Source organism: Actinoplanes missouriensis 431 (assembly GCF_000284295.1).
Taxonomy (GTDB): Bacteria; Actinomycetota; Actinomycetes; order Mycobacteriales; family Micromonosporaceae; genus Actinoplanes; species Actinoplanes missouriensis.
In genome coordinates, this window is record NC_017093.1 from 7,968,186 (window position 1) to 8,023,530 (window position 55,345).

The 55,345-nt window shown below is 71.4% G+C and carries 58 protein-coding genes (2 of these 58 only partly in view); 33 read left to right on the forward strand and 25 right to left on the reverse strand.

Translation table 11 applies throughout. The annotated features are described in order from the left end of the window. The 4 genes from AMIS_RS36260 to AMIS_RS36275 form a co-directional block, all read right to left on the reverse strand. Positions 1–3,413, reverse strand: partial view of an ATP-dependent helicase gene (locus AMIS_RS36260; RefSeq protein ID WP_014447453.1) — the 5' portion only. It extends 424 nt beyond the left edge of the window; only the first 3,413 of its 3,837 coding nucleotides appear in the window; it begins with the start codon at positions 3,411–3,413; the stop codon falls past the left edge of the window. A gap of 5 nt (positions 3,414–3,418) precedes the next feature. Then, positions 3,419–6,001, reverse strand: a complete 2,583-nt coding sequence (locus tag AMIS_RS36265; protein WP_014447454.1) for a hypothetical protein — start codon at positions 5,999–6,001, stop codon at positions 3,419–3,421. Between the two features lie 84 nt (positions 6,002–6,085). Beyond that, the gene (locus AMIS_RS36270) at positions 6,086–6,634 is read right to left on the reverse strand and encodes an LOG family protein (protein ID WP_014447455.1); all 549 of its coding nucleotides are present in this window, start codon (positions 6,632–6,634) and stop codon (positions 6,086–6,088) included. A 1-nt stretch (position 6,635) separates the two neighbouring features. Beyond that, entirely contained in the window at positions 6,636–7,409 is a 774-nt protein-coding gene (locus AMIS_RS36275) for an LOG family protein (RefSeq protein ID WP_014447456.1), read from the reverse strand. Between the two features lie 157 nt (positions 7,410–7,566). On the opposite strand from AMIS_RS36275, the gene AMIS_RS36280 reads away from it, so the two are divergent. After that, positions 7,567–7,746: a hypothetical protein gene (locus AMIS_RS36280; protein ID WP_157435188.1), complete on the forward strand. Its 180-nt coding sequence runs from the start codon at positions 7,567–7,569 to the stop codon at positions 7,744–7,746. On the opposite strand, the gene dapE is transcribed toward AMIS_RS36280, so the two are convergent. After that, positions 7,743–8,813: a succinyl-diaminopimelate desuccinylase gene (gene dapE / locus AMIS_RS36285; RefSeq protein WP_014447458.1), complete on the reverse strand. Its 1,071-nt coding sequence runs from the start codon at positions 8,811–8,813 to the stop codon at positions 7,743–7,745. The two genes, AMIS_RS36280 and dapE, sit on opposite strands and share 4 nt — an antisense overlap. A gap of 67 nt (positions 8,814–8,880) precedes the next feature. Here dapE and dapD point away from each other — a divergent pair, with 67 nt between their 5' ends. After that, positions 8,881–9,828 (forward strand): 2,3,4,5-tetrahydropyridine-2,6-dicarboxylate N-succinyltransferase, encoded by a 948-nt coding sequence (gene dapD, locus AMIS_RS36290; protein WP_014447459.1) that lies wholly within the window; start codon positions 8,881–8,883, stop codon positions 9,826–9,828. Here dapD and AMIS_RS36295 read toward each other — a convergent pair whose 3' ends face one another. Beyond that, positions 9,829–10,650 carry a LysR family transcriptional regulator ArgP gene (locus AMIS_RS36295; RefSeq protein ID WP_014447460.1) on the reverse strand — a complete coding sequence of 274 codons (822 nt, stop codon included), beginning with the start codon at positions 10,648–10,650 and terminating at the stop codon, positions 9,829–9,831. Positions 10,651–10,721: 71 nt separating this feature from the next. Here AMIS_RS36295 and AMIS_RS36300 point away from each other — a divergent pair, with 71 nt between their 5' ends. The 5 genes from AMIS_RS36300 to AMIS_RS36320 all read left to right on the forward strand — a co-directional run bounded on the left by AMIS_RS36300 (position 10,722) and on the right by AMIS_RS36320 (position 15,389). Beyond that, positions 10,722–11,321: a LysE/ArgO family amino acid transporter gene (locus AMIS_RS36300; RefSeq protein ID WP_014447461.1), complete on the forward strand. Its 600-nt coding sequence runs from the start codon at positions 10,722–10,724 to the stop codon at positions 11,319–11,321. A gap of 35 nt (positions 11,322–11,356) precedes the next feature. Further along, a complete protein-coding gene (locus AMIS_RS36305; RefSeq protein WP_041831624.1) occupies positions 11,357–12,409 on the forward strand; it encodes a DNA polymerase III subunit beta family protein in 1,053 nt (350 codons plus the stop codon). Between the two features lie 131 nt (positions 12,410–12,540). Then, complete coding sequence (locus AMIS_RS36310) at positions 12,541–13,290, forward strand: class I SAM-dependent methyltransferase (protein ID WP_041831625.1); 750 nt, start codon at positions 12,541–12,543, stop codon at positions 13,288–13,290. Between the two features lie 337 nt (positions 13,291–13,627). Next, on the forward strand, positions 13,628–14,308 hold the full coding sequence (locus AMIS_RS36315) for a hypothetical protein (protein WP_014447464.1): 681 nt from the start codon (positions 13,628–13,630) through the stop codon (positions 14,306–14,308). Between the two features lie 82 nt (positions 14,309–14,390). Further along, complete coding sequence (locus tag AMIS_RS36320; RefSeq protein ID WP_014447465.1) at positions 14,391–15,389, forward strand: SDR family oxidoreductase; 999 nt, start codon at positions 14,391–14,393, stop codon at positions 15,387–15,389. A gap of 55 nt (positions 15,390–15,444) precedes the next feature. Here the strand turns inward: AMIS_RS36320 and AMIS_RS36325 are convergent, their stop codons facing one another. From AMIS_RS36325 to fdxA, 4 genes are read right to left on the reverse strand one after another with little or no spacing between them, the layout of a single operon-like run. Continuing rightward, positions 15,445–16,692, reverse strand: coding sequence for a DUF4407 domain-containing protein (locus tag AMIS_RS36325; protein ID WP_014447466.1), 1,248 nt, complete (start codon positions 16,690–16,692; stop codon positions 15,445–15,447). Between the two features lie 50 nt (positions 16,693–16,742). Beyond that, a complete protein-coding gene (locus AMIS_RS36330) occupies positions 16,743–17,417 on the reverse strand; it encodes an SIMPL domain-containing protein (RefSeq protein WP_014447467.1) in 675 nt (224 codons plus the stop codon). Between the two features lie 8 nt (positions 17,418–17,425). Continuing rightward, positions 17,426–18,526 carry a succinyldiaminopimelate transaminase gene (dapC, locus tag AMIS_RS36335; RefSeq protein WP_014447468.1) on the reverse strand — a complete coding sequence of 367 codons (1,101 nt, stop codon included), beginning with the start codon at positions 18,524–18,526 and terminating at the stop codon, positions 17,426–17,428. Further along, entirely contained in the window at positions 18,523–18,849 is a 327-nt protein-coding gene (gene fdxA / locus AMIS_RS44450; protein WP_014447469.1) for a ferredoxin, read from the reverse strand. The genes dapC and fdxA overlap by 4 nt, the downstream gene beginning before the upstream one ends. A gap of 82 nt (positions 18,850–18,931) precedes the next feature. Here fdxA and AMIS_RS36345 point away from each other — a divergent pair, with 82 nt between their 5' ends. Continuing rightward, a complete protein-coding gene (locus AMIS_RS36345; RefSeq protein WP_014447470.1) occupies positions 18,932–19,885 on the forward strand; it encodes a GNAT family N-acetyltransferase in 954 nt (317 codons plus the stop codon). A 16-nt stretch (positions 19,886–19,901) separates the two neighbouring features. Here AMIS_RS36345 and AMIS_RS36350 read toward each other — a convergent pair whose 3' ends face one another. The 3 genes from AMIS_RS36350 to mshB form a co-directional block, all read right to left on the reverse strand. After that, the gene (locus AMIS_RS36350) at positions 19,902–20,369 is read right to left on the reverse strand and encodes a hypothetical protein (protein WP_014447471.1); all 468 of its coding nucleotides are present in this window, start codon (positions 20,367–20,369) and stop codon (positions 19,902–19,904) included. Between the two features lie 65 nt (positions 20,370–20,434). Beyond that, positions 20,435–20,950 (reverse strand): hypothetical protein, encoded by a 516-nt coding sequence (locus AMIS_RS36355; RefSeq protein ID WP_014447472.1) that lies wholly within the window; start codon positions 20,948–20,950, stop codon positions 20,435–20,437. Continuing rightward, the gene (gene mshB / locus AMIS_RS36360; protein ID WP_014447473.1) at positions 20,947–21,840 is read right to left on the reverse strand and encodes an N-acetyl-1-D-myo-inositol-2-amino-2-deoxy-alpha-D-glucopyranoside deacetylase; all 894 of its coding nucleotides are present in this window, start codon (positions 21,838–21,840) and stop codon (positions 20,947–20,949) included. Before mshB ends, AMIS_RS36355 begins: the two co-directional genes overlap by 4 nt. Positions 21,841–21,993: 153 nt before the next feature. Here mshB and AMIS_RS36365 point away from each other — a divergent pair, with 153 nt between their 5' ends. The 18 genes from AMIS_RS36365 (at position 21,994) to AMIS_RS36450 (ending at position 41,616) form a co-directional block, all read left to right on the forward strand. Further along, on the forward strand, positions 21,994–23,796 hold the full coding sequence (locus tag AMIS_RS36365) for a prolyl oligopeptidase family serine peptidase (protein ID WP_386933091.1): 1,803 nt from the start codon (positions 21,994–21,996) through the stop codon (positions 23,794–23,796). Positions 23,797–23,864: 68 nt separating this feature from the next. Continuing rightward, complete coding sequence (locus AMIS_RS36370; protein ID WP_041830281.1) at positions 23,865–24,419, forward strand: Uma2 family endonuclease; 555 nt, start codon at positions 23,865–23,867, stop codon at positions 24,417–24,419. A gap of 31 nt (positions 24,420–24,450) precedes the next feature. Next, entirely contained in the window at positions 24,451–25,887 is a 1,437-nt protein-coding gene (locus tag AMIS_RS36375; RefSeq protein ID WP_014447476.1) for a TldD/PmbA family protein, read from the forward strand. After that, a complete protein-coding gene (locus AMIS_RS36380; RefSeq protein WP_014447477.1) occupies positions 25,884–27,329 on the forward strand; it encodes a TldD/PmbA family protein in 1,446 nt (481 codons plus the stop codon). Before AMIS_RS36375 ends, AMIS_RS36380 begins: the two co-directional genes overlap by 4 nt. A gap of 200 nt (positions 27,330–27,529) precedes the next feature. Beyond that, a complete protein-coding gene (locus AMIS_RS36385; protein ID WP_014447478.1) occupies positions 27,530–28,318 on the forward strand; it encodes a hypothetical protein in 789 nt (262 codons plus the stop codon). Between the two features lie 84 nt (positions 28,319–28,402). Continuing rightward, positions 28,403–30,298, forward strand: a complete 1,896-nt coding sequence (locus tag AMIS_RS36390; RefSeq protein WP_014447479.1) for a fumarate reductase/succinate dehydrogenase flavoprotein subunit — start codon at positions 28,403–28,405, stop codon at positions 30,296–30,298. Then, on the forward strand, positions 30,295–31,284 hold the full coding sequence (locus tag AMIS_RS36395; RefSeq protein WP_014447480.1) for a succinate dehydrogenase/fumarate reductase iron-sulfur subunit: 990 nt from the start codon (positions 30,295–30,297) through the stop codon (positions 31,282–31,284). The genes AMIS_RS36390 and AMIS_RS36395 overlap by 4 nt, the downstream gene beginning before the upstream one ends. Before the next feature lie 30 nt (positions 31,285–31,314). Beyond that, positions 31,315–31,974, forward strand: a complete 660-nt coding sequence (locus AMIS_RS36400) for an alpha-ketoglutarate-dependent dioxygenase AlkB (RefSeq protein ID WP_014447481.1) — start codon at positions 31,315–31,317, stop codon at positions 31,972–31,974. A gap of 506 nt (positions 31,975–32,480) precedes the next feature. Beyond that, positions 32,481–33,182 carry an ABC transporter ATP-binding protein gene (locus tag AMIS_RS36405; protein ID WP_014447482.1) on the forward strand — a complete coding sequence of 234 codons (702 nt, stop codon included), beginning with the start codon at positions 32,481–32,483 and terminating at the stop codon, positions 33,180–33,182. Between the two features lie 180 nt (positions 33,183–33,362). Beyond that, positions 33,363–34,082, forward strand: a complete 720-nt coding sequence (locus AMIS_RS36410; RefSeq protein WP_014447483.1) for an ABC transporter ATP-binding protein — start codon at positions 33,363–33,365, stop codon at positions 34,080–34,082. Next, the gene (locus tag AMIS_RS36415; RefSeq protein WP_014447484.1) at positions 34,082–34,960 is read left to right on the forward strand and encodes a branched-chain amino acid ABC transporter permease; all 879 of its coding nucleotides are present in this window, start codon (positions 34,082–34,084) and stop codon (positions 34,958–34,960) included. Before AMIS_RS36410 ends, AMIS_RS36415 begins: the two co-directional genes overlap by 1 nt. Beyond that, positions 34,957–36,006, forward strand: a complete 1,050-nt coding sequence (locus AMIS_RS36420) for a branched-chain amino acid ABC transporter permease (RefSeq protein ID WP_014447485.1) — start codon at positions 34,957–34,959, stop codon at positions 36,004–36,006. Before AMIS_RS36415 ends, AMIS_RS36420 begins: the two co-directional genes overlap by 4 nt. Then, positions 36,003–37,268, forward strand: coding sequence for an ABC transporter substrate-binding protein (locus AMIS_RS36425; protein ID WP_014447486.1), 1,266 nt, complete (start codon positions 36,003–36,005; stop codon positions 37,266–37,268). Before AMIS_RS36420 ends, AMIS_RS36425 begins: the two co-directional genes overlap by 4 nt. Before the next feature lie 46 nt (positions 37,269–37,314). Beyond that, complete coding sequence (locus tag AMIS_RS36430) at positions 37,315–38,064, forward strand: SDR family oxidoreductase (RefSeq protein WP_014447487.1); 750 nt, start codon at positions 37,315–37,317, stop codon at positions 38,062–38,064. Then, the gene (locus AMIS_RS36435) at positions 38,061–38,834 is read left to right on the forward strand and encodes an SDR family oxidoreductase (RefSeq protein WP_014447488.1); all 774 of its coding nucleotides are present in this window, start codon (positions 38,061–38,063) and stop codon (positions 38,832–38,834) included. The genes AMIS_RS36430 and AMIS_RS36435 overlap by 4 nt, the downstream gene beginning before the upstream one ends. Next, entirely contained in the window at positions 38,831–39,811 is a 981-nt protein-coding gene (locus AMIS_RS36440) for a phosphotransferase family protein (protein ID WP_014447489.1), read from the forward strand. The genes AMIS_RS36435 and AMIS_RS36440 overlap by 4 nt, the downstream gene beginning before the upstream one ends. A 6-nt stretch (positions 39,812–39,817) precedes the next feature. Beyond that, entirely contained in the window at positions 39,818–41,023 is a 1,206-nt protein-coding gene (locus AMIS_RS36445; protein WP_014447490.1) for an acyl-CoA dehydrogenase family protein, read from the forward strand. Next, a complete protein-coding gene (locus tag AMIS_RS36450) occupies positions 41,020–41,616 on the forward strand; it encodes a TetR/AcrR family transcriptional regulator (protein ID WP_014447491.1) in 597 nt (198 codons plus the stop codon). The genes AMIS_RS36445 and AMIS_RS36450 overlap by 4 nt, the downstream gene beginning before the upstream one ends. On the opposite strand, the gene AMIS_RS36455 is transcribed toward AMIS_RS36450, so the two are convergent. Genes AMIS_RS36455 through AMIS_RS36465 form a run of 3 tightly spaced genes read right to left on the reverse strand, consistent with a single transcriptional unit; the run spans position 41,588 to position 42,789 of the window. Further along, the gene (locus AMIS_RS36455) at positions 41,588–41,998 is read right to left on the reverse strand and encodes a PIN domain nuclease (RefSeq protein ID WP_014447492.1); all 411 of its coding nucleotides are present in this window, start codon (positions 41,996–41,998) and stop codon (positions 41,588–41,590) included. The two genes, AMIS_RS36450 and AMIS_RS36455, sit on opposite strands and share 29 nt — an antisense overlap. Next, complete coding sequence (gene vapB, locus AMIS_RS36460) at positions 41,989–42,213, reverse strand: type II toxin-antitoxin system VapB family antitoxin (protein ID WP_014447493.1); 225 nt, start codon at positions 42,211–42,213, stop codon at positions 41,989–41,991. Before vapB ends, AMIS_RS36455 begins: the two co-directional genes overlap by 10 nt. Positions 42,214–42,249: 36 nt before the next feature. Continuing rightward, complete coding sequence (locus AMIS_RS36465; RefSeq protein ID WP_014447494.1) at positions 42,250–42,789, reverse strand: DUF6886 family protein; 540 nt, start codon at positions 42,787–42,789, stop codon at positions 42,250–42,252. Positions 42,790–42,866: 77 nt separating this feature from the next. Between AMIS_RS36465 and AMIS_RS36470 the strand changes: the two genes are divergently transcribed. After that, positions 42,867–43,616, forward strand: coding sequence for a GntR family transcriptional regulator (locus tag AMIS_RS36470; RefSeq protein ID WP_014447495.1), 750 nt, complete (start codon positions 42,867–42,869; stop codon positions 43,614–43,616). Positions 43,617–43,726: 110 nt separating this feature from the next. Here AMIS_RS36470 and AMIS_RS36475 read toward each other — a convergent pair whose 3' ends face one another. From AMIS_RS36475 to AMIS_RS36485, 3 genes are read right to left on the reverse strand one after another with little or no spacing between them, the layout of a single operon-like run. After that, entirely contained in the window at positions 43,727–44,815 is a 1,089-nt protein-coding gene (locus AMIS_RS36475; protein WP_014447496.1) for an alcohol dehydrogenase catalytic domain-containing protein, read from the reverse strand. Next, positions 44,812–46,224, reverse strand: coding sequence for an aldehyde dehydrogenase family protein (locus tag AMIS_RS36480; RefSeq protein ID WP_014447497.1), 1,413 nt, complete (start codon positions 46,222–46,224; stop codon positions 44,812–44,814). Before AMIS_RS36480 ends, AMIS_RS36475 begins: the two co-directional genes overlap by 4 nt. Next, the gene (locus tag AMIS_RS36485) at positions 46,221–46,853 is read right to left on the reverse strand and encodes a TetR/AcrR family transcriptional regulator (RefSeq protein WP_014447498.1); all 633 of its coding nucleotides are present in this window, start codon (positions 46,851–46,853) and stop codon (positions 46,221–46,223) included. The genes AMIS_RS36480 and AMIS_RS36485 overlap by 4 nt, the downstream gene beginning before the upstream one ends. A 113-nt stretch (positions 46,854–46,966) precedes the next feature. On the opposite strand from AMIS_RS36485, the gene AMIS_RS36490 reads away from it, so the two are divergent. Next, positions 46,967–48,502, forward strand: a complete 1,536-nt coding sequence (locus AMIS_RS36490) for a long-chain-fatty-acid--CoA ligase (RefSeq protein WP_014447499.1) — start codon at positions 46,967–46,969, stop codon at positions 48,500–48,502. Here the strand turns inward: AMIS_RS36490 and AMIS_RS36495 are convergent. Next, on the reverse strand, positions 48,497–48,916 hold the full coding sequence (locus tag AMIS_RS36495) for a (deoxy)nucleoside triphosphate pyrophosphohydrolase (protein WP_014447500.1): 420 nt from the start codon (positions 48,914–48,916) through the stop codon (positions 48,497–48,499). The genes AMIS_RS36490 and AMIS_RS36495 overlap by 6 nt on opposite strands. A 185-nt stretch (positions 48,917–49,101) precedes the next feature. On the opposite strand from AMIS_RS36495, the gene AMIS_RS36500 reads away from it, so the two are divergent. Further along, positions 49,102–49,413, forward strand: a complete 312-nt coding sequence (locus tag AMIS_RS36500; RefSeq protein ID WP_014447501.1) for a 4a-hydroxytetrahydrobiopterin dehydratase — start codon at positions 49,102–49,104, stop codon at positions 49,411–49,413. Positions 49,414–49,437: 24 nt separating this feature from the next. Next, positions 49,438–49,800: a PH domain-containing protein gene (locus AMIS_RS36505; protein WP_014447502.1), complete on the forward strand. Its 363-nt coding sequence runs from the start codon at positions 49,438–49,440 to the stop codon at positions 49,798–49,800. Between the two features lie 12 nt (positions 49,801–49,812). Here AMIS_RS36505 and AMIS_RS36510 read toward each other — a convergent pair whose 3' ends face one another. Further along, complete coding sequence (locus AMIS_RS36510; RefSeq protein ID WP_014447503.1) at positions 49,813–50,700, reverse strand: hypothetical protein; 888 nt, start codon at positions 50,698–50,700, stop codon at positions 49,813–49,815. Between the two features lie 204 nt (positions 50,701–50,904). Between AMIS_RS36510 and AMIS_RS36515 the strand changes: the two genes are divergently transcribed. Continuing rightward, positions 50,905–51,102 carry a hypothetical protein gene (locus tag AMIS_RS36515; RefSeq protein ID WP_041830284.1) on the forward strand — a complete coding sequence of 66 codons (198 nt, stop codon included), beginning with the start codon at positions 50,905–50,907 and terminating at the stop codon, positions 51,100–51,102. A gap of 121 nt (positions 51,103–51,223) precedes the next feature. Here the strand turns inward: AMIS_RS36515 and AMIS_RS36520 are convergent, their stop codons facing one another. The 3 genes from AMIS_RS36520 to AMIS_RS36530 are packed head-to-tail and all read right to left on the reverse strand — an operon-like array spanning position 51,224 to position 53,706. Continuing rightward, a complete protein-coding gene (locus AMIS_RS36520) occupies positions 51,224–51,964 on the reverse strand; it encodes a Type 1 glutamine amidotransferase-like domain-containing protein (protein WP_041830285.1) in 741 nt (246 codons plus the stop codon). Continuing rightward, on the reverse strand, positions 51,961–52,794 hold the full coding sequence (locus AMIS_RS36525; RefSeq protein WP_041831629.1) for a nucleotidyltransferase domain-containing protein: 834 nt from the start codon (positions 52,792–52,794) through the stop codon (positions 51,961–51,963). The genes AMIS_RS36520 and AMIS_RS36525 overlap by 4 nt, the downstream gene beginning before the upstream one ends. 45 nt (positions 52,795–52,839) lie before the next feature. Further along, positions 52,840–53,706, reverse strand: a complete 867-nt coding sequence (locus AMIS_RS36530; RefSeq protein WP_014447507.1) for a G5 domain-containing protein — start codon at positions 53,704–53,706, stop codon at positions 52,840–52,842. A 244-nt stretch (positions 53,707–53,950) separates the two neighbouring features. Here AMIS_RS36530 and AMIS_RS36535 point away from each other — a divergent pair, with 244 nt between their 5' ends. After that, complete coding sequence (locus tag AMIS_RS36535; RefSeq protein WP_014447508.1) at positions 53,951–54,427, forward strand: MarR family winged helix-turn-helix transcriptional regulator; 477 nt, start codon at positions 53,951–53,953, stop codon at positions 54,425–54,427. 44 nt (positions 54,428–54,471) lie between these two features. Further along, positions 54,472–55,119: a hypothetical protein gene (locus AMIS_RS36540; RefSeq protein ID WP_014447509.1), complete on the forward strand. Its 648-nt coding sequence runs from the start codon at positions 54,472–54,474 to the stop codon at positions 55,117–55,119. Here the strand turns inward: AMIS_RS36540 and AMIS_RS36545 are convergent. Further along, positions 55,085–55,345 carry the 3' portion of a GNAT family N-acetyltransferase gene (locus tag AMIS_RS36545; protein WP_014447510.1) on the reverse strand. 222 nt of this gene lie beyond the right edge of the window, so only the last 261 of its 483 coding nucleotides appear in the window; its start codon lies off the right edge, out of view; the stop codon is at positions 55,085–55,087. The two genes, AMIS_RS36540 and AMIS_RS36545, sit on opposite strands and share 35 nt — an antisense overlap.

Genomic DNA, 55,345 nt, shown 5'->3' on the forward strand with positions numbered 1-55,345 from the left:
CGCTCGTCCTCCAGCCGCACGGTGAACTCGTGCTCGATCGCGAGCAGCCGCCGCGGGTTCACCGCGAGCCAGCGCAGCAGCTTGTCCACCATCCCCTGCGCACGCTCCTGCTCCGGGCCGGCCAGCCAGCGCGCCGCGAGCTCGATCGAGTCGAACCGGGCGCTCACGTACTCCACCAGCTTCTCCCGGTCCGCGTTCGCGTCCTCGGCCAGCATCGCGGCGGCGTGCACCAGGTTGCCGATCCCCTGCGCGGGACCGGCCGGGGCCGCGCCACCGTGCCGTTCCAGCAGCCAGCGCAGGCTGCAGCGGAGCGCGCTCTCCATCGAGGAGGGCGTGACCTTCACCGCGTCACCCTCGTCGATCAGCGGCCGGTCGTCGGAGAGCGGGCGCAGGCCCCACCACTCGTCCGGATGGGCTCCCGGCACACCGGCGGCGGCCAGCGTCGCGAGCTCGGCCGCCGCGGCGCGCCGCCGGCTCGGCGTTTCTCGTTCCGACACCACGACGGTACGGAGTTCGGCCACCAGCGACGCGAGAGTCAGCGCCCGGGGCGCCCGCCCGACCGGAAGCTCAGCATCCTCAGCGTCGCCGGGTTCCACGTCCTCAGGACCCGCGTCCTCGGGCTCCACGTCCTCACGACCGCTGGGCTCCGCTGCGGCCCGCTCCGCTTCCTCCATGCCCCCGTCTTGGGTGCTCGCGTCCATCGGGTCCGCGACCTGCGCGCCGACGTCGGGCATGCCCGCGTCCTCGGGGTCGGCGTCCGGGGTGTTCGGGTCGGTGGGCGGGCCGGTGTCCCAGGGGTCCGGCTCCGGCGGGTCGTCCGGCGGTGGGGTGTCCGGGCCGCCCCCGGGCCCCGCAGGTCCCGCAGGTCCCGCGCCGGGGCCGGTCGCCGGGCCGGCCGTCGCCAGCTCGGTCAGGAACCGGCTCGGCTGCTCCTCGCCGCCCATGCCGCCGCCGGTGCTCGCCGAGGCCACCGCGGTCACCACCAGCCGGCGCCGGGCCCGGGTGATCGCCACGTAGAACAGCCGGCGCTCCTCGTCGAGCAGCGCCGACGTCTCCCCGGCGACCGCCGCCGGGCCGGACGCGGGACGACCGGCCAGCACGTCGACCAGGCGCTCCGAACCGAGCAGGCTGCCGCGCAGGCGCAGGTCCGGCCAGATGCCCTCCTGCACACCGGCGAGGACCACGACGTCCCACTCCAGGCCTTTCGCCGCGTGCGCGGTGAGCAGCCGGACCGCGTCACCCCGGTCGGCGCTCGGCGCGATCGAGTCGGCCGGCAGGTCCTGCGCGAGCACGTGCTCCAGGAACGTCTCGGTGCGGGCACCGGGCAGCCGGTCCACGAACCGGGCCGCCGCGTCGAAGAGCACCACCATCGCGTCCAGGTCACGGTCGGCTGCCTCGGCACGCCAGCGCCGGGCCCGGCCCGCCTCCCGGTGATCGGGCATCGGGGCGGAGCCGGTGCTCATCGCGTACCACCTGTCGGCCAGTCCGCTGGCCCGCCACACCGCCCAGAGCACGTCCTCCGCGCTGGCGCCCGGCTCGGCAGCGGCCTTGCGGGTGACGTCGATCAGGTGGGCCAGCGCTTTCGCCGGACGGGCCCAGCGTCGCTCGACCATGTCCAGCCCTGCCGGGTCACGCACCGCGTCGACCAGCAGCTCGCCGGACGGCCGCCGGTCACCCGCGGCGAGGGCGAGCGCGCGGAGCCCCTGGCGCAGACGTCGCTCGGCCAGCGGGTCGGCGCCGCCGAGCGGTGAGTGCAGCAGCGCCACCGCCGCTTCCTCGTCGAGCACCCGGGGATCGAGCGCACATCGCAGGAGCAGCAGGAACGGCGCCACCGCCGGCTGCAGGTGGAGCGGCAGGTCCTCGGCGAGCGTGACGGTCGGCACCCCGGCGGCGGCGAGCGCCCGCTGCACCGACGGCTGCTGCAACGAGGTGGACCGCATGACCACGGCCATCCGCGACCACGGGATCCCGTGCAGCAGGTGAGCTTCGCGCAGCGCGTGGGCGATGTAGGCGGTCTCGGCGGCCGGCGACCGGAACGTCCGCACGACCGCCTCCGGAACCAGCACCTCCCCGCCGTCCCCGTCCCCGTCCCCGTCGCCACCGACACCGGCACCGGACGCACCGGACGCACCGGACGCACCGGACGCACCGGACGCACCGGCGACATGGTGAACGTCGTCGACCCGGTCGGGCGGGAGCTCGGCGGGCGGGGGGAACATCGCCCGGTGGCTGATCGGGCCTCGCATGCGGCGGGCCACGCGACCGGTGGCGGCCAGCAGCGGGGCGGCGACGCGGTAGTTCGTGTGCAGGGTGACGGTGGGCGCCGGCGCGCCCGCCGGGGTGCGGAAGCGTGCCGGGAACTCGCCGACCAGCGACGGGTCGGCGCCGCGGAAGCCGTAGACCGACGAGTCCGGGTCGGCGAACGCGACCAGGGGCTTGCCACCGCCGGCGACAAGCGAGAGCAGCTCCAGCTGGGCCGGGTCGGCCTCGGCCAGCTCGTCGACGTAGACGTAGTCGAGGCGGCGGCGCTCGGCGGCCAGCAGGTCGGGCTCGTCGGCGAGCAGGCCGGAGGCGGCGCGGACCAGCTCCGCCGGGTCGTAGGCGGTCGAGCCGCGCGTGGTGACGTCGCGCAGGGCGAGAACCGCCACATACTCCCGGAGGAAGCGGGCGGCCGCCGGCCAGTCGTCGCGACCGAGCTGCTCGCCGAGCTGGGCCAGCCGGACCGGGCCGACGCCGCGCTCGGCGGCGCGCTGCATCAGGTCACGCAGCTGCTGGGCGAAGGCACGGGTGCCCAGCGCAGGCCGCAGCTCCTCGGGCCAGCCGATCGGATCATCCCCGGACGGCCCGGACCCCGACAAAACAGAATCCGCCGAACCGGAACCTGACGAACCCGAACCCGCCGAACCGGAACCGGACGGCCCGGACCCGGATGAATCGGGAGCTGGGGACGCCTCGCCCGCGACGGCCAGGAGCTCCCGGATGATCAGGTCCTGCTCGGGACCGGTGAGCAGACGCGGCGACGGCTCACCGCGCTCGGCCGCGGCCCGGCGGAGCAGGCCGAACGCGTACGCGTGGAAGGTCCGCACCAGCGGCTCGTGCACGATCCGGCCGGCCACCCCGGCGATCCGCGCCTCGATCCGGTCACGCAACGCCGCCGCGCCACGGCGCCCGAACGTGAGGACCAGGATGCGCTCCGGGTCGACCCCCTCGGCGATCCGCGCCGCGACCGACTCGATCAGAACCGTGGTCTTGCCCGTGCCGGGGCCGCCCATGACCAGCAGCGGGCCGCGGGTGTGCGCGGCCACCCCGCCCTGCACCGGGTCGGGCAGCAGCTCGGGCACGGCCGGGCGGGGACGCCGGACCAGGCGATAGGCCGGCCGGCGCACCGGGGCTGGGGGGACCGGCGTGCTCACGGCATCTATGAGAGCACGCCGGTACGACGTTCTTCGTCAGCGAGGTACGCCTGGATCCGCTGGAGCTGGGCCACGGCGACCGCAGGATCGACCGCGAGCAGGCTGTGCGCCCGGGCGAGTTCGGTGATCAGTTCGGGCTCGCCGGACTCCGCGTCCTGGCCGTCCCAGACGTCCACCAGGTCGGCTCGCTCGGTGAAGAGGTCGAGCACGGTGGCGTAGTAGAGCAGCGCGGCGCCGATCGCGGTGGCCGATCCGCCGCCGGACAGCTGCCCCTCGGCTGCGGCGCGCAGCTCGGCGCCGGTGCCGCCCGGCCACTCCGGGTCGGCGAGCAGCTCGCTCAGCTTGCGGTCCGGCTCGTCGCCGGTGTGCAGCCGGAAGCCGCGTTTGACCGACTGCACCTCCAGTTCGACGAGGTGGTGCGCGAGGTAGTCGACCGAGCTCGGACCGTGCGACGACCGGTGTACGTCGATCATGTTGCGGGCCGTCCGGAGCACATCGCGCGGCATGCCACCGGCGAGACTGTGGCAGAGCACCCAGGCCCGGTCGGGCACGCCGGCGATCCGGTGCCGCAGCAGGTCCACCGACTCCCGCAGGGTCAGCGGCCGGAGCCGGATCACGTGGTCGAACGCGCTGTCGAAGACCGTGCGCATCCGCACCACCCGCCGTTCGAAGTTGGCGAGCGCCTCCTCCGAGACCGAGACCAGGTAGACGCAGTGCGGCACGCCGAAGATCGCCTTGATCTCGTTGACGAACAGCTCGGCGGCGGCCGGGTCGGCGATCCGGTCCGCCTCGTCGATGCCGATCAGGAGCTTGCCGCGCCCACCGGTCTCGGACCGCCACCAGTCGGCGACGTCGGCGGCGAACTGCCGATAGCTCTGCACCACGTCGGGAAGGGTGTGCGGCTGTTCCGCCCACTGCCGCGCGCGCCGCCAGCCGGCCTGCATCGACGACTGCCCGAGGCCGGCGCTGCGCTCGGTGGAGACGGTCTGCAGGTACCGGGTCTGCCGCAGCCGCCGGGTCGCCTCGGCGGCCAGCGCGACAGCAGTCGCCGGCCGCGGTCCACGCACCCAGACCGCGATGACCAGCAGCGTCGTGGCGGCGAGCGCCCAGGTCCACGGGAGCTGCGGCAGCGGGTACCGCTGTGTGAACCACTCCCGGGTGCCGGGGAAGACCAGGGCGAGCGCGCAGACCACGGCGGCGGTCAGGATCACCGCCGCCAGCGCCCGCCGGACCCGCCCCAGCACGCGCCGCAGCCGGCTGGGCGCCTGCCGGGCGCCGAGCCGGTCGAGGACCACCGCGCAGAGCTCGGCGTAGAGGTGCAGGAGGAAGTCCTTGGGCTCGTACCGGACCGGGGCCGCGACAACCAGGCCGAGCGTGGTCTCGTTCTCCGGACCGGTCAGCGACGAGAGCATGGTGGTCTTGCCGACGCCGCGGGCGCCGCTGATCGCGACCGCTCCGGCGCCGAGGTCGAAGACGAGCGCGCTCAGCCGGTTCGCCTCGTCCCGAGCGATGACCTGGTCGGTGGTGAGGGCGGCCAGACCGGGTGCGGTACGGATCTGCAGGGTGGGCGGGTCCTGCGTGTTCGCCACCTTGCGGTACTCGTCGAGCAGCCGCCATCGGACCGCGGCCGTCAGGTCGGCGCGCCAGGCGTGCCGGGCGCTCACCGAGCCGGAGACGGTGCGGCTCACGATCGCGACCACCAGCACGGCACCGACCGCCCAGCTCGCCAGCAGCACCCAGAGGTCGGGCCGGGGCATGTCGTCGGCGGGTACCCATCCGGGCCATCGGGCGAACTGCCGCAGCGGATCGAGCGAGCCCAGGTACAACGACCGCAGGGCGGCCCAGACGACGCTGACCAGCCGCGGCACGACGAGGATGCCGATCGGGATCGCGGCCAGGGCGACCAGGATCAGCCGGAAGGTCCGGCGTACGGCCTCCTCCCGGCTGCGTTCGGTGGCGTCGAAGAGGCCGGTCTGGTCACGCAGGCCGCGCTGGACGATCGTGCGCCAGCTGACGTCGAACGCGGCGCTGAGGCCGAGGAACTCCGAGGTCGACTCCAACGGGACGGCCAGCTTCTCGCAGCGGCTGCGATGCCAGCCCAGCACCCCGTCGCTGATGATCTCGCCGATCAGGTCCAGCAGCGCCTCGGCGGTGAGGTCCTTCCAGACCGGGCGGCCGAAGATCCAGTGCTGCCGGGCGAACGCGATCCGCCACCGGCCGAGCAGGAGCACCGGCCCGGCCGCCGGCGGCTGGGAGGCCTGCCACTCCACCCGGACCCGGCCGCGACGGTGCATGGGCACGAGCACCGTGACGATGTCTCCCGGCCGGGTCGGGCGGGTCGCGGAGGTGGGCGTCCAGAACGCCGACGGCGGATCGTCGACGACGACCCGGGCCTGGACCACCCAGATGATCACGTCGTCCGGGTCCACCACGGCCTCCACCCGGCCGGGCCGCTCGACGTAGAGCAGGTCCTGCAGGCGTACCCAGGCGAAGAGGGAGACGGCCAGGACCGCCACGCCGCCGGCCGCGGTGAAGAAGCGGCCGGCGAGCAGCAGCACGGCAGTCGCGCCGAACAGGCCGGCGAGCACGTGAAGGAGAAATCGCCTGGCGCCCACATCGGAATCTCACCGTCAAAGCCCGTGGTGGGCAAGACCCGGTGTGACAGCGGGCGGTCAGGCGGCGAGCGCGCCCTCGATCAGGCCGACCGCTTCCGGCACGGTCCGCGCCACCAGGATCATCTCCATCGCGGCGGGCCGGACGAACTTGTCGTCGACCAGCTTGTTCAGCCAGGTCAGCAGGCCGTCGTAGAAGCCGTCCGGGTCGAGCAGCACCATCGGTTTGCGGTGCACGCCGAGGGTCGCGGTGGTCCACACCTCGAAGAGCTCGTCCAGCGTGCCGAGGCCGCCGGGCAGGGTGATGAAGGCGTCCGATCGCTCGATCATGAGGTTTTTCCGGGAGCTCATGTCGTCGGTCACGACCAGCTCGTCGGAGCCGAGATCGGCCACCTCGAGGTCCATCAGGCACTGCGGGATGATCCCGAGTGTGCGGCCGCCGGCGGACCGGGCGCCGTCGCCGACCGCGCCCATCATGCCGACGCAGCCACCGCCGGAGACCAGGACGTGCCCGCGCTCGGCGAGGACCCGGCCGGTCTCCTCGGCCAGGTCGAGCCAGCGCTGCTCGAGGGTGGTGGAGGAGGCGCAGAACACGCAGACCGATGCCACGTCAGCGCTTCCCCTCGGCGAGCGCCGCGTCGGCGTCCACGATGATCCGGACCGCCTCGGCGACGTCGTCGGTGACCTGTATCAGTTCGAGATCCATGGCGCTGATCTTGCCCTCGTCGAGCATCCGGCGCTTCATCCAGTCGAGGAGGCCGCCCCAGTACTCCACGCCCATCAGGATGACCGGGAAGCGGGTCACCTTCTTCGTCTGGACCAGCGTGATCGCCTCGAAGAGCTCGTCCAGCGTGCCGAACCCGCCCGGCAGCACGACGAAGGCCTGCGCGTACTTCACGAACATGGTCTTGCGGACGAAGAAGTAGCGGAAGTCGATGCCGACGTCGACCCAGTCGTTGAGGCCCTGCTCGAACGGGAGCTCGATGCCGAGCCCGACGGACATCCCGCCGGCCTCGGTGGCTCCCCGGTTCGCCGCCTCCATGACGCCGGGACCGCCGCCGGTGATCACCGCGTAGCCCGCCTCGGCGAGCGCCGCGCCGAGGCTCTCGGCCAGCTCGCACTCGAAGCTGTCGGAGCTGCTGCGGGCCGAGCCGAAGACGCTGACCGCAGGCGGCAGGTCGGCCAGGGTGTCGAAGCCCTCGACGAACTCGGAGAGGATGCGCAGTGCCCGCCAGGCGTCCTTCGTCTTCCACTCGCCGCGGTGGTGCGAGTCGAGCAGTTTCTCGTCGGCCGTGCTCGGCGGGATGGAGTCGCGGCGCAGAGTGACGCCTCCACGGTGACGCTCCGGGCCTGGACTCGATCGCCCGTTGGTGCTCTCCGTCATGCGTCAAAGGTAGTGCGGACGGTCAGCACCCGGTGAATAACCGGGTGCGTTTCGGTAAGAGGATTGCGACTCGCCGACCTTTTTGCCAGATTGAAGCAACCGACCGTAGCCCTGTGACGTCTGTACTGTTACCGACCCCAATCACTGGCAGGTGCCTGTGACCAACCGATACGAGCGCCTCAAGATGCAGCGCCGCATGCAGCGCCGGATCCGCCTGGTGGTGGAAGAACGGCGGATGGCCTTCGCGGCACGTGACACCGAGCCTCCGGTGGACCCCGAGGCCACGATGGAGATACCGCTGCGCGCCGTCGGCCGCGTCACGGTTCAGCCAGGCTAGGGCGCCAGCCAGCGGTACAGCGTGGCCGCCCCGTCCCGGATCTTGCCAATCTCGACGTGCTCGTCGGGAGCGTGCGCGAGCGCCGGATCGCCGGGTCCGTAATTGAGCGCCGGGATGCCGAGCGCCGCGAACCTGGCCACGTCGGTCCAGCCCAGCTTCGCGGCCGGCTCGATCCCGATCGCACCGAGGAAGTCACGGGCCGGCGCGGCGTCCAGTCCGGGCAGCGCGCCCGGCGCCGAGTCGGTCACCTCCAGGTCGTACCCGTCGAAGATCTCGCGCAGGTGGTCCAGGGCCTGCTGCTCGGAACGGTCCGGCGCGAACCGCAGGTTGACGTCGACCCAGGCCTCGTCGGGCACCACGTTGCCGGCGATGCCACCGGAGATCCGGACCGCGCTCAACCCCTCCCGGTACGTACAGCCGTCGATCGTCACGGTCCGCGCGTGGTAGCCCTCGAGCCGCCGCAGCACCTCGCCCAACGCGTGGATCGCGTTGACCCCGCGCCACGCCCGCGCGGTGTGCGCCCGCCGGCCACGGGTGTGCACCCGCACCCGCATCGTCCCTTGGCAGCCCGCCTCGACCACCCCGTACGTCGGTTCGAGCAGCACCGCGAAGTCGGCCTCCAGCCACTCCGGGTGCGCGCCGGCGACCAGGTTCAGCCCGTTGAACTCGGACTCGATCTCCTCGGCCTCGTAGAAGAGGTAGGTGATGTCGTACGCCGGGTCGGGCAGGGTCGCCGCGAGGTGCAGGGCGAGGGCCACCCCGGATTTCATGTCCGACGTGCCGCAGCCGTAGATGAGGTCCTCGGCGACAGTGGACGGCCAGTTGTCGTTGATCGGCACGGTGTCCAGGTGGCCGGCCAGCACGACCCGCTGCGCGCGACCGAGCTCGGTGCGCGCCATCACGGTGTTTCCGATCCGGTGCACGGTCAGGTGCGCGACCCTGCGGAGGGCGTCCTCGACGCAGTCGGCGATCACCTTCTCGTCGCGGGAGACGGACTGGACGTCGACCAGGGCGCGGGTCAGCTCGACCGGGTCTACCAGCACGTCCGGGGTAAGCGGGTTGGCCATGTGCGCACCATACCGGTGGTCGCCGAGCACGCTGATGGCTCGTTAGGGGTCCGGTAGGGTTCGGGTCGTGGAAACCGCGATCTCGACTGTGCCCGCCTGGGGCATCGGCCTTGCCACCGTGACCGCCGAGGGGCAGGTGCTCGACACCTGGTTCCCGGCCGGCTACCTCGGTCTGGGCGAGGAGCCCGCCGACGCTCCGGCGCTCCCGGCCGGGCAGACCGGCCCGAAGCTGCTTCCCGGACTCTCGACGGTTGAGGTCCGCGTCACGATCAAGTCGCTGGCCGACCCGATCGCCGACGCGTCCGACGCGTACCTGCGGCTGCACCTGCTCTCGCACCGCATGGTCCGGCCGAACGCGCTGAACCTGGACGGTGTCTTCGGCAAGCTGGCGAACGTGGCCTGGACCTCGGCCGGCCCGTGCCCGCCGGAGCGGGTCGACGAGCTGCGCTTCCTGGAGCGCGCGGCCGGCCGCCAGCTCGCCGTCTACGGCGTCGACAAGTTCCCGCGCATGATCGATTACGTGGTCCCGGCCGGCGTGCGGATCGCCGACGCGGACCGGGTCCGGCTCGGCGCCCACCTCGCCGCCGGCACCACCGTGATGCATGAGGGATTCGTCAACTTCAACGCCGGCACGCTCGGCACCTCGATGGTCGAGGGCCGGATCGTGCAGGGTGTGGTGGTCGGCGACGGCTCGGACATCGGCGGCGGTTCGTCGATCATGGGCACGCTCTCCGGCGGCGGCAAGGAGAAGGTGCGGATCGGCGAGCGCAGCCTGCTCGGCGCGAACGCCGGTGTCGGCATCTCGCTCGGCGACGACTGCGTGGTGGAGGCCGGCGTCTACATCACCGCCGCTTCCAAGATCACACTGCCCGACGGCCGTGTGGTGAAGGCCATCGAGCTGTCCGGTGTGAACAATCTCCTCTTCTGGCGGAACTCGGTGTCCGGCGCGCTGGAGGCGAAACCCCGCAAGGGTACGGGCATCGAGCTCAACAGCGCCCTGCACGCGAACGACTGACTAGACGCGTAACGACCGGGCGGCCGCCGTGCGAACGGCGGCCGTCAGCGTTTCCAGGATCTCCGACTCGATCTTCCAGCGCTGCCAGTGGAGCGGCACGTCGAGGAACCGGCCCGGCACGATCTCGACGAGCCGGCCGGTCTTCAGATCGGGGCGCGCGTGCTGCTCGGGCATCATGCCCCAGCCGAGCCCCTGCCGGATGGACTCCTCGAACGACGCCGCGGCCGGGACATAGTGCGCCGGCGGCAGCGGCAGGTCCCCCAGGAACCGCTGCTGCAACTCGTCCTTGCGGTTGAAGACCACCACCGGCGCGGTACCGGGATCGGTCACATCGAGGAAGGGCGCGGCCACCGCGAGGTACCGCATCACGCCGAGCCTCTCCACCCGGCAGCCCTGCACCGCCACGTCGTCCGCGGTGACCGCCGCCATTGCCGTCCCCGAGCGCAGCAACTCGGCGCTGTGGTCCTGGTCGTCGACGTGCAGCTCGAACCGGACCCCGGGAACGGCGGTCAGCACCGGCAGGAACCAGGTGTTCAGCGAGTCCGCGTTCACCACGATCGACAGCCGGGCGCCGTCGCGGGCCCGGGCCAGCGCCTCCCGCTCCAGCAGCGCGACCTGACCGGCGAAGCGGACCAGCGCCTGTCCGGCCTCGGTCGCCGCGCACGGTTTGCCGCGCCGCACCAGCACCTGACCGACCGCCTGCTCCAACGCCTTGATCCGCTGGCTGACGGCGGACGGCGTGACGTGCAGCGCCCGCGCCGCCGCCTCGAAGCTGCCCTGCTCGACCACGACCTGGAACGTCGCGAGCTGCACCTGATCCACGTAAGGAAATCTAATCCTTCGTCAGAATCTTTAGCTGGAGTGCACGGGCCGGAGAACCTAGCGTCGAGGACATGCTCACCTCCGCCCTGGCCGGTTTCGCCGCGTCCGCCGTGCTCATCATCGCCATCGGCGCCCAGAACGCGTTCGTCCTGCGTCAGGGGCTGCGCCGGGAGCACGTACTCCCGGTCGTTCTGACCTGTGCCTTCTCCGACCTCGCGCTGATCTGCGCCGGCATCGCCGGCCTCGGCGCCGTGATCAACGCGCAGCCCGGCCTGGTCACCGCGATCTGCTGGGTCGGCGCCGCCTTCCTGCTCGGTTACGCCGCGCTCGCCGCCCGCCGGGCCCTGCGCCCGCAGCGGCTGGAGACCACCGGCCAGGCGCCCGCCACCCTCCGCGCGACGCTGCTCACCTGCCTGGCGCTCACCTACCTCAACCCGCACGTCTACCTGGACACCGTGCTGCTGCTCGGCTCGGTGGCGCAACAGCATCCGCACCGCTGGCTGTTCGGCATCGGCGCCGCCACCGCCAGCCTGCTCTGGTTCGTCGCGCTCGGCGCCGGCGCACACCGGCTTGCGCCCCTGCTGGCCCGGCCGTCCGCCTGGCGGGTGCTGGACGGCCTGATCGCCACGGTGATGACCGCCCTGGGAATCACGCTGATCGTGCAAGCTTGACTCTCCAGCAGGTCGAGACACCAGGGTCGGACACCGTGAGCGAGACACGAGGCATCGGCGACGCGGCGCGGGCGAGTGGTCTGAGCGTCAGCGCGCTGCGCTACTACGACGGCGCGGGCGTGCTGGTCCCGGCCGTCGTGGATCCGGTGACCGGCTACCGGCGGTACACCGCCGAACAGATCACCGCGGCCCGGCTCATCGCCGGGTTGCGGCGGGTGGGCATGCCGGTCGCGGACATCGCGCAGGCGGTCCAAAACCTTTCCGACCCTTCCCGGGTACGGGGAAGGCTGGCCGCCCACCTGGCCCGGCTGGAAGCCGGGCTGGCCGACGCCCGTCGTGAGCTCCTTCGTCTGCACGCGCTGCTCGACCTGGAGGAGAACCTGATGACCCGCCTGACCCTGTCCACCACCGCGCTGTGTGCCGCGCTCGACGCGGTCCGCTTCGCGGCGGCGGCCGCCACCGACCCGATTCCGCCGGGCGTGCTCTTCGAGACCGGCGAGGGGATGCTCACGCTCGTCACGACCGACCGTTACCGGCTCGCCGTCGCCACCGTCCCGGCCGAGGTGGAGGGTCCGCCGGCCCGGCGGTTCCTGCCACTGGACCTGGCCGACGACATCCACGGCCTGCCCGCCGGGCGGGTCACCCTGGACCTCGCCGCGGACCGGGCGCGGGCGCAGGCCGGCGACGTGATCGTGGAGGGCAAGCCGATCGAGATGGACTTCCCGGACTACCGGCGGCTGCTGCCGGTGCCGGCGGAGGGGACCCGCCGGATCGCGGTGGACACGGCCGCCCTGCGCGAACGGCTCGCGGCGGCGCCGGTGGTGCCGAGGGAGCACGACGGTCAGCCGTACCCGGTCTCGGTCCTCGGCCTGGACCCGGCGGGAAGCCTGCGCCTGGGCACCGAGGGTGAGTGGGAGGCGGACCGGGACGCGCACGTCGCGGTGAACCGGGAGTTCCTGCTGCAGGCGCTCGACGCGGGCGGGCCCGGTCAGCTGGTGCTGGAGCTGGACGGCCCGCTGCGGCCGCTCGCGGTCCGGGTGGCGGGCGACGACACCCGATTCTCACTGTTGATGCCGGTGCGTCCCTGACCGTACCGTGCTGGGCACCCGTCCCTGGTCAGAGCGCCGCTGGTAACCGTTCAGACACAGTCCGGCACCGGTACCGCAAGGGACCCGTGATCGAGTCGCTGTTCCGGCGCGGGCCCGGCTACGTTTCCCGGGTGCGCAGCAACCGGCAGGGGGAAGATCTCAACGCCGCGGCTACCGGCGCCTCCATGACCGGGTGGGAGTTCGCCTGGCTGGACGGGCTGGCCGTGGAGTCCGAGCCGTCCTGGTCGTACCCGGAACTCGCCCGCCCGCTGCTGCGCCGTTCCGCCAGCGTGCTCGACCTGGACACCGGCGGCGGCGAGCTGCTCGCCGAGCTCGCGCCGCTGCCGCCGCACACCGTCGCGGTGGAGAGCTGGGCCCGCAACACCCCGGCCGCGGCGGCGCGGCTCAGCCCGTTCGGCGTGCCCGTGCGCACCGAGCTGCCCGCCGGGGAGAACGAGTTCGACCTGGTCCTGAGCCGGCACGGCCGGCTGCCCGCGCCGGACATCGCCCGCCTGCTCAAGCCGGGTGGCGTGCTGCTCACCCAGCAGGTCGGCAGCGACGACCTGGCCGATCTGAACGTCGCGCTCGGCGCCCCGCCACCGCATCCCCGCCGGTGGGACGCCGAGGTCGCGGCCGCCTCCCTGCAGACCGCCGGCCTGCGCGTGACGGAGGTCCGCGAGGAGCACCCGCCGGTGACCTTCCGGGACATCACCGCGGTGGTCCACCAGCTGCGCACGGTTCCCTGGCAGATCCGCGACTTCACCCCCGAGCGATATGAACGGGCCCTCGCCCGGCTCGGCGCGCTGATCCGGGCGCGAGGAGAGTTCACGGCTCGGGCGCACCGGTTCCTGCTGCGCGCCGAGCGGCCGCTCGCGGTCTGAGCCCGGCGGGCGTCGCGGCTCGTCGTTACCCGGCCGTCGGGGCTGGATGACGCGGTTCCGGCTGACCGGAATCGCCTGCCCACGCAACGGCGTCGTGCGATGTCATCACTCAGGTGGGTTAAACCGTATGGCCACACCTGTCCGATTTATGCACTGGAAGGGCGTACGGAAAACCGATCACATCGGACATCTCCATCGGGGAACGTTGGATGAGCGCCGACACGGCACATTCCACGTGCCGCCGCGTCACCGGTCGTCGAGTCACGGGCCTTCGAGAAGGAGCGAGCCGCATGTCCCACCGCAGCGCACCACCCGCGGCCGCCGGGGAGGCCGTCCGGTGAATCGGCGCGACGTCCTGACGACCTTCCGGGAGAGCGGCGCCCGGCCCAACCGCGGGCCCGGCGACCCGCACCGGGACTGGTCCCGCGGCAAGCCGCCGGAGCCGGGCATCGAACTCGATCCGGCGGACCACGAGGAGCCCACCTGGGAGGTGCACCGCCCCGGCTCACCCCGGCGGCGGTTCGACCGCCGGGCCCGGATGATCCTCACCGCCGCCGCCGTCGCTGCCCTTCTCGCGAACGCCGGCGCGGCCTGGGCGTACTGGCGGTTCACCGGCCCCGGCGACGAACCGGTCGCCGACGCCGGCCCGGCCACCGGCGGCGCCCCGTTCGAGCTCGCGCTCAGCGGCACCTCCGACCCCGAGCAGACGCTCACCGCCGACGGCTCCGGCAACCTCACCGTCACCGTGACCAACCAGCATCCGGTGCCGATCCGGATCACCGCGATCCGGCCCGGCGCCGGGCCTGCCACGGCCGACGACGCGCACCGCGACGCCGGCTGCTCGGCGCCGCGGGTCACGGTCAGCCGCGAGGTGTTCCCGGTCGCCTGGGACGTCCCGAAGAACACCGTCGGGGCGTTCGTGCTGCCCGGCGCCGTCTCGATGCGGGCCGGTGGTCCGGCCGCGTGCCGCGGCGCGACGATCATCGTGCCGATGCGGGCTCAGGCCGTACGGCGCTGATGGTCTCGGCAAGCCCGGCCCGGCACCCAGCCGGCGGCGGGCCACAGGTTTTCCCGGCCCCGATCCGGTCAATCACTGTGGCATGACGCGGATCTCGGTGGTGACCGGCGCGAGCGCCGGAATCGGACGGGCGGTGGCCCGTGGACTTGCCGCACGCGGAGACGCCGTGGCACTGCTCGCACGCGGCGAGGACGGCCTGGAAGCCGCGGCGGCCGAGGTGCGCCGCGCCGGTGGCACCGCCCTCCCGATCGTGGTGGACGTCGCCGACGCCGCAGCGGTGGAGGCCGCCGCGGACCGGGTGGAGAAGGAGCTCGGGCCGATCGACCTGTGGGTGAACGACGCGTTCTCCAGCGTCTTCGCGCCGTTCCTGGAGATCGGGGCGGACGAGTTCGCGCGGACCACCGAGGTGACCTACCTGGGGTACGTCCACGGCACCCGCGCCGCGCTGTCCCGGATGATCCCGCGTGACCGCGGCGTGGTCGTCCAGGTCGGCTCGGCGCTGGCCTACCGGGGGATCCCGTTGCAGAGCGCCTACTGCGGCGCGAAGCACGCGGTGCAGGGCTTCACCGAATCGGTACGTGTCGAACTGCTCCACGACAAGCGCAACGTGCACGTGACGATGGTCCAGATGCCGGCCGTCAACACCCCGCAGTTCGGCTGGGTGCTGTCCCGGCTGCCCCGGCACGCCCAGCCGGTGCCCCCGATCTACCAGCCGGAACTCGCCGCCCGGGCGGTGCTCTACGCCGCCGACCACCCGAAGCGCCGGGAGTACTGGGTCGGCGGCTCGACCGCGCTCACCCTGGCCGCGAACGCCGTGGCACCCGGCCTGCTCGACAGGTACCTGGCCCGGCAGGGCTTCGACAGCCAGCAGACGTCTCAGCCGCACGACCCGGACCAGCCGGTCAACCTCTGGTCCCCGGCCGACGGGCGGGACGGGCCGGACGCGGGCGCGCACGGCGAGTTCGACGATCAGGCGAAGAACCGCAGCCTGCAGCTCTGGGCGTCGCAGCACCACGGTCTGCTGGCCGGCGCGGCGGGGGTGGCCCTCGCCGGGGCGGCCTGGGCGATGCTCAGGCGCTGATCCGGGGCCGTCTGGGCGATGCTCAGGCGCTGATCCGGGGCCGTCTGGGCGATGCTCAGGCGCTGATCCGGGGCCTTCGTACCGGCGTCTCCATCGTGGCCGGGTCCACCACGACGGCGGTGTGCAGGACCGCCCGTGCGTGCTCGGTGGCGGCCCGGACCAGCTGGTCGTCGTGGCTGGCCGCCTCGATCCCGTCGGCGATCACCTTGGCGGTCGCGTCGCCGTACGTGCGGGCGTCGTGCACCTCGCGCTCGTGGATCAGCGACGCCTCGTGCTCGCGCAGCCGGGCCGCACGTGCCTCGGCCCGCTCGTAGGCGTTGCCCCGGGAGACGAACTTCAGCGCGATCGCCGCGCAGTCCAGGGCGACGAGCAGCAGCGCGATGCCGAAGTAGAAGACGCCGATCCCCCAGAAGTCCGCGGTGATCAGGTGCCACATCGCCGCGGTCCGGGCGCCGAACCCGGAGTCGCCCCGGACCACCGCCGTGTTCGCGGCGTGCTCGGAACGGATCAGCTCGGTCAGCCGGGACTGCTCGGCCGCGCGCGCCACCCGGGCCGCCGACTGGTCCCGCTGCAGCGCGGCGGCCTGCCGGTCCAGGGCGGCGGCCTGGTCGTCCAGCCTCCGCGACCGCTGCACCAGGTGATGGCAGTACCCGCCGGGCGGGCAACCCGGGCTGCGGGTCACGCCCCGTCCCGCCGAGTCCGCGAGGGCCTGCCGGTAGAGCAGCCGGGCGTCGTCCCGCTTGACCTCCGCACGGCCGGTGAGCGCCCGCACCTCGGCGTCCTCGCGGGCGGTGTCCTCGCGGAGCGCGGCCAGAGCCGTGGTGAAGCCGGCCGCCGGCCCGTTCGCGTCCAGCGCGCTGATCTGCCCGCTGTGCACCTCGGCCAGCCGGGCGTCGATCTCGCCGCGGTACCGGGCCAGCATCAGCGGCTCGGTCACCACCACCGCGAAGAGCAGCGCCAGGCCGACCCTGCCCAGGTAGAGGCCGGGCGTCGGCGGGCGTAGCAGGTGCCGCGGGTCGGCCGAGTCGAGCCGCTCGTAGTTCACCGCCACCCGGCCGACGACGGTCCGGTCGTACGCGACCACCCCGATCGCCACCAGCGGACCGACCACCCACTGGTACCAGGGGTGGGCGTAACCGGTGCTGGCGTCGATGAACGCGGCGCCACCGGCCGTCGCATAACCGAAGTACAGAATGATGAAGACACCGATCGAGCGGTACAGGACGCGATCCGAGTGCGTCGTCACACTCCGGGGATTCACGTTCGCCACTCGCAGCAACAGGTGCCCGAGGCCCGTGCGCATGCTGCCGAGTCTGTCCGACGGCCTCGCCGCGCGTTCGCCGAATCGCGGGATCAGGTGCTGGTGGGACGGCCCGGCAGGATGGGTCGGCTGATGGTGACAGTGACCCGGACCTGGGCGCGCACGGTCTGCGCCTCCGGTTCCAGATCGAGCGCCGGCCCGCTCTCCGCGCCGCGCGCCCGCGCGCCACCGGCCGCGAACGCCACCGGGGTGTAGCCGTCGTCGAGCCCGGCCCCGCCGTCGTTGATCTCGACGAGTTCGGCGATCTCGGCGCCGACCGCCGACGCGTACTCCGCGGCCCGGGACAGCGCGTCGGTGATCGCGGCGCGGCGGGCCTCCGCGCCGGCCCGGCTGCCCGGCCGCAGCTGCCACCACGGCCCGTCGACGGTGGTCAGCTCCTCGGCGGCCAGCCGCAGCATCAGGTCGCCGAGCACGGTGAAGTCGGTGACCAGGACCTGGGTACCGATGCTGCCGTGATAGGCCGCGATCTCCTCGCCGCGCCGCTTCGTCTGCGGGTGGACGTGCAGGCCGGTGGTCTCCCGCCGCTCGATCGCGGCGGCGAACCCGTCCAGCGCCGCGGTGATCGCGGCCGAGCGCTCGGCGAGCCGCTCCAGAACGGACTCCCGGTCGCGGCCCTTCGCGGCCGTCCGCACGTGGACGACCGCGATCTCGGGCGGCACCTCACGGACGGCCTCGCCCCGGGCCACGATCACCGGCGAGCGCTCCACGCTCGACCTCAGAACGGCTCGGCGAGCCGGTCGGCCGCGGCCGCCACCCGCTCGTCGGTCGCGGTCAGGGCGATCCGCACGTGCTTGGCCGCCGCCGGGCCGTAGAAGGCGCCGGGCGCGGCCAGGATGCCGCGCCGGGCCAGTCGGTCGACAGTGGTCCAGCAGTCCTCGTCGCGGGTGGCCCAGAGGTAGAGCCCGGCCTCCGAGTGACTGATCGCGAAGCCCGCCTTGGTGAGCGCGGACCGCAGGGTGTCGCGACGGGACGCGTACCGCCCGCGCTGCTCGGCCACGTGCGCCTCGTCCTCCAGCGCGGCGACCATGGCCGCCTGCACCGGCGCCGGCACGATCATGCCGCCGTGCTTGCGCACCGCCAGCAGCTCACCGACCAGGGCCGGGTCGCCGCCGACGAACCCGGCGCGGTAACCGGCCAGATTGGAGCGTTTGGAGAGCGAGTGCACGGCGAGCACACCGGTGTAGTCGCCACCGGTCACCTCGTCGGACAGCACCGAGACCGGGGTGGTCTCCCAGCCCAGCGAGACGTAACACTCGTCGCTCGCCACGACCACGCCGCGCTCGCGCCCCCACGACACCACCTTGCGCAGGTGCTCGACGGGGAGCACCTTGCCGGTCGGGTTGGACGGCGAGTTGATCCAGATGAGCTTGACCCGACGGTCCGGGCCGAGCGCGGTGAGCGAGTCGGACCGGATCACCTCGGCGCCGGCCAGGCGGGCGCCCACCTCGTACGTCGGGTAGCAGACCGACGGGATGACCACGACGTCACCGGAACCGATCCCGAGCAGCGTGGGCAGCCAGGCGACCAACTCCTTGGACCCGATCGTGGGCAGCACGCCCAGCTCACCGGAGGCGCCGCAGGCACGCGACAGCCAGCCCGCGATCGCCGCGCGCAGCCGTGGCGTGCCGGCGGTCAGCGGGTAACCGGGCGTGTCCGAGGTGTCCGCGAGGGCCTGCCGGACCACCGGCGGGACCGGGTCGACGGGGGTGCCGACCGAGAGGTCCACGATGCCGTCCGGATGGGCCGCGGCGATCGCTTTGGCCGGCTCCAGCAGGTCCCAGGGGAAGTCCGGCAGGGCCGACGACAGAGCGCTCAGTGCCCTTCTCCGCGCGGCGGCTGGGCGATCACGAACGTGGCGTCCTTGTCGATCTTGCCGACCTTGGAGGCGCCACCGGGCGAACCGAGGTCCTCGAAGAACTCGTAGTTCGCGTTCGTGTAGTCCTTCCACTGGTCCGGCACGTCGTCCTCGTAGAAGATCGCCTCGACCGGGCAGACCGGCTCGCAGGCACCGCAGTCGACGCACTCATCGGGGTGGATGTAGAGCATCCGGTTGCCCTCATAGATGCAGTCGACCGGGCACTCCTCGATGCATGCCTTGTCGAGCACATCGACGCAGGGCTCAGCGATGATGTAGGTCACGGGTCTTCCCTTCAAAGCCACGCCGCGCGAACCGTCGACGACGAATTGCAGAGCCTAGTATTCCCGTCGAGGGAGGTAATGCGTGCTCCGACAACAGGATGTGGGACACCGGGTGGTGGTACGCCGAATTGTAGGCGTAACCGGAGACCGCGCGCTCTTCACGGATGCGCTCGGTGAGCTCGTCGACCTGACGGAGACCGATCTCACACTCGCGACCGCGAAAGGAACGGTACGCGTTCCGCTGCGTGAGGTGCACCGCGCCAAGCGGGTCCCGCCCGCCCGGCGTGCCGTCGCCGCCGATGTGATCTCTCTGGAGCTGGCCGCCGACGAGGCGTGGCCCGCCCCGGTCCGCTCCCGGCTCGGCGGCTGGATCCTGCGCGCCGCGGACAACTGGACCGGCCGCGCCAACTCGGCGCTCGCCGTCGGCGACCCGGACCGGCCGCTGGACGAGGCGATCGACGCCGTCGTCAGGTGGTACACCGAGCGCGGCCAGCAACCCCTGATCAACGCGCCGATGCCGCTCGCCGCCCCGGTGAACGCGGCGCTCGACGAGCGCGGGTGGACCACCCGGCCGCTCACGCTGGTGCAGACCATGCCGCTGGCGGCCCTGCTCAAGACGGCGGCCGGCAGCGGGCTTCCCCCGGTCGATCTGGCCGACGCCGCCTCCGACGAGTGGTACGCGATGGTCGCTGAGCACAAGGGTGCTCTACCCGGAACGGCACTGCGCATTCTCAACGGCGTACCGGAACGGGTTTTCGCCCATGTCCGGGACACCGACGGCGGGTTGCTCGCGGTGGCCCGGGGCGCGGTGACCGGACCGGACCGCTGGCTCGGCATCTCGCTGCTGCAGACCGCGCCGGCCGCCCGCCGCCAGGGACTGGGCGCGCACGTGGTGCGGGCGCTGGCGCAGTGGGCGTCGCAGCGCGGATCGACCCGCGCGTACCTCCAGGTGGAAGAGCGCAACGCGGCGGCGGTCGCGCTCTACAACCGGCTCGGGTTCACCACCCACCACACCTACCTGACGCGGCAGCTCTGAAACCCTCCGGAGCGCTCTAGCGCCGGACCACGCGGCGTGGGCGGGTGGTGCGGGCGCGGGTGAACGCGGCCAGCGACTTCGACCGGTAGTCACGGCCCAGCATCACGGCGACGCCGAAGCCGAGCGCGGAGCCGACGATCGCGCAGGCCGCGTAGATCCAGACCTGGGCGAAGAAGTCGCCGGCGCCGTTCGCGAACGGGCTGCTGCCGCTCAGGAACGGTCCCACCAGGACGGTCAGCAGCATGCCGCCCAGCGCGCCGAACCCGATCTCGGGCAGCCAGGTGCTGCTGCGGACGTGCTGCGAGCGCAGGAAGGTGAGCACGCCCAGGATCAGCGCGATGAGGGCGAACATCACGATCGACGCCCGGTTCTGCGCGCTGTCCGAGCCGTCGTAACCGAACCGGACCACCAGCCGCGCGACCGCATTGATCACAAACAGTCCGGCCGCCAGTACCGCGATCCGGAACCAGCGCTGCTGCCTCATCTCGTCCTCCCGGGGAACAAACGTTCGTCGTCCCGGTCATCTTGGCGGATGCGGCGCGTGGATTCCTAGAGGCTGCCTGAGAGTCCGCTGTCAGTGGCCTTCGCCGCCACCGGCTTCAAGATCATCCGGTACGAGTAGACCGCGTACGCCAGGCTGCCGGTCAGGATCATCACGAGCGCCACCCAGTTGTCCCCGCTGAGCAGGTAGTCGCCCTCGGTGGTCCGGGTGCCGGCCGCGGCCAGCATGATCAGCGTCCAGAGCGCCCACGGCGGGCCGAGCGCCCAGCGGCGACCGGTCACCGTCACCGCGAACCAGGCGATCACCAGGTTCGCCCCGATCGCCACCGGGATCGCGATCGGGATCAGGAACCCGCCGCTGGTCCAGAGCGACTCGCCGTTGCGCAGGACGGACACCCCGCCGGAGCGCAGCGTGGTCAGCTCCAGCTCGAACACCGCGGTGACCAGCGTGGCGATCACCGCGACGACGACGCCGGCGACCCGGACGACGGTGTCCCAGCCGTGCCACGGCTCCCGCGGCGCCCTCGCCGGTTGCTGCTGCTCGACGGTCTCCGGGGCGGTCATTGCTTGATCTCCAAGCCGGCGAAGAGGTCGTCCTCCCAGTGGAACGGCCCGGAGCCCGGGCCGCGCTCGCCCTTCACCAGCGTGTAGTACTCCACGCCCATGAACTCGCCGCCGAAGTCGCCGGCGATGCCGTAGAGCCACGAGTTGTCCGGGATCTGGGTGGCGTGCGCGCGCATCGCCGCGGTCTTCTTCGCCGAGTGGTCGGTGCCGTCGACGCGGGCCGCGATCTGCTCGTCCGGCGTGCCGAACGGCAGGTCCTCGACGTGCTCGACCTCGGCGAACGGGTTGCCCTCGGACTCCCGGAACGCCGCCATGCCGTCTTTCATGACGCTCAGCGGCATCGCGCTCCAGTAGATCTTCTCCGGCCCGTCCGGCCCGGCCAGCTCGGCGGCACGCATCGCCACGCGGTGCGCCTGGATGTGGTCCGGGTGACCGTAGAAACCGTTCTCGTCATAAGTGATCATGACCTGCGGGCGGACCTCGCGGATGATCTCGACGAGGAGGGCGGCGGCCTCGTCCAGGTCCGCGCTCCAGAACGCCCGGGGGTGCTCGTTCGTCGGCAGGCCCATCATCCCGGAGTCGCGGTACCGCCCCGGGCCGCCGAGCATCCGGTGATCGGTCACGCCGAGCGCCGCACACGCGCGATGCCACTCCACCAGCCGGTAACCGCCGAGCTGGTCGGCGTGCGCCGCGCCGAGCTGGGCGAGCTCCGGCACGTGGATCTCACCCTCCTCGCCGAGGGTGCACGTCACGAGCGTCACGTGGGCGCCGAGCGCGGCGTAGTGCGCCATGGTCGCCCCGGTGCCGATGACCTCGTCGTCGGGGTGCGCGTGCACCAGCAGCAGACGGCGTGCGGGCAGAGGCTCGGTGGGCACGGCCGATGTAGTCACGGCGGATACTGTACTGGCGGCCGGGAGCGGCCCGGCGTCACGAGCCCGCGGTTTGACCCGCGCGAGACCGCCCCGATCAGCGATGCTGTCAGCGTGGAGTTCCCGGCACTCGCCGAGCGCACCGGCGGATTCAGACATGGCGCGCCGCATACCGTGACGATCGGTGCCGACACCGCCCGGATCCTGTTTCTGCGGTCGGCCGGACCGGACGACCCGGATTCCGCGCTCTGGGTGCTCGACCTGGCCGCCGGCGCCGAGCGGCTGGTCGCGGACGGGCCGATCGACGCGTACGCGGCCGACCGCGACGCCCGGGTGGTGGCCTTCGCCCGGGCCGGCGAGCTGTTCCGGGCCGACCTGGTCGCCGGGACCGTCACCGCGGTGCCGGCGGCGGGACCCGTGCACGACCCGCGGCCCGCGCCGACCGGCCGCGACATCGGGTACGTCACCGACCCGGACGGCGCGGCGACGCTGCGGGTGGTCGGACCGGACGGCGATCGGCTGCTGGCCGGCGAGCCCGGCAACGCGTGGCGGGAGCACGGCGGCACCATCTCCTGGGGCATGCCGGGAACCGGGGCGGCGGAGTTCGGGCGTACCCGTGGCTGGTGGTGGTCCCCGGAGGGGACCCAGATCCTCGCGGTACGCACCGCCAGAACCGCCAGCCTGCACCTGCTCGACCTGGACGACGGCTGGGTCGACGTGCACTGGGACCGGGAGACCTACCCCCACCTGGCGCAGGTCCGCTGGGAGTCCGGCGGGCCGCTGATCACCGTGCTGCGCCGGATGCAGCAGCACGGCCTGGTGCTCTCGGTCGACCCGCGCACCGGCGAGACCCAGGTACACGCCGAACTCGCCGACGCCCGCTGGGTCGAGCCGGTGCCCGGCACCCCACGCCACCTGCCGGACGGGCGGGTGCTGGTCGGCGGCGAGCTCGCGCACGACGGCTTCGACGCCCGCTGCCTCTTCGCCGACGGCAGCCTGCTCACCCCGCCCGGCCTCTACGTGCGCCGGGTCGCCGGCACGCTGCCCCGCGACGGCGGACCGGCCGGATCCCCGGACCTCGTGGTCGAGGGAAGCCTCGGCGACCCGGCGGTGCGGGAGGTGTTCCGGGTGCGTACCGCGGTGGGCGGCGGCGGGCCCGAGGTGACCCGGATCGCCGGGCTGACCGGCCGGGACGGCGTGGTCGTCGGCGGGGACGTGCTGGTCGCCGGCGCCCAGGTGTGGCGCGGCGACGAGCGGGTCGCGGTGCTGCGGTCGTCGGCGGCCGCTCTGCCGTACCGGCCGGAGCCGGTGCTGGAACGGGTCACCGACCGCCGGTTGCCGGCCGCTGTCCTCTACCCGTCCGGCTTCGTCGCCGGGTCACGCCTTCCGGTGCTGCTCACGCTCGGCGCGGGGCCGGGACACCAGCAGGTGCGCGCGGACGTCCACGCCGCGGAGAACCGCGAATGGCAGGAACGGCAGTGGTGGGCGGACGCCGGCTTCGCCGTCGTATCGATCGACCCCAGGGGTACGCCCGGAGTCGCACCCAGCTTCGAGAAGGCGGTGCACCGGCGACTCGCCGACGTCTGCCTGAACGACCTGGCCGACGCGCTGCACGCACTGCTCGGCAAGCATCCCGACCTGGACCTGAGCCGGGTCGCGCTGCGCGGGCACGGCCTCGGCGGCTGGCTCGCGGCCCTCGCCGTGCTGCGCCGCCCGGAGGACTTCCACCGCGCCGTCGCCCGCGACCCGGTGATCGACTGGACCGGCCTGCCGGCGCCGATCGCCGAGCGGTACCTGGGTGACCGGGCCGACGCGGCCGACGTCTACGCCCACCACAACCTGCGTTTCGCCGGCGCGTCGGACGCGGTCCTGCTGGTCGGCGCGGAGCTGCCCGGCTGCCCCTCGGTCCCCGCCGCCACCCTCACCGAGGAGCTAGCCTTTCTGAGTGGTCACGCCACGGAGGTCACCCGAAAGTAGTCATGGGGAGGGGTGTCATGGGACCAGTTGTTGTGAGACATTCGAATCCCGACAACCCGGGAGACGCCATGACTACCTCTCTTCTCCTCCCCCAGAAACCCGTGACGGAGCCTGAGTTCCTGGCCATCGGCGAAACGCCCGAGCGCATCGAGCTTTTCGACGGGAGCCTGCACGTGACACCAGCCCCTACTCCCCGCCATCAGCGACTTTCCACACGCCTCGCCATCGCACTCACTCCGGTGGTCGAAGACGCCGGGCTGCTCCTCCACGAAGCGGTGAACGTGCGCGTGGGTACCGACCGCATCCCGATCCCGGACCTCGTGATCACCGGGGAGATCGACTTCGACGAACTCGTCATCGACGCGTCGGCCGTGCGGCTGGTCTGCGAGATCCTCTCGCCGTCGAACGGCGACACCGACCGGGTGCTCAAGAGCCACTACTACGCGACGGCCGGCATCCCGTGGTACCTGCTGGCCGACCCGGTGTCCGGGACCCTGCGGCTCTTCGGGCTCGACGGCTCGGCGTACACGGAGGTCCAGGTCGCCACACCCGGGGTTCCGCTGCGGCTCACCGAGCCGGTGACCGTGACCATCGATCCGGAGCGGTTGCTGCCGCCTCGCTGAAAGCGTCGTACCCGGCGCATAGGGTCGGTTCATGACCCATTTCGATGAGGCGGGTGCGGCGGTGCAGGCCGCGCTCGACGCGGGCGCGCGATATGCGGACGCCCGCGTCATGGTGCGGCGCACCGAGGCGATGTCGGCCCGGGACGGCGCCGTCGAGGACGTCGGTTTCGACGAGAGCGCGGGCATCGGCGTGCGAGCGCTGGTCGGCTCGGGGTGGGGCTTCTACGCCGTACCCGATCTGTCCGAGCCCGCGGCCCGCGCAGCCGGCCGGCGGGCCGCGGAGATCGCCGCCGCCAGTGCTTCGGTGTCCGGGCCGCCGGTGGGCCTGGTCCCGGCCGGCGCGGTCGTGGCGAGCTGGGCCAGCGACTGCGTGATCGACCCGCTCGGCGTCTCGCTCGCCGACAAGGGCGACCTGCTGGTCCGGGCGACCACCGCCGCCAAGGAGGCAGGCGCCGACCTGGCCGAGGCCAACTACTCGGTGTGGGACACCCGCAAGTGGTTCGTCTCCAGCGAGGGTCACCGCATCGACCAGCACATCCGGGAGTGCGGCGCGGGCGTCACCGCCAGCGCGTTCGGCGACGGGGAGATCCAGCGCCGGTCCTGGCCGTCGTGGCGCGGGCAGTTCGGCACCCGTGGCTGGGAGCTGGTCGAGGAGATCGACCTGGTCGGCAACGCGCCGCGGATGGCCGAGGAGGCCCGGGCGCTGCTCACCGCGCCGCTCTGCCCGTCCGGCGAGACCACCCTGGTGCTCGGCGGCGAGCAGCTGGCGCTGCAGATCCACGAGTCGGTCGGGCACGCCATCGAGCTGGACCGGATCCTCGGCTGGGAGGCGGCCTTCGCCGGCACCAGCTGGCTCGACCTGAGCCGGCTGGGCTCGCTGCGCTACGGCTCCGAGCTCATGAACATCACCATCGACCCGACGTTCCCCGGCGCCCTGGGCAGCTTCGGCTTCGACGACGAGGGCACGCCTGCCACGAAACGGCACGCGGTGCGCGACGGGATCTGGGTCGGCGTGCTGGCCGGGCGCGACTCGGCGTCGGTGGCCGGGCTGGACTACGCCGGCAGCGTCCGCTCCGACGGCTGGTCGCGGCTGCCGATGGTGCGGATGACGAACGTCGGGCTGGAACCCGGCCCGCACACCCTCGACGAGATCATCGCGGCCACCGACGACGGGGTGTTCATGGACGTCAACCGGTCCTGGTCGATCGACGACCGGCGGCTGAACTTCCAGTTCGGCTGCGAGATCGGGTACGAGATCAAGAACGGGAAGCGGGGACGGATGCTGCGCAACCCGACCTACACCGGGATCGGCCCCAAGTTCTGGCAGTCGATGGACATGCTCTCCTCCGAGACGATCGCCTGGGGCACGCCGAACTGCGGGAAGGGTCAGCCCGGCCAGATCGGCCACACCGGGCATCCGGCGGCGCCGGCCCGGTTCACCGGGGTACGGGTGGGGGTGCGCGGATGAGCGCCGAGCTGGATGTCGCGGCCCGGGTCGTCGAGCTGATCCGCGAGCTGGCCGGACGCGAGGCCGAGGCCGAGGTGGTGGTGCGCAACGAGGCCGAGGCGCTGACCCGCTTCGCGAACTCGGCGATCCACCAGAACGTCGCGGACGTGACCACCGGCGTGCGGCTGCGCCTGCACACCGGCGGGCGCACCGCGGGCGGCTCCACCACGGTCACCGGCCCGGACGGGCTGCGCGCGCTCGTCGAGCGCACCCTGGCGGCGGCCCGGGTGAGCCCGCCCGACGCGAGCTGGGCGGGTCTGACCCGGCCGGCCGCGCTGCACGTCTCGGCCGGTCACCCCGGCTCCGGCGAGCACTCCGGCCTGTCGTTCGGGTTCGACGAGGCGACCGCGCACGCCGATCCGGCCGACCGGGCCGCGCGGGTCCGGGACTTCGTCGACGCGGCCGGCGGCCTGGAGACCGCCGGTTACTGCCGGACCGTCGCCGTCGCGGCGGCGTTCGCCAACACCGCCGGGCAGGCCGTCGAGGGCCGGACCGTGGAGGCCGCGATGGACGGCATCGCCCGGTCCGGCAGCGCCTCCGCGGGCTTCGCCGACGGCGTGGCCCGGCTGGCCGCCTCCCGGTTGTCCGGCATCGACGGGGCGGTGCTCGGCGCTCGCGCCGCGGCCAAGGCACGCGCCGCCGGCCAACCGGCCGAGCTGCCACCCGGGTCGTACGAGGTGGTGCTCGAACCGGACGCGGTGAAAGACCTGCTGGAGAACCTCGCGACGTTCGGGTTCAACGGCAAGGCGTGGGTGCAGCGGCAGTCCTTCGCCGAGCCGGGCCGGGCCCAGTTCGACCCGGCGGTGACCATCGTGGACGAGCCGCTCGGCAGCCGGGCCGAGCCGGCGCCGGGTCTGCCGTTCGACGACGAGGGCACGCCACGCCGGTCGCTGGTCCTGGTCCGGGACGGCGTGACCAGGGCGGTCACCCACGACCGGACGTCGGCTGCGGAGGCCGGCGCCGAGTCGACCGGGCACGCCTCGCCCTACTCGCGGTCCTGGGGTCCGCAGGCCACCCACCTGCGGCTGGAGGCGTCGGACACGGCCGTGTCCACGGCGGACGGCCCGGCCGCGATCGCCGCGTCGGCCCGGCCGCTCGTCGCCCGGGTCGCCCGCGGCCTGCTGATCACCGATTTCTGGTACACCCGGGTGCTCGACCCGAAGAGCCTCGTGGTGACCGGCCTGACCCGCAACGGCGTCTGGCTGATCGAGAACGGGGAGATCGTCTCGGCGGTGGGCAACGTGCGGTTCACCCAGTCCTACCCGCAGGCGCTCGGGCCCGGCCGGGTGCACGGCATCGGCGGCGAGTCGGTGCTGCTCCCCGAGTCGTGGGGCCGCGCACGATACGCGGCGCCCGCCCTGCACCTGGCCGGATGGAACGTCACCGGGAACGCGTCGGGATGATCTACTAACCCATTCATGATCGTCCAATCGACGCGGGATGGGGATTTTGTGGTCCACTTCGCATCCCCGCGCAGCGAAGTGTCGGACTTTCGGCGTAACGTGTGCCCCACATCACTGTCGCTCCGCGGCAGCTGAGTGGGGCACACGTGTGCCCGGACCCGGCTGGACGGCGGAGGAGAACGGCACATTCAGGAGATGGAATGACGACCACGGCAACGACGCCGGGCGGCCGGGCCCGCGCGGCCATCGCCGCGCGGACACTGCGCACCGACCGGTGGTGGCTCGCGCCCCTGATCACCTTCCTCGGCCTGAGCGCCTGGGTCACCTACGCGACGGTTCGCGTCTTCATGCACAAGTGGTTCTTCGTGGAGGAGTTCCACTACCTCACACCGTTCTACTCACCGTGCCTGACCGAGCGATGCGGCGCCGCGGCCGAGTTCGGCACTCCCCTGCCGAACTTCTTCCTCATCCCGGAAGCCGCGTTCACCCTGCCGTTCCTGCTGCTCTTCCGGCTGACCTGTTACTACTACCGGAAGGCGTACTACCGCTCGTTCTGGTTGTCGCCGCCGGCCTGCGCGGTGCCGGACGGGCACAAGAGCTACTCGGGTGAGACCCGCTTCCCGCTGATCTTCCAGAACGCCCATCGGTACGCGTTCTACGCCGCGGTCATCATCTCGGTGATCAACACATGGGACGCGGTCCTGGCGCAGACGACCGGACTCGGCCTCGGCAACGTGATCCTCTGGATCAACGTGATCATGCTCTGGGCGTACACGTTGTCCTGTCATTCCTGCCGGCACATCGCCGGCGGGCGGCTGAAGCACTTCTCCCAGCACCCCGTGCGGTACCGCTTCTGGACGTTCGTCTCGAAGCTCAACACCCGGCACATGCAGCTGGCCTGGATCACGCTCGGCACCCTGGCGCTGACCGACTTCTACATCATGGGTCTCGCCGCCGACTGGTTCTCCGACCTGCGCATCATCAATTGAGGGACCCATGAGCGAGCTTGCGAGCGAATCATCAGGCACAGTCTTCGACTCATGGCGGCGCCGGAGCGAAGCGGAGGAGACGTCATGACCACCGCGATCGAACGACACCTGTACGACGTCGTCGTGATCGGTGCCGGCGGCGCCGGGCTGCGCGCGGCGATCGAGGCCCGGCTGGCCGGCAAGCGCACCGCGATCATCTCGAAGTCGCTGTTCGGCAAGGCGCACACGGTGATGGCCGAGGGTGGCGCGGCCGCCGCGATGGGCAACGCCAACTCGCGCGACAACTGGATGGTCCACTTCCGGGACACCATGCGCGGCGGCAAGTTCCTGAACAACTTCCGGATGGCGGAGCTGCACGCCAAGGAGGCGCCGGAGCGGATCTGGGAGCTGGAGACGTACGGCGCGCTCTTCGACCGTACGAAAGACGGCAAGATCTCCCAGCGCAACTTCGGCGGCCATGAATACCCCCGCCTCGCCCACGTCGGCGACCGGACCGGCCTGGAGCTGATCCGCACCCTGCAGCAGAAGATCGTCTCGCTGCAGCAGGAGGACTACGCCGAGACCGGCAGCTACGACTCGCGGATCCGGGTCTTCCAGGAGACCACCGTCACCGAGCTGCTGCTCGACGGCGACCGGGTGGCCGGCGCGTTCGGCTACTACCGCGAGTCCGGCGAGTTCCTGCTCTTCGAAGCGCCGGCCGTGGTCCTCGCCACCGGCGGGGTCGGCCGCAGCTACAAGGTCACCTCGAACTCCTGGGAGTACACCGGTGACGGCCACGCCCTGGCCCTGCGCGCCGGCGCGACGCTGATCAACATGGAGTTCCTGCAGTTCCACCCGACCGGCATGGTCTGGCCGCCCAGCGTGAAGGGCATCCTGGTCACCGAGTCGGTGCGCGGTGACGGCGGTGTGCTGCGCAACTCCGACGGCAAGCGGTTCATGTTCGACTACGTCCCCGACGTCTTCCGCAAGCAGTACGCGGAGACCGAGGAGGAGGCCGACCGCTGGTACACCGACCCCGACAACAACCGCCGCCCGCCCGAGCTGCTCCCCCGCGACGAGGTCGCCCGGGCGATCAACAGCGAGGTCAAGGCGGGGCGTGGCAGCCCGGCCGGCGGGGTCTTCCTGGACGTCTCCACCCGGATGCCGGCCGAGCAGATCATCCGGCGCCTGCCGTCGATGCACCACCAGTTCAAGGAGCTGGCCGACGTCGACATCACCAAGGAGCCGATGGAGGTCGGGCCGACCTGCCACTACGTGATGGGCGGCGTCGAGGTCGACCCGGACACCGGCGCGGCGTTCGGCCGGGTGGAGGGGCTGTTCGCCGCCGGTGAGGTCTCCGGCGGCATGCACGGGTCCAACCGGCTCGGCGGCAACTCCCTCTCCGACCTGCTGGTCTTCGGTAAACGGGCGGGCGAGCACGCGTCGTCCTACGTCGACTCGCTCGACAAGCGCCCCAAGCCGTCGAAGGTGGACGTCGCCGCCGCCGTGGAGGTGGCGCTCGCTCCGCTGGTCCGGGGGGAGGGCGAGAACCCGTACACCTTGCAACAAGATCTTCAGGCGGTGATGGGCGATCTCGTCGGCATCATCCGGCGCGAAGGCGAACTGAGCGACGCCCTGAAAAGACTTCACGAGCTTCGGGTACGGGTGGCGAACGTCGCGGCCGGCGGCGGCCGGCGCTACAACCCGGGCTGGCATCTGGCGCTCGACCTGCGCAACATGCTGGTCGTCTCGGAGTGCACGGCGAAAGCGGCGCTGGAACGGGAGGAGTCGCGCGGCGGGCACACCCGCGAGGACTTCCCGAAGATGAGCCCGCAGTGGCGCCGGATCAACCTGATCTGCTCGATCGACGAGTCCGGTGACGTGCACCTGGAACGCAAACCGGTCCCCCGGATGCGCGACGAGTTGTCCGCTCTCTTCGACCGCAGCGAGCTGGCGAAATACCTGACCGACGAGGAACTGGCCGAGTTGGAGGCAGAATGAAACGCCACTTCCGCGTCTGGCGCGGGGATGCGTCCGGCGGCGACCTGACCGAGTTCGACGTCGACGTGAACGAGGGCGAGGTGGTCCTCGACATCATCCACCGGTTGCAGGCCACCCAGGCGCCGGACCTGGCCTGCCGGTGGAACTGCAAGGCCGGCAAGTGCGGCTCCTGCTCCATGGAGATCAACGGCAAGCCGCGGCTCGGCTGCATGACCCGGATGTCGACGTTCACCGAGGACGAGACGATCACGATCACGCCGCTGCGGACCTTCCCGGTGATCCGGGACCTGGTAACCGACGTGTCGTTCAACTACGAGAAAGCGCGGGAGACCCCGGCGTTCGCCCCGCCGGTCGGGGTGGCCCCCGGCGAGTACCGGATGCAGCAGGTCGACGTGGAACGCAGCCAGGAGTTCCGCAAGTGCATCGAGTGCTTCCTCTGCCAGAACACCTGCCACGTGGTCCGCGACCACGAGGAGAACAAGGAGGCGTTCTCCGGCCCGCGGTACTTCATCCGGGCCGCCGAGCTCGACATGCATCCGCTCGACGCGCGCGGCGACCGCAAGGAGTACGCGCAGTCCAGCCAGGGCCTCGGCTACTGCAACATCACCAAGTGCTGCACCGAGGTCTGCCCGGAACACATCAAGATCACTGACAATGCGATCATCCCGATGAAGGAGCGCGTCGTGGACCGTCGCTACGACCCGCTGGTCTGGCTCGGCCGCAAGATCTTCCGGCGCGACGAGCTCGAGGACACGGAGTCGATGGCGCCCAGCGGCTCCACCGGCGTCACCGGGGTCGCGGCCGGGCTGCCGCTCTCCAGCTCCCGGCTGCCCGAGGGCCCACCGGTCGGCGCGGACGGTCACATGGACGTCGCCGAGCTCGCGGCGCCGATCCAGGGCGGCCCGTCCCCGTTCGGCGAGGACGTCACGTTCCCGCTGCCTCCCGAAGAGATCGTTTACACCCACCCGTCCACGGACAAGCACTGATACTCGAACGTCCGTACTAAACTGCCCGGGATGAGCAGCAGTTACCAGCCCTCGATGCTCGACCTCCTGGGAGACGGGCCGGCGCTTCCCGCCGGTCCGTCCGACGCCGTGGCGTTCACGCCGCTGGACCGGGTCACCCGGCATCGGCTCACCGCGGGCGCCTGGGTGGATGTGCTGCCCGGCTGGATGCACGGCTCGGACGCGGTCTTCGAGACGCTGCTCGGCATCGATTGGCGAGCCGAGCGGCGGAAGATGTATGACGACGTCGTCGACGTGCCGCGGCTGCTGCGCTGGTTCGGCGGCGCTGAGACGCTGCCGCACCCCGGGCTCACCTCGGCGAAAGCACTGCTCAACACCCACTACGGCACGGAGCTGGGCGAGGAGTTCGTGACGGCGGGCATGTGCCTCTACCGCGACGGCCGGGACAGCGTCGCCTGGCACGGCGACACCGTTGGCCGCTCCGCACGCCACGACACCATGGTCGCGATCGTCTCGTTCGGCTCCCCGCGCAATCTGCTGCTGCGCCCCAGGGCGGGCGGGCACGACACGCTGCGCTTCCCCCTCGGCCACGGCGACCTGATCGTGATGGGCGGCTCCTGCCAGCGCACCTGGGAGCACGCCATTCCGAAGACGGCCCGCCCGGTCGGCCCGAGGGTCAGCGTCCAGTTCCGCCCTCACGGCGTCGCCTGAACCCGCTCACCCACCCCACCCTCGACAACCACCCCACCCTCGACAACCTCCCCACCATCCACAACCTCCGCCCGCCGCCCACGCCCACCCGCCAAGGCGCCGCCCGCCACCCGCGCCGCCCGCTGCCTGGCGCCGCGCAGCATGCCGCCCGCGCCGCCCGCTGCCTGGCGCCGCGCCGCCCGCCGCCGTGCGGCATGCCGCCCGCTGCCTGGCGCCGCGCAGCATGCCGCCCGCCGACCGGGGCGATCCTGGCAAGCCATGCCCATCTGGCGACCACAAGCTGCCTAGATCGCAGCGGAGGGCAGGCGGCGACAGGCGAGCGGCGGCGCGGCGGATGGGCGCGGGGTGGGTGAGGTGGTGGGTCGATGGAGGACCGGGGGTGAGCTGCTGAGAAATCATGAGGTAACAGGGACATTGCAAGTGGTTGACGGCGCGGCCGAGAAAGTTACACTCCTAGTGTAAATAGTTGACCATCACTCCACGCAGGACTTCCACCGGTCCGGGAGGTGGCTGTGGCAACAGATGAGCTCGCCCTTCACCACATAACCGTTCGCTTCGGCGGGCTGACTGCTCTTGACGATGTGTCCCTGCGCGTGGCGCCGGGGAAAGTCGTCGGAGTGATCGGGCCCAACGGGGCGGGCAAGACGACACTTTTCAATGTCATCTGCGGATTCGTGCCGCCGACCGAGGGCACCCTCACCCTCGACGGGCGGGACTGGCGACCCCGGCCGCATCACCTCAGCCGGCTCGGGATCGCCCGGACGCTGCAGGGGGTCGGCCAGTTCGCCGGCATGACCGTGCTGGAGAACGTGATGGTCGGCGTTCGCGGGCGGCGGGCCGAGGCGGAAGCGCTGGCCGCGCTGGATCGGTGCGGTGTCGCGAAATATGCGGCCACCTATCCCGGCGCGCTGCCCTATGCGATCCGCAAACGGATCGAGCTGGCTCGCGCCCTCGCATCGAAGCCGCGCGTCCTGATGCTCGACGAGCCGGCCGGCGGTCTGGACACCGACGAGATCCGCTGGCTCGGCGACCTGATCAAAGAGATCGGCACCACCGTTCTGCTGGTCGAGCACCACATGGACCTGGTGATGTCGGTCTGCGACGAGATCCTGGTCCTCGACTTCGGCAAGCCGATCGCGCTCGGCACCCCCGCCGAGATCAGCACGAACGAGCGGGTCACCGAGGCTTATCTCGGCACACCCGCATAACAAGAGCCGCGCACAAACGCAGCACACAAAAGCCGCGCACAAACGCAGCACACACGAGCCGCACACAAACGCGCAGACCGCGCGAACCCAGCGCACGACTCCACCAGGCAAGCCGCGTCCGACGGGCCCGGCTTCCTTGGCATACCCGAAATTTCGTGAAACAACCGGAGGAGACACGGCATGAGCAGCGCACTGCTGCGGGTCGAGGGGCTCACCGCCGGATACGGTGCGGCGCCGGTCCTGCACGACGTCAACCTCACCGTCCAACCCGGAGAGATCGTCGCTGTTCTCGGCGCCAACGGAGCCGGCAAGACCACGCTCCTGCGTACCCTGTCCGGTCTGGTCCGCAGCAGCCGCGGCCAGGTGGTCTTCGACGGCGCGGACCTGAAGAGCACCAAGGTCGAACGGATGGTGCGCCGCGGCATCGCGCACGTCCCGGAGGGACGCGGTGTGGTCACCGAGCTCACCGTCGACGAGAACCTGCGGCTCGGCGGCCTGTGGCGGCGCGATCAGGCCGACGCGAAACGTGCCCTCGACGAGGTGTACGAGCTGTTCCCGGCGCTGGCACAACGTCGTGCCTCCGCCGGGCACCAGTTGTCCGGCGGTGAGCGGCAGATGCTCGCGCTGGGCCGGGCGCTGGTCGGCAGGCCGAGACTGCTGCTGCTCGACGAGCCGTCGCTGGGCCTGGCTCCGAAGATCACCGCACAGATCATGGCGCTCCTGCGTGACCTGCAGAAGAACACCGGCCTCGCCGTCCTGCTCGTGGAGCAGAACGTCCGCAGCGCGCTCTCCATCGCCGACGAGGGCGTGGTGCTGGCCCTCGGCCGGGTGGTGACCCGCAACAAGGCGTCCGCGCTGCGCGACGACGCCGACCTCCGTCACGCCTACCTGGGGTTCTGATGAGCCAGTTCATCTATCTGACCTTCGACGGGCTGAGCCGGGGCGCCGTCTACGCGGCGTTCGCGCTGGCCCTGGTGCTGATCTGGCGGGCCGCCCGGATCGTCAACTTCGCGCAGGGCGCGATGGCGGTGGCGGCCGTCTACGCCGGTTACTCGGTCACCACCGCGACCGGCTCCTACTGGCTCGGATTCGTCACCGCGCTCGTCGCGGGACTGGTCCTCGGCGTGGTGGTCGAGCGGGTGGTGATGCGGTTCGTCGACCACTCGTCGCCGCTGAACGGCGTGGTCGTGGCGCTCGGCCTGGTCCTGGTGATCCAGGGCGTGCTCGGCATCATCTACGGCAGCGAGTTCCAGCCGGTCGAGACGCCGTTCAGCCGGGACGCGTTCGAGGTCGGCGGCATCGCGGTGCTGTCCCGGTACGACCTGTTCGTGTTCGCCGCGGTGGGCGCGGTGGTCGTCCTTCTCACGCTTCTCTTCACGCGTACGGCGGTGGGGCTGCGGATGCGGGCGGCGGCCTTCGCGCCCGACGTCTCGCGGCTGCTCGGTGTCTCGGTGGGCGGAATGCTGACGCTCGGCTGGGCGCTCGCCGCCGCGGTCGGCTCGCTGGCCGGGATGCTTGTCGTCCCGACCGAACTGGGCCTGCATCCGACGGCGATGGACGTGGTGTTCATCTCCGCGTTCACCGCCGCGGTGGTCGGCGGCCTGGACAGCCCGATCGGCGCGGTCACCGGCGGTCTCGTGGTGGGGCTGCTGCTCTCCTACGTCAGCGGTTACGTCGAGCCGACGGTCGCCCCGATGGCGGTCCTTCTCCTGCTCGTGGTGGTGCTCCTCGGCAAGCCGGGCGGGCTCTTCTCCAGCTCGAAGGCGAGGGTGGCATGACCGACATGAAACAGAAGACGGCTGCTCCGGACGTACCCACCGCAAGCGCGCCGGCGCGGAAGAGCCGACGCCGCCTCGCTCCGGTCCTGGTCGTCCTGGCCGGCGCGATTCTGATTCTGATCCTCAGTTACACGCTGCCGCCGTTCCGGAACTACCAGCTCGCCACGGTCGGCGCCTATCTCTGCGTGACCGCCGGGCTGACCGTCCTGACCGGACTGAACGGGCAGCTCAGCCTCGGGCACGGCGCGCTGATGGCGACCGGCGCCTACACGTTCGCGCTGAGCCAGAACAAGTGGCTCAGCCTGCCGCTCAGCTTCGTCCTGGCGATCGTGGTGACCACGGTGGCCGGCGCGGTGATCGGGCTGGCCGCGGCCCGGTTGCGCGGACCCTATCTGGCCGGCCTGACGCTCGCCGTCGCGATCGTGGTCCCGTCGGTGACCAGCACGTTCGACGAGACGTTCAACAGCGATCAGGGCCTGTCGGTGGTGCTCGACCCGCCGCCCGGGACGATCCCGATGGAACGCTGGCAGGCCTGGCTCTGCTGGGCCGGCGCGCTGGTCACCGTGCTGGTGCTGGCCATGCTGGTCCGCGGGCGGTTCGGGCGGGATCTTCGCGCGGTACGGGACGACGAGACCGCCGCCAAGCTGGCCGGCATCAACATCGCCCGTACCCAGGTGATGGCCTTTGTCGTGAGCGCGGTCTGCGCCGGGTTGTCCGGCGCCCTGTTCGCCCTGCTCGCACAGAGTGTCTCGCCCGGCGCCTTCCCGCTGACCCTCTCGCTGTTCCTGGTGATGGCGATCGTGATCGGCGGCCTGGGCAGCCTGTTCGGCGCGCTCTGGGGCGCCGTCCTGCTGGTCGCCCTGCCCGCGCTGGCCCAGTCGGTCGCCGAGCAGGCCGGCTCGCACCGTCTCGAGGGGAACCTCGCCCTGGTCGTCTTCGGCGTGGTGCTCATCGTCGTCATGCTCGCCGCACCCGGCGGCCTGGCATCCATCCGCCTTTCTTCCATCCGCTCCACCTTCATCCGCAGATTCAGGAGGGAACGATGAAACGCTTCGCGACGACCTTCGTCGCCGCCGTGGTGCTACTGGCCGCGGGCTGCAGCGACGACGGCGGGGGCGGCGGCTCCAGCAGCGCCGACGTGCCAGGTGTGACCGACACCGAAGTGGTGGTCGGCACCCATCACCCGCTCACCGGACCGGCGGCCGCCGGGTACGCGAGCATCTCCCCGGCCACCAAGGCGTACTTCGACTTCGTCAACGCCAACGGCGGCGTGCACGGCCGGAAGATCACTTACAAGGTCAAGGACGACGCCTACAACCCGGCGACCACCCAGCAGGTGGTACGCGAGCTGGTGCTGCAGGACAAGGTCTTCGCGATCATCAACGGCCTCGGCACGCCGACGCACACCGGCGTCCTGGACTTCCTCAAGACGAACCGGGTTCCCGACCTGTTCGTGGCGAGCGGCAGCCGCAGCTGGAACCAGCCGGACAAGTATCCGGGCACGTTCGGCTTCAACCCGGACTACACGGTCGAGGGCAAGATCCTCGGAACGTACGTGAAGGACAACCTCGCCGGGAAGAAGGTCTGCTTCCTCGGGCAGGACGACGACTTCGGCCGGGACAGCCTGGTCGGCCTGGAGCAGGTGGTCGGCACGGTCGCCGCCAAGGGCAGCTACGTGACGAGCAACCCGAACGTCGGCCCGCAGATGGGCGAGTTCAAGGCGGCCGGCTGTGAGGTCGTCGTGCTGGCGACCATCCCCGGGTTCACCGCGCTCTCCATCGGAACGGCCGCGAAGATCGCCTACAAGCCGCAGTTCGTGGTGAGCAACGTGGGCGCCGACCCGACCACCGTGAGCAAGGCCCTGGGCGCGGCGGCGCCGCTGCTGGAGGGCGTCGTGGCGGCGAACTACCTGCCGCTGAGCACCGACGAGTCGAACCCGTGGGTCCAGCTCTTCAAGAAGGTCAACACGGAGTACAACAACGGCGCCGAGTTCGACAACAACGTCATCTACGGCATGTCCGTCGCCTACCTCTTCGTGCAGTCGCTGCAGGCGGCCGGCAAGGACCTCACCCGCGACGGCATCATCTCGGCGGTCCAGAAGAACAACTTCCAGGGCCCCGGTCTGGTTCCGCTGCGTTTCTCCGACAGCGATCATTCCGGGTACGGGGGAACCCAGCTCACCAAGATTGAAAAGGGTAAGGCGGTCTTCCTGGGCAGCGCCTACACCACCGACGACAAGGACGGCGCGGTCGCGCCGCACACCGCCCAGGCCGTGACACCGCCGTCCAACGGCGTTCCGGCCGCGTAATATCTGCACCCGTACTGCATATACACGACTTTCTGGAGGTTGACCGATGGCGGACCAGGTAGCGATCGTGACCGGAGCCAGCCGGGGAATCGGGTTCGCCATCGCGCAACGCTTCGTGTCCCAAGGGGCGAAAGTCGCCGTCACCGGCCGCGACGCCGATGCCCTCGAGGCCGCCGTAAAGGAACTCGGCGGCCCCGAGGTGGCGATCGGCGTCGCCGGCAAGGGTGACGACCCGGCACACCGGGCCGCGGTGATCGACGCGGTCACCGGCCGGTTCGGCACGATCACCACGCTGATCAACAACATCGGGATCAACCCGGCGTACGGGCCGCTCGCCCAGCTCGACCTCGGCGCCGCCCGCAAGATGGCCGAGGTCAACCTGATCGGCACGCTCGGCTGGGTGCAGGAGGCGCTGCGCGGCGGACTCGGCTCCACCGGCGGCGGATCGATCGTGAACATCTCCTCGGTCTCCGGCGTCCGGCCGGCCCCGGGGATCGGGTTCTACGGCACCACCAAGGCGGCCCTCATCCACCTCACCGAGGAGCTCGCCATCGAACTGGCGCCCCGGATCCGGGTCAACGCGGTCGCTCCGGCCGTCGTGAAGACCCGGTTCGCCACCGCTCTCTACGAGGGACGCGAGGCGGAGGTGGCGGCCACGTACCCACTGGGCAGGCTCGGCAACACCGACGACGTGGCCGGCACCGTGGCGTTCCTCTGCTCGCCGGACGCCTCCTGGATCACCGGGCAGACCATCGTGCTCGACGGCGGCGTCACCCTCACCGGGAGCGTTCAATGAAGCGGGTCGTCGTCACCGGCGCCGGCGGCGGGATCGGGGCGGCCCTGGCCCGCCGGTTCGCCGCCGACGGCGCCCGGGTCGTGGTGAACGACCTGAACGCGGACGCGGCCCGGTCGGTCGCCGACGAGATCGGCGGGCTCGCGGTGCCCGGTGACGCGGCGAGCGAGGACGACGTCCGCGCGCTCATCGACGCCGCCTGGACCGACCTCGGCGGGATCGATCTGTTCTGCTCCAACGCCGGCGTCCTCTCCTCCGGCGACGAGACCACCCCGGACGCGCAGTGGCAGCGGGACTTCGGCGTGAACGTGATGTCGCACGTCTACGTCAGCCGGGCGCTGCTCCCCCGCTGGCTGGACAGCGGCGAGCCGAAACGGCTGCTGATCACGGTCAGCGCGGCGGGGCTGCTCACCCTGCTCGGCAGCGCCACCTACTCGGTCACGAAACACGCCGCGCTGGCCTATGCGGAGTGGCTGCGGGCCACGTACGCCCATCGGGGTTTGATCGTCCAGGCGCTCTGCCCGCAGGGCGTCCGCACCGACATGCTGACCCGGGGGAACGAGGGCGGCAGCGGCAGCGCCGCGCTCCTCGCCGAGGGCGCGCTGGCGCCCGAGGCCGTCGCCGACCAGGTGGCCGAGGCGCTGGCCGGCAGCGGCTTCCTGATCCTGCCGCACGCCGAAGTCGCGGACTACTACCGCTTGCGCGCGAGCGATCCGGACCGTTGGCTGGGTGGCATGAACAAGTTGCAGCGTGGCTTCGAGGACGCGAAGTGAAGGGTCTGGACCTGGAGGCGCTCCAGGCCTATCTGGACAGCCCGCCCCTGACCGCGACGATGTTCGCCGGCGGGCGGTCGAACCTGACCTACGCGGTGACCGACGGGGTGAACCGGTGGGTGCTGCGCCGGCCGCCGCTCGGGCATGTGCTGCCGACGGCGCACGACATGGTGCGAGAGTATCGAGTTTTGTCCGCTTTGTCGGCGGCAGGGTTCCCGGTGCCGACACCGGTCGCACTGTGCGAGGATATTTCGGTCATCGGCGCTCCTTTTTACCTCATGGAGCATGTTGACGGACATATCTATCGCGATGCCGCCTCGCTGGAGTCTGTCGATCTTGGAGCGTTGACGCTGACCCTGGTCGACACGCTCGCTGATCTGCACTCGCTCGACCCTTCCAAGATCGGGCTCGAGGATTTCGGCCGGCCCGAGGGCTTCAACGAGCGCCAGGTCCGCCGCTGGAAGAAGCAGCTCGACGCGTCCCGCAGCCGTGAGCTCTCCGGCATCGACGAGCTGCACGCCCGGCTCGCCACCGACATCCCGGCCGGCGGTCCCGGCGCGGTCGTGCACGGCGACTACCGCCTGGACAACGTGCTGATCGGCCCCTCCCTGGAGGTGGCGGCCGTTCTCGACTGGGAGATGTCCACGCTGGGCGACCCGCTGAGCGATCTCGCCCTGATGCTCGTCTACGCCGGCCGCCCGCTGCTCGTCCGCGACGGCGTGCCCGTCGCGCCGATCGACCTGCCCGGTCACCCGTCGCTCGCCGAGATGTCCGCCCGGTACGCCGAGCGCAGCGGCCGCGACGTCAGCGACCTGCACTGGTACATCGGCTTCGCCGCGTTCAAGCTCGCCGTCATCCTCGAGGGCGTGCACTACCGATACACCCAGGGCCAGACCGTCGGCGCCGGCTTCGACACCGTCGGAGCGATGGTGCCCGCACTCGTCGAGCAGGGCCACCGAGCGTTGGAAGGACACTGATTCCCGATGGAGTTCGAGTTCGACGCGAAGACCGAGGACTACCGCAAGAGGCTGCTCGCCTTCATGGACGAGCACGTCCACCCGGCGGAGTCGTCGTTCCACGCGGCTCCCGACAGCTGGGGCCCTCCTTCGATCCTGGAGAGTTTGAAGAGCGCCGCCAAGGAGGCCGGCCTCTGGAACCTCTTCCTCCCCGGTGAGCACGGCGCCGGCCTGACCAACCTGCAGTACGCCCCGCTCGCCGAGATCACCGGTCGCAGCCCGGCCATCGCCCCGGCCGCGCTGAACTGCGCCGCGCCGGACACCGGCAACATGGAGGTGCTCGCCGAGTTCGGCACCCCCGCGCAGCAGGAGCAGTGGCTGAAACCGCTGCTCAACGGCGAGATCCGGTCCGCGTTCGCGATGACCGAACCGGATGTCGCCTCCTCGGACGCGACGAACATCGGCACGCTGATCCAGCGCGACGGCGACGACTACGTGATCAACGGCCGCAAGTTCTACATCACCGGCGCGATGAACCCGAACTGCCGGATCTTCATCGTGATGGGCAAGACCGACCCGGCCGCGGCCCGGCACGTGCAGCAGAGCCAGATCCTCGTCCCCCGCGACACCCCGGGCGTGACGGTCAAACGCGGCATGACGGTCTTCGGGTACACCGACGGCGATCACGGTGGGCACGCCGAGATCATCTTCGACAACGTACGGGTGCCGGCCGCCAACCTGATCGGCGAGGAGGGCAGCGGCTTCGCGATCTCCCAGGCCCGCCTCGGACCCGGGCGGATCCACCACTGCATGCGGCTGATCGGCATGGCCGAGCGGGCCCTCGAACTGCTCTGCACCCGCGCCCTGAGCCGCACCACGTTCGGCAAGCCCCTCGCCGAGCAGGGCGTCATCCAGGACTGGATCGCCGAGTCCCGGGTCCGCATCGAGCAGGCCCGGCTCCTCGTGCTCAAGGCCGCCTGGCTGATGGACACGGTCGGCAACAAGGGCGCGCACACCGAGATCCAGGCCATCAAGATCGTGGTGCCGTCCACCGTAGAGTGGATCATCGACAAGGCGATCCAGGCGCACGGCGCGGCCGGCACCAGCCAGGACACACCGCTCGCCGGGCTCTGGGCCTCGGCCCGCACACTGCGGCTCGCGGACGGTCCGGACGAGGTGCACAAGCGCTCCCTGGCGCACCGCGAGCTGAAGCGATACCGGAGTAGTTCGTGACCACACCCCCACGCGTCGACGGTCGCACCGCGCGATCCGAACGGACCCGCAACGCGATCGTCGACGCCCACCTCCGCCTGATCAGCGAGGGTGACCTGCGTCCCACCGCGGACCGGATCGCCAAGCTGGCCGGGGTCTCGCTGCGCGCGCTGTGGAGCCACTTCGCCGACATGGAAGCACTGATGACCGCGAGTGGTCAGCGTGTCCTGGAACAGCGCGACGAGTCCTATCAGCCCGTACCGGCGGACCTGCCCCTCGCCGAACGGATCGCCGCGTACTGCGAGCAGCGCGCCCGCCTGCTGGAGGAGATCGGTCCCGCGGCGCGGGCGTCGGCGCTCAAGGAGCCGTTCTCGGCGGGGTTGCAGCACTACCGCAAGCTGCATGTGGCCCGGGTACGCGACGAGCTGACCACCACCTTCCCGACCGAAATCGGTCAGGACGAGGAGTTGCTGGACGCTCTCACGTCGGTCAGCCAGTGGCCGACGTGGTCGACGTGGCGCGACGTGATGGAGATGTCCGTCGAGTCCGCCGAGGCAGCCCTGCACCGCACGGTGGCGGCGCTGCTCACAGGGTTGTCACCGGCTGGCCGGTGATTCCAGCGATCAGATCGAAGTCCTTGTCGACGGCAAGGACCGTGAGACCGCCCTTCTCCGCGGTCGCGGCGATCAGCAGATCCGGGATCGAGGGAGCGCGATACTGCCCGCGGTCAGCCAGCAGCAGCTGGACCTCAAGGGCGCGGTCCTCGATGGCCGGCGTGAGGTGCTCGATCGGCATCAGCGAGAGGGGCGGGGCGGCGAACTGGCGGCGCCCCGCCTCGCCGGACCGAGCCGAATAACCGAGCTCCAAGCGGGTGATCGTGGACAGCCGGACAAGACCGCGGCTGATCCGCGCGCTCCACTCGTCACGATTCCTCGCCTGACCTGATTGAAGCCGGACATACGCCGACTTGTCGATCAGCCAGCTCGTCACCGCCACGCCGACTCCATCACCGTGTCGTCGCCCAGATCCCCGAACACTGCGGCGGACTGTTCCCAGTCGGCGTCGGTGACCACACGCTCCGTCGATGCCGCAACGTTCTCCTCCAGCTTGCGGCGGAGGTACTCATTACGGGACAGCCCGAGATTCTCCGCCATCGCATCGATGCGGTCCACAGCATCCTGGCTGAGATCACGGATCAGGATGTTGGGCATTGAGCACCTCCATAGGCGAGTGATATCACGATATCATCACGCATCGGCAGGCCTGGCGTTGTGGAGCCGGATGCCGCTGAAGCCGAGGCTGCTCGTGATCACCTCGTCCCAGAACGGCCACAGGCTGTCGAGCAACCGCACCTGAATCCCCGCCGCCGCATGACAGGCGAGCAGGTCACCGACCGGTTCGGGCGGCCCGAGCGGCTCCACCGGCTCGACCGCCACCCACGCGTGCGGCCACGGCTCCCCGAACGGCCGGAATCGCCCGGCCGGCAACCGGTAGGCGTACAGGATGGTGCTGCGCATCGCGTCCAGCCACCCGAACTCGATGGCGTGCACCCGCTCCCCGCACCCGGCACCCACGATCCGCTCCCGGTCCGCGTCGGTCGTGCCGGGCCGCACCCAGGCCATCGCGCGCGGACACTGCCGCGGAAACCAGTAACTCGGCGCCTGCTCCGCATCGACGGCCCAGACGTAGGCCTCCGCTTCCCGGGCGGTCGCGGCCACGTGCGGCACGAACCGCTCGATCGCCGGATCCTCCGAGAAGTGCAGCACTTGTCCCACCGCCGGTCGCATTTCTCCTTACTACCCGCGATCCGTGCTGTGGCGTAGCGTCGACTCGGCCAACTCTGGGCCAGAGTGCGAGGTGTCATGTGACAGCGACGGAAGGCCCCGCCTACCGACGGGTGGCGGAGCAGCTCCGGGACAAGATCCACAGCGGTGAGCTGGCGGCAGGTGCCCGCCTGCCCTCGCTGCCGGATCTGGGCCGGAAGTTCGGTGTCAGCGCGGATGTCGCCCGTCAGGCCATCGCCGTTCTCCGTTCCGACGGCCTGGTGGAGACACGTCAGGGCTCCGGCGCGTTCATCCGCTCCTTCGCCCGGATCGTCCGCAGCTCACCGGCACGCCTCGCCCGGTCACAGTGGGGTGCGGGCAGGCCGATCCAGGACCACGACACCGGGCAGAGGCTCCGGACCGCCGATGTCACAGTCGACGAGGTGCCGGCTCCGGACGAGGTCGCCGCAGCGCTGGGCGTCGCACCCGGCAAGCCGCTTGTCGCGCGCTCCCGCCGCTTCCTGATCGACGATCGGCCGGTGCAGTTGTCGACCTCGTACTACGTGCCGGAGTTGGTTCGCGACACACGGATCGTCTTCACCGACGCGGGACCTGGCGGTTCCTATGCCCGGCTCGCCGAGGCAGGGCTGGAACCGGTGCGCTTCCGCGAGCGGGTCGAGGCTCGGCTTCCGGATGCGGCGGAGCGGCAGGGTCTGTCGATGTCCACCGCGAGTGGACGCGTCCTGGAGGTGACCCGCCTGGCTTTCATCGCCGACGGCCGCTGTGTCGAGTTCAACCGCATGATCCTGGATGCCGAGGTGTACGTGCTCGAGTACGATTTTCCGGCATGATGAACTCTGGCCCAGAATGTTGATTCTGGGCCAGAGTTCCGTACCGTTCTGATGGAGGGCGGTTCGCAGCCCGGCGGTGGCGCACCGCCCTCCCCGGCACCGAGGTGGAACTACAGGACGACGACTGAGCGGGCGCCCTCGCCGCGGGACATGTGGTCGAAGGCGGCCGGCACGTCCGCCAGGCGGATCCGGTCGGTGACCAGGAAGTCGAGCGGGAGCTTGCCGCTCAGGACGTCCTCGGCCAGCGCCGGCACCTCGATGTCGGTGTCCGCCTGGCCGTAGACCGACGCCCGCAGGATCCGCGCCGAGCTGAAGATCTCCAGGGCGCTCAGCTGGACCATGTCGTCGGCCGCGCCCATCCCGACGACCGTGACCTGGCCGCCGGTGCGGGTGGCGCGCCACGCCGCGCGGATCGTGGACGCCCGGCCGACGCACTCGATGGCGTGGTCGGCGCCGCGCTTGCCGGTCCGCGCGCGGATCTCCCGGGACAGGTTCTCCGAGGAGACCACGAAGTCGGTCGCGCCGGCCGCCTCGGCCAGGCCTTTCTTCGACTCGTTGACGTCGACCGCGATCACTTGGCCGGCACCTGCCGCCCGGGCCGCCGCCACCGCGGAGAGGCCGACCCCGCCGAGGCCGATGACCAGCACCGATTCGCCCGGCGCGACCTGTGCGGTGTTGCGGATCGCGCCGGTTCCGGTGAGCACGGCGCATCCGAGCAGGGCAGCGAGATCAAAATCCAATTGCGGGGGTACGCGTATGACAGCGTTCTCCGGCACCACCACCTGCTCCGCGAACGCCCCGACACCGAGCGTCACGTGCACCGGCGCGCCGTCCAGGGTGAGGCCGTTCTCCAGGGCCGCGATGCCGTGCGAGGTGGAGCAGAGCCACGGCTGGTCGTGCTCGCAGAACCAGCAGCTGCGGCAGGCCGGCTGCCAGTTCAGCACCACGTGGTCGCCGACCGACGCCCGGGTGACGTGCTCACCGACTTCGACCACCTCGCCGGCTGCCTCGTGGCCGAGCACCAGCGGATGCGGCGGCCGGAGCGTGCCGTTGATCATGGAGAGGTCGGAGTGGCAGACGCCGGCCGCGCGGATCTTCACCCGCACCTGGCCCGGGCCGATCTCGGGGAGCCGCAGTTCGACGAGTTCGGCCGGGGTGCCTTCGCTGCGCACGACCAGGCCGGTCATGTAGTGGGTCATCGCTGAATGGCCTTCACCTGCTGGAATTCCGCCAGGCCGTACGCGCCCAGCTCCCGGCCGATGCCGGACTGCTTGTAACCGCCGAACGGCGCGAACGGGTTGAACGAGCCGCCGTTCACGTCGACGGCCCCGGTGCGCAGCCGCCGCGCCACGGCGAGGGCCCGGTCGGTGGAGCCCCAGACCGCGCCGGCCAGGCCGTACCGCGAGTTGTTGGCGATCGCCACGGCCTCGTCGTCGTCGTCGAAACCGATGATCGACAGGACCGGGCCGAAGATCTCCTCCTGGGCGAGCTCGCTGTCCGGATCGACGTCGGCGAAGACGGTCGGCGCCACGAAGTGCCCGGTGTCCGGCAGCGGCGCGTCCAGGCCGCCGGCGACGAGCCTGGCGGACGAGGCCCGTTCGATGAATCCGCGCACCCGGTCGCGCTGGCCGGCGGAGGCCAGCGGCCCGAGCCGGGTCGCCGGGTCGAACGGGTCACCCAGGGTGTATCCGGCGGCCGTCTTCGCGGCGAGCTCCACGGCCTCGTCGTAGTGCGAGCGGTGGACCAGCATCCGGGTCCACGCGGTGCACGTCTGCCCGGAGTTGAGGAACGCGTTGCCGACTCCGACCTTCACGGCCTTGACCAGGTCGGCGTCGGCGAGGATCACGTTGGCGGACTTGCCGCCGAGTTCCAGCGACACCTTGGCGATCCGGTCCGCGGCGGCGCGCGAGATCGCCCGGCCGGTCGCGGTGGAGCCGGTGAACGAGACCAGGTCGACGTCCGGGTGCCCGGCGATGGCGGCGCCGACCGCCGGTCCGGTGCCGGTGACCAGGTTCAGCACGCCGGGTGGCAGCTGCGCCTCGTGGGCCGCGTCGAAGAGCAGGTACGCGACGAGCGGCGTCATCTCGCTCGGCTTGAGCACCACGGTGCAGCCGGCCGCCAGAGCCGCGCCGACTTTCGCCACGACCTGGTGCAGCGGGTAGTTCCACGGGGTGATCGCGCCGACCACGCCGGCCGCTTCGTGGACGACCAGCGAGTTGCCGATCGTCTCCTCCTCGCTGCCACGGGCGGCCAGTTCCGCGTACCCGGAGAGCACCGTGAGGGGAAGGCCGGCCTGGACCGCCTTCGCGACCTTGAGGGGCGTCCCCAGCTCGCGGCCCACCGTCTCGGCGATCTCGCCGGCGCGCGCCGCGAGGGCCTGGTGCAGGCGGCCGAGCGCCGCGCCCCGGTCGGCCGGCGACGCCGAGGCCCAGCCGTCGAAGGCCTGCCGGGCGGCGGAGACGGCGAGGTTCACGTCCTCGGCGGTGCCGGCCGGGACGTGCCCGAACACCTCTTCGGTGTACGGGTTCTCCACCTCGATCCGCTCCCCGGAGTCCGGCGGCACCCATTGCCCGCCGATGTAGAGCTGCTCACGGAATACCGACGTCATCGGCGTACCCCCTGGTCGTAGCGTTCGGTCAGGCCGGTGATCAAAAGGTCCAGCCCCAGTTCGAAGGCGCCCTCGTCGACTGCGTCGCGATGGGCGGCGAGCTCGTGGGCGCGGTGCAGGTGCGGATAGCGCTCGTCGTAGAGCTCCGGGTCGGCGGCGAACCCCAGCGCGAACGAGCCGAGCGCCGAGCCGGTGATCAGGTATCGCATCAGGGCGCCGATGTGGGTGGCCCGGGCCCGTGACCAACCGGCGTCGATCAGCGCGCCGTAGACCGCCTCGGCCATCGCCAGACCGGCCGGCCGCCGCCCGGGGCCGGTGGCCAGCACCGGCACGATGTTCGGATGCGCGGTGAGCACCGCGTGGTACGACTTCGCCCAGAGCCGCAGCCCCTCGCGCCAGTCGCCGCCCGTGAACACCGCGATGTCCACCTGCGCGACCACCGACTCGGCCACCGCGTCGACGATCTCGGCCTTGGTCGCGAAGTGGTTGTAGAGCGACGGGCCCTGCACGCCCAGCTCGGTGGCGAGCCGCCGCATGGAGAGCGCGTCCAGGCCCTCCGCGTCGATCAGCGCGGACGCCGCCTCGACGATGCGCTCCCGGGTGAGCAGCGCCTGCCGGGGCCGAGCCATGAGAACTCCTCGCGGAAATTACGGAATCAGCACTGGACGTGTAAAAACTTACACCGCTAGTTTAGGCGGAACTGCGACGTACATCACTCGCGAATCTACGAAGGAGGCTCCGCATGACGACGCTGTCCCTGGCGACCGTCCTCGCCGAGGCCGCGCGCCGCCATCCCGACAAGGTGGCGATCGTCGATGCAGGCGGCGAACGGATCACCTACCGGGAACTCTGGGCGCAGACCCGGGCGTACGCGGCCGGCCTCCGCGAGCTCGGCATCACGCCGGGCGACACGATCGCCGTGATGATCCCGAACGTCGCCGACTTCCCCCGGGTCTACTACGCGGCCCTCGCGGTCGGCGCCCGCATCGTGCCGATCTCGCTGCTGCTCACGCCGGAGGAGGTGGGGTACGTCCTCACCGACAGCCAGGCGAACCTGATCGTCACGCACTCCGCGTTCCTGCAGGCGGGCGGCGCGGCGGCGCAGGCCACCGGGACCCGGCTGGTCAACGTGGGCCCGCTGCCTGCCGACCTGCCGAACGGCCCGGCCCGGCTGGAGGAGCTGGCCGCGAAGGTGGAGCCGCTGCACACCTACGTGACCACCGAGGCCGAGGACACCGCGGTGATCCTCTACACCAGCGGCACCACCGGCAAGCCGAAGGGCGCCCTGCTCACCCACCTCAACCTGGTGATGAACGCGGCCGTCAACGTCTTCGACGTGCACCCGCTGACCGGCGACGACGTGGTGCTCGGCTGCCTGCCGCTGTTCCACACGTTCGGCCAGACGGTCGGGATGAACGCCACGTTCCGGCTCGGCGGGACACTGGTGCTGTTGCCCCGGTTCTCCGGCGAGGCGGCAATCGAGCTGATGCTCAAGGAGAACGTGACGATCTTCCACGGCGTGCCGACCATGTACATCGGCCTGCTGGAGGCGGCGCCGAAGGCGGAGCGCCTGCCACAGCTCAAGCTCTGCGTCTCCGGCGGCGCGTCGCTGCCGGTCGCGGTGCTGGAGAAGTTCGCCGAGGCGTTCGGCTCACCGATCTGGGAGGGTTACGGGCTCTCCGAGACCTCGCCGACCGCGACCACGAACCAGCCGGTCTTCGGTGCGAAGCCGGGCACGGTCGGGCACCCGATCTGGGGCGTCGAGGTGGAGATCGCCCGGCCGGAGATCCCGGAGCGCATCGAGTTCGTGCCGGACGGCGAGCTCGGCGAGATCGTGATCCGCGGGCACAACGTCTTCGCCGGCTACCTGAACCGGCCGGAGGCCACCGCCGAGGCCCTGGTCGACGGCTGGTTCCGCACCGGCGACCTGGGGGCGAAGGATGAGGAGGGCTTCATCCGGATCGTCGACCGGACCAAGGACCTGGTGATCCGCGGCGGCTTCAACGTCTACCCGCGGGAGGTCGAGGAGGTCCTGGCCCGGCACCCGGCGATCCAGCAGGTGGCGGTGATCGGGGTGCCGGACGCCACGCTCGGCGAGGAGATCTGCGCGGTGGTGGTCCTGGAAGACAAGGGCGTCACCGAGGCGGAGCTGATCGACTGGTCGAAGGAGCGCCTGGGCAAGCACAAGTACCCCCGGCGGATCCGGTTCGCCGAGACGCTCCCGCTCGGACCCAGCATGAAGGTGCTCAAGCGGGAGCTGCGCAAACAGTACTCATAGCAGAGCGGGCAGCTCCGCCACGATCGGCTTGTCGGCGGGCAGCCACGGGACGCTGTTCAACTGGTCCACGGCCAGCCAGCGCATGGAGGTGTGCTCCAGCGCCTCCGGGACGTCGCCGTCCAGCAGGGCGGCGGCGTAGACCCGGAGCACGGCGCGGCCGTGGGCCAGTGGCACGTCCGGGCCGACCCGGTCGCCGACCGCCACCCGGACGCCCAGCTCCTCGGCGCACTCGCGGGCCAGCGCCGCTTCCTCGGTCTCCCCCGGCTCCACCTTTCCGCCCGGGAACTCCCATTTGCCCGCCGCCTCGGGGGGCGCGCTGCGCTGGCAGGCGAGCACCCGCCCGTCGGTGATGATCACCGCCGCTACGATCACCCTGGGTGATGGCGAGGTTTTGACGTTCGGTTCCGGCGGCATAGGAACAAAGATCGCACAAAACTTCACCGATCAGGTTGCCCGGTGGTGCCCCGATCGTCACGCAAACACGTATATGTGGGCGTGGACAGAGGTGCCCGGACGGACGAAACTGTGGGGCACCGACCATGACGACACGGCGACAGTTCGGCCACAAGCCGGCAACGACGCCAAGGGGGGTGCGGCTGATGCGGTCCAGACGACGCCGGGGCAACGGCGCCGACTACCTGAGTGACGCGATCGCGCTACTGGGCGGATGGACACGGGACGGTGTGCAGTTGCGGCGGGATCTCCCGTGCGACGACAGTCAGCATGCCGCACTGACCGAGCGGATCAAGGTGGCGGCGGACACGCTCGCCATCCGGCCCAGCATCCGGCGGGTCGACGGTCACACTCAGATCTGCCTGGGGTCCTCCGACGGCACGGCGATTACCGATGGTGAGGTCACCCTGGCTGCCCGGATCGAGGACTTCTACCGCACCGTGGTGGAGCGTTCGTAGATCCCCGGCGATACGCTGCGCCGCATGAGCGACGTGGTGTACGACAACAAGGGTCAGCTGGAGCAGATCCAGAGCGGGCTGATCGAGGGCGAGCAGATCATCGCGGTCTACGACGCGATCGGTGCCGGCACCGGTTTCATCGGCCTGACCAACCGCCGGATCATCGTGCAGGACAAGTCCTTCGTCGGGAAGCGGTTCGCCATCACCAGCATCCCGTACTCCAAGGTGAGCAGCGTCAGCGTGGTCAGCAACAAGAGCTGGGCCGGTCAGTTCTTCTCCTCCGGCACCATCGCGATCACGGTCGGGACCCACGTCTACGAGGTCGAGTTCCGCGGGTCCGACAAGGCCCACACCGTGCACAACCTGATCCTCAGCCGCGCGTCCTGAGGCCGGGTCCCCTCACCCGCCGACCGCCTGGGTGAGATCCCAGACGTAGCGCCGGCCGGCGGGTTTCTCGTCCCGCCACACCACCTCCCAGCGGCCGCGGGCGTCCCGATGCGGCTCGGCCATCCGCCCGTACCCGGAACGCTCCTTCACGCTGGGTGGCTGGTCGCTCTCGGGGAACGAGAACGTCACCACGAACCGGGTGAACGCCGACGGGGTGCCGCTCGCCGTCGGCAGCCGGTCCTCCCAGACCAGCTGGTCCCAGCCGCGCTCGCGCAGCGGCCCCCACAGCCCGCGTGGCCGGTACTCCACCTGCCACTCGGTCGAGGTGGTCATCGCCGGATCGAAGATCAGCCAGATCCGCAGCAGCCGGGTCTGCTCCAGCGGCAGCGCCGTGATCGTGCCGCCCACCGGCCGGAGAGCCTTGAACGAGATCTCGTCGAGCCGGGCCAGCCGGTCGGTGTCGGTGAGCACGATCGGCCGCATGGTCCGGTGCGTGACGAGCGGCTCCGGGGTGGTTACCCGTTTCTCGACGATCCGGTCGCTGTCGTCGTCCGAGCCGACCGTGACGAGCACGTCCAGGGTCTCCGAGAAGAGCGGCTTCTCCCGCTCGCTGATCCGCTGGATGGCGTCGAGGTAGTGCTGGTGGCCGGCCTGCTGCAGGGCGAGCGACTTGGTCGCCTCGAGGAGCTCGGCGCGGAGTTCGCGGATCCGGACGACGAACCCGAGCTGCCAGACGCGCACCACGAAGTAGAGCAGGCTGGCGAGGAAGACCGCGGTCAGCACCCACTGGCCGGTCCGGGTCGGGATGCCGGCGAGCTGGGCTACGCCGGAGGTCAGGCCGATGAGCGCCATGAAGACGGTCAGAGGGCCTCGGAACAAGGCGTGATACTTCTCTGCCATCGGGACAATGATGGCGAAAGACTGGTTACCGACAAATACCTATAAAGAGTGACAAAACTCGTCCAGGTTCGTACGTACGTACCCGTCGCTCATGCCACTTCGAACCACCCGGGACGGTTACCGGCCGGTAACCATTGCTCCCCGATTTCGCGCCACAGCATGCTACCGGGGGTCCCACCCTCTACCCCCCCGGAGGCGATCACCGTGCTGGCTCACCTCGCGCGCCCACTGACCAGGAGACACCGCGCCGAGATGTTCGGCGGGGACCTCGGCGGCGTCCCGGCCGGCCCCGGCGGTGGCGAGGGCGGCCAGCCGCACCGGATCGCCGGCAACGCCATCTTCGCGGTGGCGTTCCTGCTCTCCGCGGTGCTGGTGGGTCTCGCCACGGTCGCCCTCTACTGAGCCGACCGCGGCGGACCATCCCTCAGCGGCAGCTGCCGCCTTCTCCGCCACGCACGGACATCGCACTCCTCGGTTGGGCTCCGATGCGGACAACGGAGCTGATCACGTCCAGGTTGCGATGTCAGATTATCGGCAGGACCCGGGTCGGCAGGGCGGTCTCGACGACAGAGCCGTCCGCCGCGCGCTTGAGTTCGTACCCGAGCGGGCCCTCCCGGTCGGCCACCACCTCGTCGAGCGTGGTGCCCCGGTAGACCAGGCCGGCCCCGTCGTCGGTCGCGTACCCGTCGCCCAGCGTCCCGTCGCCGATCAGCTCGTGCATCTTCGGCCGGCGCTGCTCCTCGGCGTCGTAGTGCACGCCGTTGCTGTACGGCAGCCAGCCCAGCCCTTCGGTGAACCCGCGCAGCTTCAGACCGTAGCTGTCGGTGCTGCCGCCCTGGTGCCAGCAGATCGAGCCGGCCGACACGCCGCTCATCACGACGCCGGCCTGCCACGCCTCGTACAGGATCTCGTCGAGGCCGTGCACCCGCCAGACCGCGCAGAGGTTCGCCACGCTGCCCCCGTCCACCCAGACGATGTCCTGGGACAGGATGTGCGCGCGGATGTCCTCGATGTTCGGCATCGGGAACAGCTGCAGGTGGGACATGGTGAACTCGGTGCCCGCGAAGGCGGCGTAGAACGCGCCGATCCGCGACTCGGGGTCACCGGTCGCCTGGGTCAGCACGCAGATCTTCGGCGCCTTGCGCGCGTTCGCCAGTTCGGCGGCGAAGTAGTGGACGGCGCCGGGACGCAGGCTCATCGGTCCGTAGCTGCCGCGCCGGAAAAAGGCGCTCGTGGCCAGAATGGTGGGAACGTCGGCTGTCACCGCAACATCATGGCGCACGCGTCGACGGTTTCCAGCACGAGATCCGCGGCGATGTCGATGGCCAGGCTCAGGTGCAGCGGGTCACCGCTCACCGCGGCGAACGCCGTTTCCACCCGGGCGGCGAACCGGTCCGGCGCACCGGGCAGCGCGCCGGCCGCGGCCACCGCGCCCTTCTCGTTGATCAGCCAGCGGCCGGCGGCGCCGTGCAGCGCGTGCGCGCACACGCCGGCCAGCCGGAACAGGCAGCCCGACACATAGGCGCTGTCGCCGCGGGTCACCGCCTTGCGGGCCAGCCCGATCAGGAAGTCCGCCTCCCAGAGGCCGGCCACGAGCGCCTCGGCGAGGGCCCGCGGGAAGACCCGGACGCGAGCCTGGAGCGCGGCGAGCTCACCGGACGGGTCACTCAGGATCTTTCCCAGGGCCAATTCCCCGGGGTACGAGAAATCGGGCACTCCGAGGGGATGACCGGCCTGGGCGTGGAACGCGTACCGTCCCGCCTCCGCGTCGGCCCAGCAGCGGTGCACCCGGTCCACGTCCCGGTAGATCCAGTCCACCGCGTCGCCGCCGATGGTGAGCCAGCCGCCGCCGTCGACCCACGGTCCCCACCCGCCCGGCTCGGTGACCGTCGCGCCGGCCCCGCCGGCCTCCACCGCGAGCCGGCCCAGCCGGGCGGTGTCCAGCGGCGCCCGGTAGTAGAGGCCGAGGTCGGTGTCGGAGTCCGGAGTGTGCGTCCCGCGGGCCCGGCTGCCGCCGAGCACCACACCGCAGACACCGGGCACGCCGGTCAGGCGAGCGGCGAGTTCGGCCAGATCAGCGTCGGTCGGTGCCATGCCCATACGGTGGATCCCCGGACCCGGCGATGCAATCACCGGTGGTCATCGACACAGCGAGCCGGGCTCCAGGCGTACCCGATCAAGGGTTTCCGGATCGAGAAGCGCGAGCTCCTCCCGGGTCAGGACGGCCATGTCGTCCTTGCCCTCCGCCCCCTCCGCGGGGTCCGCCGCCGGGACGGAGTCGCCGGAACCGTCCTCCGGGCAGACCGCCGAGCGGCCCAGCGGCACGCAGACCCGCAGCAGCCCTTCGCAGGAGCGGTCCGCGGCGTGCCGGGCGCCGAAGACCACGATCCGCGGCTCCGGGGCGCGGGTGACCTCGGTGCCGATCAGGATCCGCGCGGTCGGCCGGCCGTCGGTGAGCGTCACCAGGTAACGCAGGGTCTCCTCACCGGTCAGGCCAGGCGACTCGATCTTGCGAGTGCCGCGGGGCAGCGACGGGTCCCGGATCACCTGGGTCGGGAACGGGATGTCCCGGGTCTCCACGTCGGTGCGCGTGGTCACCACCGGTTCCGCGGCCGAGGTCTGTGCGGGCGCCCGGTGCGGCGTCGCCCGCTCGGCGGGTTCCTTCCCGGCGGTACGGGTGGGGCGCGGCCCGGTCCGATCGGCCCGCTCGTCGGCCACCCGGGCCCGGCTGAGCTGGACTGCCCCGGCCGCCGCCGCCCCCGCGGCCGCCGCGGTCTGTCCGGTGCGCGGCGTCGCCGGCGTGTGCCGCTGCGGCAACGGCTCGGCGGCGGCCGCGGCGCGGCTCACCACCTCCGGGCTCTCTTCGAGCCGGGGCGCGCCGAGGTCGGGGTCGCCGATCCCGGCGTCGGCCGTGGCGACGGTTCGCGCGTCGTCTCCGGAGAGGGCGACCACGCCGGCCACCCCGGCGCCGGCGAGCACGATCAGCGCGGTCGCGCCCGCGGTCATCCGGACACCGAACGGCAGACGAGCCCACCAAGACTTTCGTGGCATTTCGAGCAATTGCTGGAGAGAGTCACTAGTTGTCTGGTTTTGCACCAAAGCATTGTGACCCTTCTTCGCCCGCTGGCAAATCACCACAATGTCCCCCAAACTGCTGACGCCCGCAGCCCGTCACCTGGTTCGCGCGTTGCCCCGGCGAGGCGGAAAGTCGACAGGGGGCGGTGCGGCGGCCGGTCGTACGATCGAAGTCATGTCCGCCACCACGACGCCGGTGCCCGCGGCGGGGCCCGTCCCGCTGAGCCCGCAGGAGGAGGCGGTGATGCGCGCGCTCGGCCGGTTCCTGATGGTCATGCCCCGCGCGCTGGACGCCGACCTGATGCGAGAACAGCGCATGTCCGCGAGTGAATACTCCGTGCTGCGCCACCTCTCGGAGACGCCCGGCCAGATGATGCGGATGAGCGAGCTCGCCGTCGCCTGCGACATGTCACTGAGCGGGATGACCCGTCTCGCCGCCAAACTGGAATCCCTCGGGCACCTGCGCCGCACCCGATGCCTGGAGGACGCGCGCGGCGCCAACGCGGTGCTCACCGAGGAGGGCCTGGCCCGGCTCCGCGAGGCGTGGCCGACCCATCTGGCCAGCGTGCGCCGGCACATCTTCGACCACCTCGACGGCCTCGACCTGGACCGGCTCGCCGCCGCGTTCTCGGCGATGGCCGCCGACACCTGATCGGACATTCCGGCATTTCGCCTCCGGATTGCGAGAATGGGCCGGTGCTCAACGCCGCCGCCTTCCCCGTCACCCGCCCGGAATCCCGCGACGACCTCCCGCCCCGGACCGACCTGCCGACCCGGATCGCCCGGATGGTGTCCGAAGTGCTCGCTCCCGCCGTCCTGGTCGCCGCCCTGCTGATGATCGTCGGCTGGCACGCCGGCACGACCTCCGGGGCGTCGCGCTGGTGGGGTCTGCCCGGCGCGCTGTTCGCCGCGGTCATCCCGCTCGGCTACGTGCTGCACGGCGTCCGAAAAGGACGACTCACCAACCACCACATCCCGGAGCGCGCCGACCGCCGTGTCCCGCTGCTCTTCGGCACCGCGTCGCTGGCCGCCGGCCTGGTCCTGCTGATCGCACTCGGCGCGCCCCGCGAGGTGCTCGCCCTGCTCGGGGCCGGCGGGTGCGGCCTTGCCCTCTTCGCGGCCGTCACCCACTGGTGGAAGATGTCCATCCACGCCGGCGTGGCGTCCGGCACGGTGGCCGCGCTGACCGCGGTCTACGGCCCGGTCGCGCTGCTCGGGGTGCCGCTGGTGGTGCTCGGCTGCTGGGCGCGGGTGCGGCTGACCGCGCACACGCCGGCGCAGGTGGTGGTGGGCGCGGTGGCCGGCGCCGTCATCGCCGGGACGGTGTTCCCGCTGCTGCGCTGAGCGAGCGCTCGTAGCAGACCGACAGATCCGAGCCCTCGTACGCGCCGAACAGCGGAATCCGCCGGTAACCCTCGCGCTCGTAGAAGCGCATCGCGTCGGGCTGGGCGGGACCGGTCTCCAACCGGATCGTCGTCCAGCCGCGCTCCACCGCGGCCTCCTCCAGCGCCCGCAGGATCGCCGTGGCGATGCCCGAGCCGCGGGAGTGCGGAGACACGTACATCCGCTT

What these genes read in the sequence shown, in the direction of transcription:
- AMIS_RS36425 (WP_014447486.1), top strand. Translation starts at nt 36,003, where the DNA reads ATGAAACGCTTCGCGACGACCTTCGTCGCCGCCGTGGTGCTACTGGCC.
- dapE (WP_014447458.1), bottom strand. Translation starts at nt 8,813, where the DNA reads ATGGCCAACCCGCTTACCCCGGACGTGCTGGTAGACCCGGTCGAGCTG.
- AMIS_RS36505 (WP_014447502.1), top strand. Translation starts at nt 49,438, where the DNA reads ATGAGCGACGTGGTGTACGACAACAAGGGTCAGCTGGAGCAGATCCAG.
- AMIS_RS36500 (WP_014447501.1), top strand. Translation starts at nt 49,102, where the DNA reads ATGCGGTCCAGACGACGCCGGGGCAACGGCGCCGACTACCTGAGTGAC.
- AMIS_RS36475 (WP_014447496.1), bottom strand. Translation starts at nt 44,815, where the DNA reads ATGACCCACTACATGACCGGCCTGGTCGTGCGCAGCGAAGGCACCCCG.
- AMIS_RS36385 (WP_014447478.1), top strand. Translation starts at nt 27,530, where the DNA reads ATGACGACCACGGCAACGACGCCGGGCGGCCGGGCCCGCGCGGCCATC.
- AMIS_RS36465 (WP_014447494.1), bottom strand. Translation starts at nt 42,789, where the DNA reads ATGCGACCGGCGGTGGGACAAGTGCTGCACTTCTCGGAGGATCCGGCG.
- AMIS_RS36530 (WP_014447507.1), bottom strand. Translation starts at nt 53,706, where the DNA reads ATGACCGCGGGCGCGACCGCGCTGATCGTGCTCGCCGGCGCCGGGGTG.
- AMIS_RS36490 (WP_014447499.1), top strand. Translation starts at nt 46,967, where the DNA reads ATGACGACGCTGTCCCTGGCGACCGTCCTCGCCGAGGCCGCGCGCCGC.
- AMIS_RS36420 (WP_014447485.1), top strand. Translation starts at nt 34,957, where the DNA reads ATGACCGACATGAAACAGAAGACGGCTGCTCCGGACGTACCCACCGCA.
- AMIS_RS36495 (WP_014447500.1), bottom strand. Translation starts at nt 48,916, where the DNA reads ATGCCGCCGGAACCGAACGTCAAAACCTCGCCATCACCCAGGGTGATC.
- AMIS_RS36400 (WP_014447481.1), top strand. Translation starts at nt 31,315, where the DNA reads ATGAGCAGCAGTTACCAGCCCTCGATGCTCGACCTCCTGGGAGACGGG.
- AMIS_RS36410 (WP_014447483.1), top strand. Translation starts at nt 33,363, where the DNA reads ATGAGCAGCGCACTGCTGCGGGTCGAGGGGCTCACCGCCGGATACGGT.
- AMIS_RS36435 (WP_014447488.1), top strand. Translation starts at nt 38,061, where the DNA reads ATGAAGCGGGTCGTCGTCACCGGCGCCGGCGGCGGGATCGGGGCGGCC.
- AMIS_RS36415 (WP_014447484.1), top strand. Translation starts at nt 34,082, where the DNA reads ATGAGCCAGTTCATCTATCTGACCTTCGACGGGCTGAGCCGGGGCGCC.
- AMIS_RS36370 (WP_041830281.1), top strand. Translation starts at nt 23,865, where the DNA reads ATGACTACCTCTCTTCTCCTCCCCCAGAAACCCGTGACGGAGCCTGAG.
- AMIS_RS36300 (WP_014447461.1), top strand. Translation starts at nt 10,722, where the DNA reads ATGCTCACCTCCGCCCTGGCCGGTTTCGCCGCGTCCGCCGTGCTCATC.
- AMIS_RS36445 (WP_014447490.1), top strand. Translation starts at nt 39,818, where the DNA reads ATGGAGTTCGAGTTCGACGCGAAGACCGAGGACTACCGCAAGAGGCTG.
- AMIS_RS36380 (WP_014447477.1), top strand. Translation starts at nt 25,884, where the DNA reads ATGAGCGCCGAGCTGGATGTCGCGGCCCGGGTCGTCGAGCTGATCCGC.
- AMIS_RS36320 (WP_014447465.1), top strand. Translation starts at nt 14,391, where the DNA reads ATGACGCGGATCTCGGTGGTGACCGGCGCGAGCGCCGGAATCGGACGG.
- vapB (WP_014447493.1), bottom strand. Translation starts at nt 42,213, where the DNA reads ATGCCCAACATCCTGATCCGTGATCTCAGCCAGGATGCTGTGGACCGC.
- AMIS_RS36350 (WP_014447471.1), bottom strand. Translation starts at nt 20,369, where the DNA reads ATGAGGCAGCAGCGCTGGTTCCGGATCGCGGTACTGGCGGCCGGACTG.
- AMIS_RS36395 (WP_014447480.1), top strand. Translation starts at nt 30,295, where the DNA reads ATGAAACGCCACTTCCGCGTCTGGCGCGGGGATGCGTCCGGCGGCGAC.
- AMIS_RS36485 (WP_014447498.1), bottom strand. Translation starts at nt 46,853, where the DNA reads ATGGCTCGGCCCCGGCAGGCGCTGCTCACCCGGGAGCGCATCGTCGAG.
- AMIS_RS36535 (WP_014447508.1), top strand. Translation starts at nt 53,951, where the DNA reads ATGTCCGCCACCACGACGCCGGTGCCCGCGGCGGGGCCCGTCCCGCTG.
- AMIS_RS36355 (WP_014447472.1), bottom strand. Translation starts at nt 20,950, where the DNA reads ATGACCGCCCCGGAGACCGTCGAGCAGCAGCAACCGGCGAGGGCGCCG.
- AMIS_RS36375 (WP_014447476.1), top strand. Translation starts at nt 24,451, where the DNA reads ATGACCCATTTCGATGAGGCGGGTGCGGCGGTGCAGGCCGCGCTCGAC.
- AMIS_RS36480 (WP_014447497.1), bottom strand. Translation starts at nt 46,224, where the DNA reads ATGACGTCGGTATTCCGTGAGCAGCTCTACATCGGCGGGCAATGGGTG.
- AMIS_RS36275 (WP_014447456.1), bottom strand. Translation starts at nt 7,409, where the DNA reads ATGACGGAGAGCACCAACGGGCGATCGAGTCCAGGCCCGGAGCGTCAC.
- AMIS_RS36325 (WP_014447466.1), bottom strand. Translation starts at nt 16,692, where the DNA reads ATGCGCACGGGCCTCGGGCACCTGTTGCTGCGAGTGGCGAACGTGAAT.
- AMIS_RS36525 (WP_041831629.1), bottom strand. Translation starts at nt 52,794, where the DNA reads ATGGCACCGACCGACGCTGATCTGGCCGAACTCGCCGCTCGCCTGACC.
- AMIS_RS36390 (WP_014447479.1), top strand. Translation starts at nt 28,403, where the DNA reads ATGACCACCGCGATCGAACGACACCTGTACGACGTCGTCGTGATCGGT.
- AMIS_RS36510 (WP_014447503.1), bottom strand. Translation starts at nt 50,700, where the DNA reads ATGGCAGAGAAGTATCACGCCTTGTTCCGAGGCCCTCTGACCGTCTTC.
- AMIS_RS36430 (WP_014447487.1), top strand. Translation starts at nt 37,315, where the DNA reads ATGGCGGACCAGGTAGCGATCGTGACCGGAGCCAGCCGGGGAATCGGG.